Here is a 56458-nt window from a genome sequence, read left to right as displayed (position 1 = left end):
CGGGTCGGACGAGGCGTATGTCAGGCAGGTGCTGGGCGCCCTCGGCGAGTCCGACCCGCGGCCCAATGCCTCCCTCCAGGCGATCATCGATGTCTGTCCCGCCGATGCCGGCTGGCGCTGCACCGAGTCGCTCCCGTTCTCCTCCGCCCGCAAATACAGCGGCGCCTCCTTCAACGGCCCGGACGGCGAGAGCACCACCTGGCTGCTCGGCGCCCCCGACGTGCTGCTGCCGGCCGGCGACCCCGGCCTCGCCGAGATCGACGACCTCAACTCCCGGGGCCTGCGGGTGCTGCTGCTGGCCCGTTCCGCCAAGGAACTGGACGACCCCGAGGTGGCGCGCGGCGTACGGCCCGCCGCGCTGGTCGTCCTCGAACAGCGGCTGCGTCCGGACGCCACGGACACCCTGCGCTACTTCGAGGAGCAGGGCGTCCAGGCCAAGGTCATCTCCGGCGACAACGCGGTGTCGGTGGGCGCGGTGGCAGGCAAGCTGGGGCTGCCGGGCGCGGACGCACCGGTGGACGCCCGCCGGCTGCCGGCCGATACGGACGGCATGGCATCCGCCGTCGAACAGGGCGCGGTGTTCGGCCGGGTCACCCCGCAGCAGAAACGGGAGATGGTCGCCGCCCTCCAGTCGCGCGGCCACAACGTCGCGATGACCGGCGACGGCGTCAATGACGTCCTCGCCCTCAAGGACGCGGACATCGGCGTCGCGATGGGCTCCGGCAGCGAGGCCACCCGGGCCGTCGCACAGATCGTCCTGCTGAACAACAGTTTCGCGACGCTGCCGTCCGTCGTCGCCGAGGGCCGCCGGGTGATCGGCAACATCACCCGCGTGGCGACCCTCTTCCTCACCAAGACCGTCTACTCGGTCCTGCTGGCGATCCTGGTCGCCTGCTGCCGGATCCCCTACCCGTACCTGCCGCGCCACCTCACCCTGCTGTCCACCCTGACCATCGGCGTCCCGGCGTTCTTCCTGGCCCTCGCCCCCAACAAGGAGCGCGCCAGACCACACTTCGTACGGCGCGTGATGCGGTACGCGGTCCCGTCCGGCCTCATCACGGGCGCCGCCGCCTTCGCCACCTATCTGCTGGCCCGCGGCCACTACAGCGGCCCGGACGCGCTGGCCGCCGAGACCAGCGCGGCGACGCTGACGCTCTTCCTCACCGCGATGTGGGTGCTGGCGATCATCGCCCGCCCCTACACGTGGTGGCGGATCGGCCTGGTGCTGGCGATGGGCGCGGGCTTCCTGATCGTCCTGATCACGCCCTGGCTGCAGCGGTTCTTCGACCTGAGGCTGGTCGGTACGACGATGCCGTGGGCGGCGACGGGCATCGCGGTGGTCGCGGCGCTGCTGCTGGAGATCACTTGGCGGTGGGTGGGCCGCAGGTACCCGGTTTGAGGGCGCCGCCCTGTTCGCCTAGGCTCCATGTTCATGACATTCAACACGGGGGACCTCGCGCACGAGATCCTGGCGCGCGGCGGACATGGACACGGCCACACCACCCACACCAGCACGGGCGGCACCGACTACGGGGACGACAGCGACAGCAGCACGGACTGGGTGATCTGGCCGGTCCTCGCCATCGGCGTGATCGTGTTCGTCGTGACCCTCGCCAAGAAGCTCCGCTCCCGCTGAGCCCGTGCGGCGGGCGCCCGCACCGTGTGCGGCCCGCCCGCCGTCACCACCGGCGTCAGTCGAACCAGCGGGCCTCCGCCAGCTCCTCGCCCCGGTCCGGGTCCTCCAGGAGTGCGGCGACCTCGAAGCGGCGGGGCCATTGCGCGGCGGCCCAGGAGAGACCGGCTGCGACGCCCTCCAGAGTCGCGGCGTGCAGCGTGGCGTCCGGGGTCCAGCGCCAGTCGAGTTCCGTACCGTCCCCCAGGACGAGCGCCTCGTGCTCGACGTACGCGTCGGGGGTGGCGGGGCCGAGCAGTACGCGGACCGCGTCGGGGACCTCGTGCCGTACGCCCTCGGAGCGCACCTCCGCGCTGACCGCCTCGCTCAGCCGCCGTACCTGAAGCAGCTCCGCCAGGGCGGCGGCCCGCGTCGGCCGGACCGGCAGCAGCGCGCGACCCGCCGCCAACGGCATCAGGTCCGGCGCGTCGGCGACCACGGCATCCGCCGCGTCCACGACCCGGACCTCCCCGTCGATCACCACCCTCAGCTCATCGGGCAGCGTCACCTGGTCGGGGTCGAGGTCGGTCAACGCCCCGTACAGCGCGTGCAGTTGGGCCGCCCCGACTGTCAGCTCCTCGTCCGCCAGCCGCCCCAGCAGCTCCGCCGCGCCGCCCGGCTCGTCCAGCAGCGCCGCGACCGAGGTGCGTACGCCGAGCGCGCGCAGCACCTGCGCGTCGACCTCACCGGCGTCCGCGGACTCGTAGAGACCGGCCAGCAGCGGATCGCCGCCGGCCGACCGCAGGCCCGCGGGCCGCCGCCCGTCCAGCACCGGGTGACCGCGCAACCACCAGGCGGTGTACGGCCGTACGGACTCCGTCGTGCCGTCCGGCAGCAGCACCCGCACCGGCGCGGTCAGCGCGTCACGCAGTGGCGGGCGGGACAGCATTCCGAGCACCTGCGGCCAGGCGTCGTCGTCGACCAGGTCCAGATCGCGCACCGCGACCAGCTCGGTCACCACCGGCGGCACCGGCGTCTCCGGCAGCGCGTCGAGCATGTCCTCGCACCACACATCCACCGCGTCCAGCAGCCCGGCGTCGTCCGGCTCGGCGAAGTCACCGTCGCGCGGCTCCAGTTCGTCCGGGTCGAGCACCACATCGGTGGCGCGTACCAGCGCGAAAGCGGCCAGCACGCCCACCGCGGTCAGCGGCTGCTCGCCCCAGCGCTCCGCCAACTCCGCGTCGCAAGCGGCGAGTTCACCCTCCCGGATGACCTGCTCAAAGGCGCTTCCCGGGAACACCAGCTCACCCGCGGGGGCCAGCTCGCCGTCCTCGTCGGGCAGCGCGAGGGCGCCGAGCCAGGGCTCGTCACCCGGCGAGAGATTGGCGTCCCGGACCAGCCCGAGCACCGTCTCCGCCAGCTCCTCGGCGCCCAGCGGCGCGCCCCGGCCCGCCTCGCCCAGATCGTCCGCGAAGACGTCGAACGCGTCCTCGTCCGCGTCCAGCGAGTTCTGCACGGCCGCCTGCACCTGGGGAGTCGTCAGCACCGCCCGCGGCGAGGCCGGGGTGGCGCCCAGCTTCTCCAGCAGCGGGTGCACCGCGTCCGGGTGGGCGACCTTCAGCCCGAGCCGGGCGAGCGTACGGTGCATCACCTCGGCGTCCCCGTCCGGCCCGGCGGCCAGCGGCAGCAGCACCTGACGCGGCCCGATCGTGGTCCGTACGCTGCCCTTCGCGCCGTCCGGCCCCTGGCCCCCGGTCCCCGCCAGCGGCACCGGCAGCCCACTGAGCCGGTCCGGGTCGGTGCCGGCCAGCGCGTCATAGAGCCGCCACCACCAGCCGGGCGCCCGCTCCACACCCGCCAGCCGGTCGACCATCTCCCCGAGCGGCACCCGGGCCACGCCCAGCGCCCGCAGTTCCGGCCGCCGCTCCAAACCGGCCGGCAGCAGGCTCGGGAACAGCTCGGCCAGCACGCCGACCGTCGCCGCGCCCGCCCCCTCCAGCAACTCGGCGTCCACCGGCCGCAGCACGAAAGGCTCCGCCTCCACCGTGCCGTCGTCCCAGCCGAGTTCCACCGGCGCCTCGGCCTCGCCATCGGTCCGTGCTCCCGCACTCGGCAGAAAACGCACCCGCGGCAGCAGCTCCAGCACCTGCCGGCGCAGCTCACCGTCCAGACCGCCCTTGCCCAGCGGCCCCGGCACCAGGTCGAGGGTGCCGACCGACACCGGCTGCCAGTCGCGCAGCAGCGCCGTGTACGTCTCGGCCGCCCGCCCGGTCAGGAAGTCGGCGAGCGGGCCCGGCGCGACATGGCGCCGGGTCGGCTCCAGCGGGAACGACGCGATCAGCAGCGCGGGCAGCCCCAGCGGCTCGTCGGTCGGCGTCGGCGCATGCACCACCGGCGCCGTCCCGGGCCGCGCCGGCGCGCCCTCGTCGTCCACCGGCACCGCCCAGGTCACCGACCACACCGGCCGCAGCCGCTCCTCGACGGGGCGGTCCGCGAGCAGCGCCGGGTCCAGCGGACCCCCGTCACTCGCCACCCGCCACCGCGTGGCACCCCGCTCACTGTCCTCGATCAGGACGTACTCGCCGTCCTGGCGCCGCCTCAACTCCCGTACGGTCTCCGGAGTCTCCACGATCACCTGGGCCAGGCCCGGCAGCGTCAGCAGCAGCGCCGCGTCGATCCCGGCCAGCAGCCGCTCGGCGAGATCCTGCGCCGCGCCGTCCCGCAGCGGCAGCACGACCGCGGTGTCGTACTCCTCGGGCGCGCTGCCCTCCGCGGGCAGCGGCAGCCGCAGCAGCGGTACGTGACCGTCGCGGCGGCGCAGCTCGCCACCCAGGCCGGGGCTGTGCGCGGCCACTTCCTGCGTCAGCTCGCGGGCCTCGACGAGCGACCAGCGGACGCCGCCGGTACGTCCCACCAGCGCCGGCTCATCGCTCACGGACAGCACCGCGGCGAAGCCCACGCCGAACCGGCCGACCGCGCCGACCGCCACGCCGGGCTCCCGCTTCGCGGAGGCGCGCAGCGTGGACAGCGACTCGACGCCGGTGGCGTCCAGGGGTGCGCCGGTGTTGGAGGCCACGAGGACGGCGGACTCGGTGTCGTTCGCCGGATGCAGCGTCAGGCGCAGCCGGCCGGGGACGCCGGCGCGGGCCGCCGCGTCCGCGGCGTTCTGCGCCAGCTCCACGACGAGGCGGTCGCGGTAGCCGCCGAGGGCGAGGTCCTCCTCGGCGTTGGCGTCCTCCCGGAACCGGGCGGGGGACGCGGCCCAGGCGTCCAGCACGCCCCGGCGCAAGCGCGCGGTTCCGAACGGGTCCTCGGCTGCGCCTTGTACCCACGACGTACCAGCCACGTCTGCGTCTCCTCTTACCTGGTCGGTGCGGTGCCCTGACGGTATCGCCCCACGTTGCCGGGTGCCGCGCCGTACCCCGCCTGTTGTTCGTTTCCCGCCTTCGGCGGGATCGGGGTCGGTTACGGGGTTGGTCGCGGATGCGTGGTGGGCGGGTCCGGTGGCATGCCTCCAGGACTTCGTCCCTACGGCCTGCCCCCTCCCGCCGGTGTCGCGGCCACCCCTGGGTGAAGGGGGAGAAAAGCCGTGGTTACGCATGGAGCAGCACCCGGCGGCCCGGGGTTTTAAACCCCTCCCCCACCGGAGTGGGGGTCGCCCACCGGACGGGAGGCGGGGGTCTGCAGGGACGAAGTCCCGGAGGAGCACCGCCGTACCGAACACGACACGCGTACCGGCCCCCGCCGCCGGAACTCCCCCCGCCGACGGCGGGCGGACACACCACGGCGGGCCGGCCAGCAACGTGGGGAGTACCCCGCGAACGCGGCTAGCTGTGACCCAGTTCCTCGGGAGGCCCGGCGTCCTCCACGGAGCCGCCGTCCCGCTCCGGCCGCAGGGCCACCCGCTCGACCACCGTCTCGTCCAGGACCGGCTCGGCCGGCCGCGGCGGCTTCGGCATGATCGCGGCCTCGGAGTGCGCGCCGCAGCCGTAGGCAAGGGAGACCACCCGGCCGTCCGCCGGGGCGAACTCGTTGGCGCAGACGCCGAACGCCTGGCGCAGGGAGCCGGTGAGCGGGGTCAGGAAGCCGCAGGTCATGCAGGTGGCGGGGGCCGCCTGAGCCATCGGCGTCTTCGCGCCGTACGCCTCTTCCCAGCGGTCGGCCGCGGCGTGCAGGCCGTAGCGGGACAGGACCCGGGCGCGGCGCATGCCCAGTTCCTCGGCGACGTCGGCGATACCGCCCCGCGCGGGCGCCGGCTGGACCGCGGGCGAGCCCGCGACGACCTCCGCGTCCTCGACGTCCGCGACGTCGGCCACCTCGACCATCGCCTCCGTGACGACGGAGTTCGGCGGTGGGGCGTCCTCACCGGAGAAGCCCGGCTCCAGGCGCAGGTCCTCGGCCTCGGTGGGCAGCAGGTCGCCTGGGCCCATGTCGCCGGGGCGCAGCCGCTCGCTCCACGGCACCCATTCGGGAGCCAGCAGCGCGTCGGGGCCCGGCAGCAGCGCGGTCTCGTCGAGGGTGACGATCTTGGCGCGGGAGGCCCGGGTCACGGTCACGGCCCAGCGCCAGCCCCGGTAGCCGACTTCTTTGCAGCCGAACAGGTGCGTGACGACGCGGTCCCCGTCGGCGACGGCGTCAATGTGCTCGCCCACCATGCCGGGCAGCGCGGCCTCCTCGGCCGCCGCACGGGCAAGGTCGATCGCCTCGGCGCACAGGCGGTCAGGGGTACGGCTTCGCATCGCAGCACTCACAAGAATCGATTCTCTCTTCCACGCCGTCTCACGAGTGCGCCAGCCGGAGCTGTCCTGTCCTGTCCGGACGACCGGCGGGGCCGGGGCGGGCGGAGCGGACCTGGGGACCGCGTCGACGTCCGCGCCCGGTCGTTTCGGTCGAGCGCACCTCTTACGAACCATTCTGCGGGATCGCGGGGAGGCACGCGGCCAAAAACGACCGCCGGTGGCGCGCTACACACGCTACCCCTTCAATCGTGTACGACTCTTCGGCGGGAGCGGCAAATCTCTCCGGCGGCGGTCGGGACCGGGTGCGCCCCGCGCGGGAGGCGGGAGAAAACGCCATCTCCTGGGCGCGTTGGGGCAGTATGGCGAGGTGGCTGCCGCAAGGTCGTCGAAGTCGTCGAAGGTGTCGAAGACATCGCGGGTGTCGCGGGCTTCGACCAGAGACCCGGTGAAGGGCAACCAGGCCCGCCGGGCGGGCCGGGCTGTCGGCCGCGCGCTGCACCTGCCGATCACCGGCGCGGCCCGCCGGGTACGCCGCGCCACGCATGCGCACGGCGCGGGCGAATCGGGCCTGGGCAAGCTGATCGAGCTGCACGCGGTGAACTCCGCGGGCGACATGATGATCACGATCGCGCTGGCCTCGACGGTGTTCTTCTCGGTGCCGACGGATCAGGCGCGGGGCCGGGTGGCGCTGTATCTGGCGGTCACGTTGGCGCCGTTCGCGCTGCTCGCGCCGGTGATCGGGCCGCTGCTGGACCGGATTCCGCACGGCCGCAGGGCGGCGATGGCCGGCTCCATGCTGGCCCGTGCGCTGCTGGCGCTGACCATGTCGGGCGCGGTCGCGGGCGGCGGTATGGAGCTGTATCCGGCGGCTCTGGGTGTGCTGGTGGCGTCCAAGGCGTACGGGGTGGTGCGGAGCGCGGTCGTGCCCCGGCTGCTGCCGCCGCGGATCTCCCTGGTGAAGGCCAATTCGCGGGTGACGCTCGCCGGGCTGCTGTCGACCGGGCTGGCGGCGCCGGTCGGTGGCGCGCTGCATCTGATCGGGCCGAGCTGGCCGCTGTACGGGGCGTTCGTGGTGTTCGTGGCCGGCACCCTCCTGTCGTTCTCGCTGCCGCACAAGGTCGATTCGGCGAAGGGCGAGGGCCGGGTCCGGCTGGTGTCCCGGGACGAGTCGGCCGGGTCGGTGCCCGCCAAGCGGAAGCCGGGGCTGCGTACGGTCGGCCCGTCGGTGCTGCACGGCCTGCAGGCCAATGCCTGTCTGCGGTCGCTCTCGGGTTTCCTGACGTTCTTCCTGGCCTTCCTGCTGCGGGAGCACCCGCTGGGCGGGCTGGGCCCGGCGGCGTCGCTGGGCCTGGTCGTGGTGGCCGCGGGCACCGGCAACGCGCTGGGCACGGCGATCGGCGCCTGGCTGAAGGCGCGCGGCCCGGAGCGGCTGATCGCGGCGATGCTGGGGTGCGCGCTGTGCGCGACGGTCACCGCGGCGGTCTTCTACGACGTGGCGGCCATCGTGGTCGTCACGGCCGCGGCGGCCGCCGCGGGCCTGTGCCAGGCGCTGGCGAAGCTGTCGCTGGACGCGATGATCCAGCGCGATGTGCCGGAAGAGGTCCGTACCTCCGCGTTCGCGCGGTCCGAGACGGTGCTGCAGATGTCATGGGTGGTCGGCGGCGCCATCGGTATCTCGCTGCCGCTGTACGGGACGGCGGGGATGGCGGTGGCCGCGGGGCTGGTGATGACCGGCGTGGTGCTGTCCGTACGGGGGCTGCTGGGCGCCGCCCGGAGCGGGGGCCGGGCGGGTGCACGGGTGGCGTGAGCAGCGGGGCGCGCGGCACGCCGCACCCGCGCGTGGCGTGAGCTGGGGCGCCCGATAGCCTGCCCGTATGACCGCTGCGTTGATCTCCTGGGGCAAGGGCCGCCGTGCCGCTGCCGCCATCGGTGCCGTGTCCCTGGGCCTCATCACCCTCTCCGCCTGCGAGAAGCCGACCGCGCTCGCGACCGTGACCGTCGGCACGACGACGGTGCAGTCCGAAGTCACCCCCGGCTGTGACGGTGAGGGCAAGGTCCTCGACAAGAAGACGATCGAGTCCTGCATCACGAAGCAGGGCGGCAAGTCGATCACCGTGCACCCCGGTGAGAAGGTGCGCGTCGGCGTCGACCCGGAGGTCGCCGAGTCCGGCTGGATCGTCATCGGCGGCGGCCCCGTCATGCGCGAGCCCAGCAAGGCGACGTACCGCACCTTCGACACGGACGCCCTCTTCGCCCAGCAGAACCCGCAGACCGGCCAGACCACCTACGCCAAGTCGGTCACCCTCCAGGTCGCGGAGCTCGGCGACGGCGCGGGCGGCCCCAAGGCGATGTGGCACTTCACTCTGAAGCAGAAGGACTGAGTCCTCTGACCGGCGCTGAGGACCGGCCGCGCGCTGCGGGGACCGTCTGATGCGGGTGCTCGTCGTCACCGCGGTGGCGGCCGAGGGGGACGCGGTGTGCGCCGCGGCGGGACCGTACGACGCGGTGCCGCTGCCGGGCGGTCATGTCGTGCACCGGGCGGCGGCGCTCGATGTGCTGGCCGCCGGCGTCGGCCCGGCGGCCGCGGCCGCCGGCACCGCCACCGCGCTGACCGCGGCCGCGCTCTCCGGCGAGCCGTACGCGCTGGCGGTCTCGGCCGGTATCGGCGGCGGCTTCTCCCCCGGCGCGCCCCTGGGCTCCGTCGTCGTCGCGGAGGCGATCGTCGCCGCCGACCTGGGCGCCGAGACCCCCGACGGCTTCGTCCCGGTCACCGAACTCGGCTTCGGGACGGTGGCCCACCATCCGGATCCCGCGCTGGTGAAGGCCGTCGCGGCGGCGTCCGGCGCGGTGACCGGCACCGTCCTCACCGTCTCCACGGTCACCGGCAGCGCCGCGCGGGCCGCTGAGCTGACGGACCGTCACCCCGGTGCGCTGGCCGAGGCGATGGAGGGCTTCGGGGTCGCGGAGGCGGCCGCCGCGCACGGCGTGCCGGTGCTGGAGATCCGTACCGTCTCGAACGCCGTCGGCCCTCGCGACCGCGCGGCCTGGCGGATCGGCGACGCGCTCGCCGCCCTGACCGGTGCCTTCCGCACGCTCCCCGGAGCCCTGGCGACGACCCAGCAGGGCGCCGGATCGGCTCCGGAAACCCCCCGTCCCTGAGGAGGACCCGTGACCCGGCCGCTGAACATCGCGTACTCGCCGTGCCCGAACGACACCTTCGTCTTCGACGCGCTGGCGCACGGCCGCGTCCCGGACGCGCCGGAGCTCGCGGTCACCTTCGCCGATATCGACCTCACCAACGGCATGGCCGAGCGCGGCGAGTTCGATGTGCTGAAGGTGTCGTACGCGGTGCTGCCGTGGGTGCTGGAGGAGTACACGCTGCTGCCCTGCGGCGGGGCGCTGGGGCGCGGCTGCGGCCCGCTGGTGCTGACGAAGGAACAACGCACAGCGGCGGAGCTGGCGGGCAAGACGGTCGCGGTGCCCAGTGAGCGGTCCACCGCGTATCTGCTGTTCCGGCTGTGGGCGGCCACCGAGGTGCCGGGCGGCGTCGGCGAGATCGTGGTGCTGCCGTTCCACGAGATCATGCCGGCCGTCCGGGACGGCAAGGTCGACGCGGGCCTGGTCATCCACGAGGCGCGCTTCACGTACCAGGACTACGGCCTCTCCTGCCTCGCCGACATGGGCGAGCACTGGGAGGACACCACCGGCCTGCCGATCCCGCTCGGCGCGATCATCGCCAAGCGGTCGCTGGGCGAGGAGACGCTGCACCGCCTCGCGGCGGCCATCCGCGCCTCGGTCCTGATGGCCTGGGACGACCCGGAGGCCTCCCGGCCGTATGTCCTGGCGCACGCCCAGGAGATGGATCCGAAGGTCGCCGACCAGCACATCGGGCTGTACGTCAACGAGTACACCGCCGCGCTCGGCGAGGACGGCGGTGCCGCGGTGCGCGGGCTGCTCACACGCGCCGCGGCCGAGGGGCTGGTACCGCCCCTCGGCCGCGATGCGCTGAACTTCGTGTGAGCAGCCGGATGTCCCGTGTGCGTCAGACGTCCAGTTGGTCGGCCACCGCGCGCAGCATGCCCGCGATCTTCGAGCCGTGGGTCTTGTCCGGGTAACGGCCGCGCTCCAGCTGCTGGGTGACGTTTTCCAGGAGCGTGGTGAGGTCCTGCACGATCGACGCGAGTTCGTCGGGCTTGCGGCGCTGTGCCGCCGCCACTGAGGGTGCGGGGTCGAGGAGCGTCACCGTGAGCGCCTGGTCGCCGCGCTGGCCTGCTACGACGCCGAACTCGACGCGCTGGCCCGGCTTGAGTGCGTCCACGCCGTCGGGCAGCACCGACGAGTGCACGAAGACGTCACCGCCGTCGTCGCGGGAGAGAAAGCCGAAGCCCTTCTCGCTGTTGAACCACTTGACCTTGCCGGTAGGCACGTCTGTCCTCGTCCTCGTACTCGTTGGAAAATGCTGGAAAACAAAAGGTGGGGCTGGGGCTGGGCTGGGGCTACTGCGTAACCTGCGGAAAAACGGTCTGGATAGCAGTGCAGCGGGCCACCGGACCCGCCATCACCAAGGCTAATGGTCCGATGGCCGGTGACAAGACGTCCCCGGGTGGATCCTCAGCGCTTCTGGCCCGGACTTACCCTGGTCAGGTGTCTGACGAAACTCCCCAGGCCGGGGATCTACTGGTCCGAATCGGCGCGATCATGTTCCTAGTTGGCGCAGTGGCCACTCTCGCCACGGTGACGCCGCTGTTCATCGGTTCCGAGCCGCTGCCGCCCGTCTTCTACTGGATGTGCATGCTGATGGGCGCCGGGTTCCTCGTGGCCGCGGCGGGGGTGATCCGGTCCGCCGTGGCCCAGCGCCGTCAGGCGGAGGCGGCATCCAGGCCGTCGGTGCCATAGCCGCCGTCCGCGACACGGCGCTCCAGCCAGGCCGGGAACTCCGTCAGGTCGCCGAGCAGGACATCGGCGCCGGCCGCACGGAGTTCGGCGGCATCGCACGGCCCGGTGGGGACGGCGACGGACAGCGCGCCCGCGGTGTGCGCCCCGAGGACGTCACCGGTGTGGTCGCCGACGTAGATCCGCGCGCCGTGCTCACGCAGCGCCTCGGCCTTGGCCTCCGCCCACAACGAGCCGATGAGCGCGTCCGCGTCGATGCCGAGGTGCTGGAGATGCAGCTTCGCGTTCGGCTCGAACTTGGCGGTGACGACGATGGCCCGGCCTCCCGCCGCCCGGACCGCGGCGATGGCCTCCCGCGCGCCCGGCATCGCCGGCGTCCCCGTGATCGCGTGCTCCGGGTAGAGCCCGCGGTAGACGTCGCTCATCTCGGCCACCCGCTCCTCGGGGAACCACTCGCGGATCTCCTGCTCCAGCGGCGGCCCCAGCCGGGTCACCGCGAGGTCGGCGTCGATGTACGTACCGGTCCGGGCGGACAGTTCCCGATAGGTCGCCCTGATGCCGGGACGGGAGTCGATCAGCGTCATGTCGAGGTCGAATCCGACCGTCAAGGGGTGCGCAGCCATGCCTGCCATTGTGCCCGTACCGCGGGGTGGCCGAGAATGTCCCCCTTAGGGCCTGTTCTTGAAACCGGCGCTGTGCGTGAACCCTGCGCTGCGCTGAATCCCACGAAATGGACCCGATGTCAGACGCCCAGGCCAGCAGACGCCCCGCCGCCGTCGCGCGCTCCGGCTTATCCCGCCGCCGCGCCTCATGAGCCGCCGGACGCGCAGCCGCCGGCTCGTTCTGACCGTGGCGGCGCTACTCGCCCTGCTGCTCGCGGTGCTCCTCTCGCTCGCCGTCGGCAGCCGCCAGTTCGCGCCCTCCGAGGTGCTCGGCGCGCTGTTACACGGCGGCGACGGTGACGCCGCCCAGGTCGTGCGCTTTCTGCGGCTGCCCCGCACGCTGATCGGCCTGCTGGTCGGCGCCGCCCTCGCGATGGCCGGCACGGTGATGCAGGGCATCACCCGCAATCCGATCGCCGACCCCACCGTCCTCGGCATCAGCCAGGGCGCCTCGGTCGGCGTGCTCCTCGCCATCGCCCTGGCCGGGATGCACACCCTGACCGGCTATGTCTGGTTCGCGTTCGCCGGCGCCGGGATCGCCTCCGTCGTCGTCCACGCCATCGCCACCAGCGGCCGCGGCGGCGCCACACCGGTCAAGCTCGCGCTGTCCGGCGCCGCCATCAACGCGCTGCTGGTGTCGGTGACGATGGCGGTGCTCACCACCCAGGCCGCCGCGCTGGACGAGTTCCGCTTCTGGCAGGTCGGCTCGCTCACCGGCCGGGACGCCGAGGTGGCCGGCCAGATCTGGCCGTTCCTCCTGGTGGGCGCGGTGCTCGTGCTGTCCGTGGCGCGCGGCCTCGACGCGCTGGCGCTCGGCGAGGACGTCGCCAAAGGCCTGGGCCAGAAGGTCGCGACCGTACGGATCGTGGGCGGGCTCGGCGCGACGATCCTGACCGGCGCGGGCGTCGCGGCGGCCGGACCGATCGCGTTCGTCGGGCTCGCCGTCCCGCATATCGCCCGCGCGGTCGTCGGCGGCGACCACCGCTGGGTGCTGCCGATGGCGGCACTGCTGGGACCGGTCATCGTGCTGGTCTCGGACACCCTCGGACGGATCGTCTTCCCGCCCTCCGAGGTCCCGGCGGGTGTGATGACCGCCCTGATCGGGGTGCCGTTCCTGGTCACGCTCGTCCGCCGGAAGGCGGTGGCGGCATGACGGCTCCCCCGGCGGCCCCTTCGGCGGCCCCCTCGGCCGTCCGCCCCGCCGGTTACGGACTCGTCCGGGCCGGCCGCGCCTCCTTCCTCCTGCACCGCCGCGCGGCCCTCGTCGCGGCCTCGCTCGCCGTCCTCCTGGCGGCCGCCTGCCTCGCCCACCTCTGCGTCGGCGAGAGCTTCGTCGCCCCGTCCGAGGTCGTCCGGGTGGTCCTCGGCGAGCCGTCCTCCCAGGAGCTGGTGGTCGGGACGCTGCGGCTGCCGCGGATGACCGTCGGGGTGATGGTCGGCGCCGCCTTCGGGATCGCCGGCGCGCTGATCCAGACGGTGGCCCGCAACCCGCTCGCCAGCCCCGACATCATCGGCATCACCCAGGGCGCGAGCGCACTGACGGTCGGCTCGATGACCTTCGGCATCACCTCGTACGCCGTGCTGCCGTATCTGTCGGTGGCCGGCGGTGTGCTGGCGGCCGCTCTGGTCTATGTCTTCGCCTGGCGTGGCGGGCTGCACGCCACCCGCTTCGTCCTGATCGGCATCGGCTTCGCGGTGGCGCTCCGTTCCGTCGCCCAGCTGTTCCTGACCAAGGGCGACTATCTCCTCGCCCAGCAGGCCCAGGTGTGGATGACCGGCTCGCTCAACGGGCGCGGCTGGGCGGAGGCGATGCCGCTGGGCTGGGCGCTGCTGGCGCTGCTGCCGTGCGTGCTGTGGGCGGCGCGCGCCCAGCGGACCGTCTCTCTGGACGACGACACCGCGACCGCGCTCGGCGCCCGCCTGGGCCGCACCCGCCTGGGTCTGGTCGCGGTCGGCGTGATCCTGGCGTCGCTGGCGACCGGCGCGGCGGGCCCGGTGGACTTCGTGGCGCTGCTGGCGCCGCAGATCGCCCGCCGGCTCACCCGGACCTCACAGATTCCGCTGCTGTGCGCGGCGCTGCTGGGTGCCTTCATCGTCATCCTCGGCGACCTGCTCGCCCGCAAGCTCTTCGCGCCGACCGAACTGCCGGTGGGTGTGCTGACCGCCGCCGTCGGCGCCCCGTATCTGATCTGGCTCATCGTCAGGGGCCACCGAGTCCGTAGCCGTGCCGCAGGAGGGACAGCGTGACCGAGACCGGCGAGAGCGTCGTTGGCCGTGCCGAGAAGAGATCCGCGAGCAGGCTCACGGCGCGCGGTCTGACGCTCGCCTACGAGGACCGCACGGTCGTCGACGGCCTCGACCTGGACGTCCCGCACGGCGCGGTCACCGTCGTCGTCGGCCCCAACGCCTGCGGCAAGTCCACGCTGCTGCGCGCCCTGGGCCGACTGCTCAAACCGCGCGGCGGGGCCGTCCTCCTGGACGGTACGGACCTGGCGCGCATCCCCACCAAGAAGATCGCCCAGTCCGTCGGGCTGCTGCCGCAGAGCCCCGTCGCACCCGAGGCGATCACCGTCGCGGACCTGGTCGCGCGCGGCCGGCAGCCACATCAGCGCTGGTGGCAGCAGTGGTCGGCGGACGACGAGCGCGCGGTCACCGAGGCGATGGTGCGTACCGACGTGGCGCAACTGGCCGACCGGCCGGTGGACGAACTGTCCGGCGGCCAGCGGCAGCGGGTGTGGATCGCGATGGCGCTCGCCCAGGAAACGGACCTGCTGCTCCTGGACGAGCCGACCACGTACCTGGACATCGCCCACCAGGTCGAGGTGCTCGATCTCGTACGGCAGTTGAACCACGACCGGGGCCGCACGGTCGTGGCCGTGCTGCACGACCTCAACCAGGCCGCCCGGTACGCCGACCACCTGGTGGCGATGAAGTCGGGCCGGATCGTCGCCCAGGGGCACCCCGGCAAGGTCGTCACGGCGGAGCTGGTCCGCGAGGTGTTCGGCCTCGGATCGGTCGTCGTGCCCGACCCGGTGACGGGCTCCCCGCTGGTCGTCCCGGGCCGGCCCTGGGAGCCCTCCGCCGACTGACCGGCCGCCGCCGTCCGTTCTCCCGAGACCTCCCCGCCCGCTCTCCGAACTCCCCTTCCACACTCTTCTCCGAAAGGGATGCCTGTGACCCGCACCGCCAACCGCCGCGCAGCACTCGCCACGACGGCCGTCCTCGCCGCCTCTGTCACCCTGGCCGCCTGCGACGCCGGCGCCTCCTCGTCGGGCTCGTCGAAGTCGTTCAAGGCCGCCGACTGCAAGGCCGCGCCCACCGGCACCTTCGCCCAGCCCCCGTCCGGCGGCCCCGGCGGCAAGCACACGGTGAAGACGTTCATGGGTGACGTCGAGGTCCCCAACTCCCCGAAGCGCGTGGTGGTCCTGGACACCGCCGAGCTGGACTCCGCGATCACGCTGGGCGTCAAGCCGGTCGGCGCCACCCGCGCCGATGTCGAGTCGGGCTTCCTCGACTACCTGCCCGAGGACAAGGTCGGGGGCATCAAGGACGTCGGCGTGATCGCCTCCCCGAACATGGAGGCGGTGGCCGCCCTCAAGCCCGACCTGATCCTCACCAGCAAGGTCCGCGACGGCCAGCGCTACGAGCAGCTCAAGGCGATCGCGCCCACGGTCATGACCGAGACCACCGGCTACCCGTGGAAGGAGAACTTCACCACCCACGCGGACGCGCTCGGCAGGATCCCGGAGGCGAAGAAGGTGACCGCGGCCTACGAGGCGCACGCCGAGAAGGTCGACAAGGCCCTCAGCGGCAACGCCGCGACGAAGAACCTCACGACCAACGTGGTCCGCTTCATCGAGGGCGCGGACACCCGGGTCTACGGCTGCGAGAGCTATGTCTCGTCCGTCCTGAACGACGCGGGCCTGGCCCCGACGGACTTCGTCGAGGGCGCCAAGGACGGGCTGATGGTCGAGGTCAGCCCGGAGCAGATCAACAAGGCCGACTCCGGCACCGTCTTCTACACCTCCTACGGGAGCAAGGAGAAGTCCCGGGAGGGCCGGATCACCGGCGGCGCCCTGTGGAAGAACATGACCGCCGTCAAGGACGGCAAGTCCTTCCGCGTCGACGACCAGCTGTGGATCCAGGGCATCGGCTACACGGCGGCCGACAAGATCCTGGACGAGGTGCAGAAGCGGCTCGCGAAGAGGTGAGGTGACGTCGGCCGGTTGCGCGGCTGCTCAGCCCCGCGGCCATCGCCTCATCCGCCACACCAGGAACAGGGCGGAGGCGATGGCCGCGACCCGCGCCATCCCCGGCAGCCCGTCGGCCAGCTCCTGACCCAGCTGTCCCTTGGCGAGCGGATCGCCCCACCGCCCGTCGAACCGGCCCCACAGCCACACCAGGAGACCGCCGGCGACGATTCCCGGCACGCCCATCGCCGCGAACTTCGCCTCGACCCGGCTCAGCCGCCGTGACGCGTACACGAGCAACCAGCCCGCCGCCAGCGCGATCCACGACTCCAGCACCGCGCCGGCGACCAGCAGCAGCACAGCCAGTGTCACCACCGGGCTGAGCGGCGCCCGTGCGGGCTCCGCGGCCTCTTCCTCCTCCGCGGCCTCGTCCTCGGCCGGGGCGGCCCGCCGCCGGGTGAGCGTCCGGCGCAGCAGCCGGGTCAGGCCCGTCCTGCCCTCTGCCGCGCCGTCCTCCTCGCCCTCGGGGTCCGGCTCCTCGTCTCCGTCAGGATCCGCCGTCCCGTCCTTCGTCAGGGACGCGCCCTCGCCCTTCGGCCGTTGCCATATCTCCGGGATCTCGATCCCGCCGACGAACCCGGGCACGGTCTCGCCGGGCCCGAACGGCGCCGGCTCGACCCGCCACCAGTCGGGCGACTCGTCCGCGTCCCCCAGCTCGTCCATGCCCGCCAGATGCGGCGGAGAGGCGGTGATCTCCGGGGCGTCGGACTGTTCGGCCTGCTCGGACTGCTCGGTCTGCTCGTTGCGGGCCTTCTTGAGGAAGCCGGGCCTGCCGTTCGGCCCCGGGCCCATCCCGTCCCGTGGCGCGGGCACCAGGCCGCTGAGTCCGCTGCGCCAGGCCAGCCCACTGAGCTTGTCGCGGGCGCCCGGCCGCGGCGCGGAGGGGTCGGTGGGCCGCGGGGCGGGGGGCACGGAGGGCCCGGCGCTCGCTCCCGTATCCCGGCCGTCCCGGCTCGCGGCGTCGCTCACCACCGCCTCCGGCGTCCCCAGCCGCGACAGGATCCGCTTCACACCGGTTACCGAGTCGACCTTCTGCGCATCGATCTCGGCCCGCAGCCCGGCCACCAGCCTCATGCGGGTGGCGGAGGGCAGCCCCCGCTGCTGGGCCAGGTCGCCCACCCGGCTCAGATAGTCAAAGACGAGCTGATCGCTCTCGATCCCCACGAAATCCCCTGCGGCGTCCGCTGGTTGCTGCCCCGACGGTACCGCCTCGGACGCCGGCCGGGCCGGAGGCTGCGGGGCGGTGCGGCGTGTGGGTGGGGTGATCCACGGGGATCCACGGGGGTCCACGGGGGTCCCGGGGATCCGTAGGGATCGACGGGAAAGGGATCCGCAGGGATCCGCAGGGATCCGCAGGGATCCGCAGGGATCGACGGGCAAGGGGATCCGCAGCGATCCACGGAAATACGCGGGAATACCGCCCAGCGCCCCCATGTTGTGGCCCCGCAGGGGGCCCTCGCATCCCCTACGGGATGTGTTCGCCCACCCCCTAGGACAGCCCCTGGGCCGCGCCCGGTGCCCCGCCCTCCCCGGTCCGGCTAACGTAAGACGAATGACCGGTACACCCCGCACCCTCGCCGAGGAGCTCAGAACCCGCACCGACAGCGGGCTCATCGGTCTGCTGCGGGCCCGGCCCGATCTGCTCAACCCGGTGCCCGGCGATGTCACCCAGCTGGCCACCCGCGCCGGGACGCGGGCCTCCGTCGCCCGCGCCGTTGAGCGGCTGGACCGGTTCGCGCTGCAGACCGCCGAGGCGCTGGCGGTGGCGCCCGACCCCTGCCCGTACGAGACGCTCGGCGCGCTGATGGCCGGGGACGCCGGGGACGAGGCGGTCGCCGCGGAGCTGCCCCGGGCGGTGGCCGAGCTGCGCGCGCAGGCGCTGGTCTGGGGCCCGGACGACCGGCTGCGGCTGGTGCGTACGGCCCGTGAGCTGCTCACACCCAGCGCCACCCATCCGTCGCCCACCGGCCTCGGCCCGACCGTCGTCGAAGCCACGGCGGGGATGTCCCCCGGGCGGCTGCAGGACATCATCGCCACGGCCGGACTGCCCGCCACCCATGACCCGGTCACCGCGGTGGCCGCCCTCACCGCCCTCTTCTCCGACCGCACCCGTATGACGGCGCTGCTCGACACCGCACCCGCCGACTCCGTCGGCGTCCTCGACAAGCTGCTGTGGGGCCCGCCGTACGGCGCCGTCACCGACCGCCCGGCCCCTCATCTCCAGTGGCTGATCGACCGCGGCCTGCTGCTCCCGGCGGGCGCGCGCAATGTCGTACTGCCCCGGGAGACGGCCCTCCATCTGCGGGCGGGGCGCGCGCACCACACGCCCGAGCCCGTACCGCCCGCTCTCGCCCCGCTCACGGAACGCGATCCACACCTTGTGGACAACGCCGCCGCGAGCCAGGCGTTCACCGCGCTCTCGACGATCGAGGAACTGCTCAAGGAATGGGACCTCGGCGGGCCGTCCGTACTGCGCGCCGGGGGCATGAGCGTCCGCGACCTCAAGCGGACCGCCACCGGCCTCGACACCACCGAGCAGCTGGCCGCCTTCTGGCTCGAACTCGCCTATGCGGCGGGGCTGGTGGGCTCCGACGGGGAGGCCGATGAGCGGTACGCGGCCACGCCCGCCGCCGAGCAGTGGCTGGAGCTGCCCGACCACGAGCGCTGGGCGGCGCTGGTGGCCGGCTGGCTGTCCGCGACCCGTACACCGGGCCTGGTCGGCTCCGCCGACCCCAAGGGCCGTACGCTCGCCGCCCTCGGCCCCCACCTCGACCGCTCCCCGGCCCCCGAGGTCCGCCGCCGTGCCCTCGCGCTCCTGGCTGCCCTGCCGCCCGGCGCCTCCGTACCGGCCACGGCGATCCTCGACCGCCTGGGCTGGGAACGCCCGCTCCGGGGAGCGGGCGCGCCCCAGCCCGCCGACACACCACCGGACGCCGCCTCCGCTCCCCCCGCAGGCTCCGACCTGCGCTTCCGTCTCGCCCAATGGACACTCGCCGAGGCCGAGTTGCTCGGTGTAACGGGACGCGGCGCGCTGGCCACCCACGCCCGCGCCCTGATCGACACCGAACCGGCCGCCGAGATCCCCACCCCCGCCGAAACACACACGGCGGCTGCTCGCGCCGCCGCTCTCCTCTCCCCCCGCCTCCCCGAACCCCTCGACCACGTCCTCCTCCAGGCGGACCTGACGGCGGTCGCCCCCGGCCCGCTGCACCGCCCGCTCGCCGAGGCGCTCGGCGTACTCGCCGACATCGAGTCCAAGGGCGGCGCGACGGTCTACCGCTTCACGCCCGCCTCCGTACGCCGCGCCCTGGACGCCGGCCGCTCCGCCGCCGAGCTCCAGGACTTCCTCACCACCCACTCCCGTACCCCGGTCCCCCAGCCGCTCAGCTACCTCATCGACGACGTGGCCCGCAGACACGGCCAGTTGAGGATCGGCGCGGCCGCCGCATACGTCCGCTGCGACGACGACGCGCTGCTCTCCGAAATCCTCGCCGACCGCCGCGCCGCCGGCCTCCGTCTGCGCCGCCTCGCCCCCACCGTGCTGGCCGCCCAGACCTCCCCCGACCAACTCCTCGACGGTCTGCGGTCCATGGGCTACGCCCCCGCCGCCGAGTCCGCCTCCGGCGACGTCCTGATCGCCCGTGCCGACTCCTACCGCACCCCGCCGCGCACCGCCCCCGCCCCGGTCCCCGAGGGCCCGCCGTCGCCCGACGCCACCCTCCTCGAAGCGGCCGTACGCGCCATCCGCGCCGGCGACCTCGCCGCCACCGCCGAACGCAAACCCGTCCACGCCCCCGGGCCGGCCACCGGGGCGCTCCCCCGCACCACCTCCGCCGAGACCCTCGCCACCATGCAGGCCGCGGTCCTCACCGGCGCCGCCGTCTGGATCGGCTATGTCAACGCGGACGGCGCGGCCAGCCAGCGGGTGATCGCCCCCGTACGGGTGGAGGGCGGCTTTGTGACGGCATACGACCACACCTCCGACGAGGTCCGTACGTATCCGCTGCACCGGATCACGGGGGTTGCGGAACTGGCGGACGACGCGGTCTGAGGGGGCCTGAGCCCGGCGGGCACCCCGTACCCGGCTGAGGTCTGCGCCGGTCCGGCCCACGTTGTCACAGCGATGCGGCACACTGGATGTTTGGCCGCATCTGCGGCCGGGACCGTGACCCGCGGTCGATGGCCGGGAAGCGAAAGGCGAGGCGCGTGAACGGACCTCTCATCGTCCAGAGCGACAAGACGCTGCTCCTGGAGGTGGACCATGAGCTGGCGGACGCCTGCCGGCGGGCCATCGCGCCCTTCGCGGAGCTGGAGCGGGCGCCGGAGCACATCCATACGTACCGGGTGACGCCCCTCGGGCTCTGGAACGCGCGGGCGGCCGGACACGACGCCGAGCAGGTCGTGGACGCTCTGGTGCAGTTCTCGCGGTACCCCGTGCCGCACGCGCTGCTCATCGACATCGCCGAGACGATGTCCCGGTACGGCCGGCTCACCCTCGTCAAGCACCCCACCCACGGCCTGGTGCTGACCACCACCGACCGCCCGGTGCTGGAGGAGATCCTGCGGTCGAAGAAGGTGCAGCCGCTGGTCGGAGCGCGGCTGGATCCGGATTCGGTCGTGGTGCATCCGTCCGAGCGGGGGCAGATCAAGCAGACGCTGCTCAAGCTCGGCTGGCCGGCCGAGGACCACGCCGGTTACGTCGACGGTGAGGCGCACCCGATCGAGCTGGCCGAGGACGGCTGGGCGCTGCGGCCGTATCAGCAGCAGGCCGTGGAGGGCTTCTGGCACGGCGGCTCGGGTGTCGTCGTGCTGCCGTGCGGTGCGGGAAAGACGCTGGTGGGGGCCGGGGCGATGGCCCAGGCCAAGGCCACCACACTGATCTTGGTGACGAACACGGTCTCGGCCCGGCAGTGGAAGCACGAGCTGGTGCGGCGCACCTCGCTGACCGAGGAGGAGATCGGCGAGTACAGCGGGACGAGGAAGGAGATCCGGCCGGTCACCATCGCCACGTACCAGGTGCTGACGACCAAGCGGAAGGGCGTCTATCCGCATCTGGAGCTGTTCGACTCCCGGGACTGGGGCCTGATCGTCTACGACGAGGTGCATCTGCTGCCCGCCCCGGTCTTCAAGTTCACCGCCGATCTGCAAGCCCGGCGGCGGCTGGGCCTGACCGCGACCCTGGTGCGCGAGGACGGGCGCGAGTCGGACGTCTTCTCGCTCATCGGCCCCAAGCGGTTCGACGCTCCGTGGAAGGAGATCGAGGCGCAGGGGTACATCGCGCCCGCGGACTGTGTCGAGGTGCGGGTCAATCTGACCGACTCGGAGCGGCTGGCGTACGCGACGGCCGAGACCGAGGAGAAGTACCGCTTCTGCGCCACCACGGACAGCAAGCGGCGGGTGACCGAGGCGCTGGTACGCCGGCATCAGGGCGAGCAGACGCTGGTCATCGGGCAGTACATCGACCAGCTGGACGAGCTCGGTGAGCATCTGGACGCGCCGGTGATCAAGGGCGAGACGACGAACGCGCAGCGCGAGAAGCTGTTCGGGGCCTTCCGGGAGGGCGAGATCTCCGTCCTCGTCGTCTCCAAGGTCGCGAACTTCTCCATCGACCTGCCGGAGGCGACGGTCGCGATCCAGGTGTCCGGCACCTTCGGCTCGCGCCAGGAAGAGGCCCAGCGGCTCGGCCGTGTACTGCGGCCGAAGGCCGACGGCCACGAGGCGCGCTTCTACTCGGTCGTCGCGCGCGACACCATCGACCAGGACTTCGCGGCTCACCGCCAGCGCTTCCTCGCCGAGCAGGGGTACTCGTACCGGATCATGGATTCGGATGAGTTGCTGTCGGCGGAAGAGGACGTGTGAGGGGCGACCGGTAGCGGGGGACCGCGTCCGACGGACCTGGTGAGGGCGCCCCGCTCAGGCCACTGCCAGTAGGGCGGCCGGTCCGCCGGACGGTGCCCTTGGGTCGCATCGCCCTGCATGCGCGCGGGAACGTACGGGCATCGGGGCACCTGCTCAGGTCGCGCGGGTCCGCGTATCCACCTGGTGAGCGGCTCGGGGCAGCGGGATCCGGCCGGGCCCGCCGGAGTGGCCGTGACGGTCGCCGGAGTGACCGGAGCGGTCGGAGTGGCCGGTGCCGTGCCGCGTCCACCACACCAGCGCCACCAGGAGCACCAGCCCGAGCAGCGGGTACGGCGCCGCGAACGGCTGCTGCCACCAGGCGAAGTGCAGGTCGAGATCACCGCGGCGCGGGAGCATCCACATGGTGCGGGCGGTGAACGCGACGGTGACGACGGCCAGCAGGACCCTGCGCCGGACGACACCCCTGGTGTGCGCGGCGAGCGCGGCCAGCAGCGGGACGCACCAGACCCAGTGGTGGGACCAGCTGATCGGCGAGACGAGCAGTGCGGTGACGGCCGTACACAGCACGCCCCAGGTGTCGAGGCCGCGCCGCACGTAGACCCGGCGGGCGGCATAGAGCCCGGCCCCGGCGGCGAGCAGTGCCGCCGCCACCCACAGGATGCCCGGCTCGGGGTTGTGCAGGGACCGGGCGATCAGGCCCTGGAGGGATTGGTTGTCGACGATCCAGGCCTTGCCGACACGGCTGGTCTCGAACATCCGCCGTGTCCAGAACTCGATGCTCGCATCGGGCAGGCCGAGCAGCACGGAGACGGCGAATCCGGCGAGGGCGGTGAGGGCTGCCTTCACCCGGCCGGTGACGAGGAGGTAGACGGCGAAGAGGGCGGGTGTCAGCTTGATGCCTGCCGCGATGCCGGTGGCGAAGCCCTTGAAACGGGCGCCGTCCGGGCGGCTGAGGTCCCACAGGACCAGGCAGGTCAGGGCGAGGTTTATCTGGCCGAAGACGAAGGTCTGGAAGACCGGTTCGATCCAGAGGCCGAGTGCGGTGGCGACGAGGAGGGTGGGTGCGGTGTAGGCGGCCTTGCGCAGGCCGACGGCCTTGCAGGAGAGATGGATCAGCAGGGCGAGAAGGGCGGCGTTGACGAGAACACAGGCGACTTTGAGGGTGCTGAGCGAGATCCAGGTCGTCGGTATGAAGAGGAGAGCGGCGAAGGGCGGGTAGGTGGCCGGGAGTTCCCACTTGGTGACGGTGAAGCCGTAGAGATCACCGCCGGTCAGTGCGGCCTCGCCTTCCGCCCGGTAGACGGCTATGTCGGACATCGGGGGTGGCTGGACCGTATACAGCACCCACAGCCCGGCGAACGACGCCACGAGCAGCGCCACCGCGATCACCAGACGGCGGGGTCTGGCGACGCTCTGCGCCCAGGTCCGCCTCCACGACCACGCCTGTGTCCCGTCGGCGGCAGACACCCGTTGTCCCCTCCTCGTCACCCTGCGCTCTCTGCGGCGACGCTAGTGGATCGAGGCCGACCGTCCGTAACGGTTTCCGGTCATCCAGATGTCGAAGCGGGGGCGGCGTCTGCCGGCGTGGGGCGGCGGGTACCGGCGTGGGGCGGTAGGGGTCGGCGTGGGGCAGTAGGGTCGGCGGGTCTACGCGGGCCGCTGGGTGGGTGTGGATCGCTCGGTGGGTGTGGATCGCTGGGTCGGTGCAGGGGGCCGGTCGTCATCGTCGGCGTACTCGCCCAGGATGGCGACGCTGAAGGCCGCCGTGACGAAGACCTTGACCGCGCGGAGGGCGTTGCCCACCAGATAGCGGTGCTCGTCGGGACGCTTCGTGCCATGACCGCGGCCGGGGACCGGGCCGAGGGCGGTGGCGCCCTTGATCGGAGGGTGCATGGAGGCTGAAGGAATCGCTGCGCTGCTCATGTCTCCATCATGGATTTCACGCGATTGCCGCACATCGGTCCCTGGGTCCATATCCCGTCGGCCGGGAGTCAGACCCCGGGTTTATACGACCCCTACGGGAGACGGACAGGGGCTACGGGATGTCCATCCCGAGTACGGCCGCCGCAGCGCCGATACCCGGCTCATGTCCTGCCGCCGAATATCCGTTGGCGCCCCTGACAGCCGCTGACTACAATCGCGCGTCTGCCCTGCCTCCCGTCGAGGAGTGCCGCCGACCGGACGGAAACCGGCCGGCCCTTCGCTTCACACCGTAGTGACATCCCACCGGAGGCAACGCCGTGCCCTCGCACGCCCACGACCGACATCAGCCAGGGGACGATCCGCTCCAACGCGAACGCTCGCACCTCGCCGCCTCCCGTTCCGCCCTCCGCGCCATGCGCGAGGACGCCGAAGCGCTCAACATCGCCGACGTCACCGCGAACTGGGTCAACGCCGAGGTCCTCCAGGGCGAGATCGACGCCCGCATCAAGGCGCTCGCCGACCTCTCCCACACTCCGCTCTTCTTCGGCCGCCTGGACTATCTGCACGCGCCCGGCGTCGGCCTCGCGGAAGGCGCAGCGGGAGAGAACTTCTACATCGGGCGGCGCCACGTCCACGACGCCGACGGCGACCCGATGGTCATCGACTGGCGCGCGCCCGTGTCCCAGCCGTTCTACCGGGCCTCCAAGAAGGACCCGATGGATCTGAAGCTGCGCCGCCGATTCGGTTACACCGGCGGCGAGTTGACCGCGTACGAGGACGAACACCTCACCGACCCCGCCGAGGCGGAACACGCAAGCCGGCTCCTCCAGTCGGAGATCGAGCGCCCGCGCGTCGGCCCGATGCGGGACATCGTCGCCACCATCCAGCCGGAGCAGGACGAGATCGTTCGCGCCGGGATCGGGGGCTCGGTCTGCGTCCAGGGGGCGCCGGGCACCGGGAAGACCGCGGTCGGCCTGCACCGTGTCGCGTATCTGCTGTACGCGCACCGGGAGCGGCTGGCCCGTTCCGGCACTCTCGTGATCGGCCCGAACCGGTCCTTCCTCCACTACATCGAGCAGGTGCTGCCGGCCCTGGGCGAGCTGGAGGTCAAACAGGCCACGGTCGACGACCTCGTCGGGCATGTGGAGGTGCGCGGCACGGACGAGGCGGCCGCGGCGACGGTCAAGGGCGACGCCCGGATGGCGGAGGTGCTGCGGCGCGCCGTCCGCTCGCACATCGCCATGCCGCAGGAGCCCTGCGTGGTCGTCCGGGGTTCCCGGCGCTGGCGCGTCCCCGCATATGAACTCGAAGAGATCGTGCGGGAGTTGATGGACCGTGAGATCCGCTACGGCGCGGCGCGCGACGCGCTGCCGCAGCGGATCGCGCATGCCGTACTGGTACGCATGGAGCAGGCGGGCGAGGCACCGGACGACCGGGTGCAGGACGCGGTGGCCCGTAATGCCGCTGTGAAGGCCGCGGTCAAGGCGGTGTGGCCGCCGGTCGATCCGGCGAAGCTGGTGCTGCGGCTGCTGTGCGACGCCGATTTCCTGGCCGAGCAGGCGGACGGGATCCTGACGCCCGACGAGCAGAAGGTGATCCTCTGGGCCAAGCCGGCCCGGAGCGTGAAGAGCGCCAAGTGGTCCGCCGCGGACGCGGTGTTGATCGACGAGGCGATGGACCTGGTCGCGCGCACGCACTCCCTGGGCCATGTGGTCCTGGACGAGGCGCAGGACCTCTCCCCCATGCAGTACCGCGCGGTGGGCCGCCGCTGCACCACGGGTTCGGCGACGATCCTCGGGGACATCGCACAGGGCACGACCCCCTGGGCAACGCATACTTGGGAGGAGGCGCTGGCCCACCTGGGCAAGCCGGGCTCGGCCATCGAGGAGCTGACGCAGGGCTTCCGTGTGCCGCGCGAGGTCATCGCGTACGCGTCCCGGCTGCTGCGGGCCATCGCCCCCGATCTGACGGAAGCCACCTCGATCCGTGAGTCCGCGGGCGACTTCGAGGTCCGCCAGGTCACGCCGGACGGTCTGGCCGCCGCCGTCCTCGCGGCCTGCGACGAAGCGCTGACGAAGGAGGGCTCGATCGGCCTGATCGCGGCCGAGGCCCGTATCCCGGCGCTGCGCACGGCCCTGGAGGAGGCGGGCGTGAGCTGTCTGGCGCCCGGCGAGGAGACCTCCGCGGAGTCCCGGCTGACGCTGGTGCCCGCCACGCTCGCCAAGGGTCTGGAGTACGACTACGTGGTGCTGGACGAGCCGGCGGCGATCGTGGACGGCGAGCCGGACGAGCGCACCGGCCTGCGCCGCCTGTACGTGTGCCTGACCCGGCCGGTCTCCGGGCTGACGGTGGTCCATGCGGCGGGCCTGCCGGAGCAGCTGGGCGAAGCCTGACCAGCCTGCCCCTCAAGGGACTTCAGGAGGTGGCCTCGCGAGCGGGGCCACTGGGGAGCGGGGCCGCTGGGGAGCGGGGCAACTCGGGACCTGTGCCACTAGGGGCGGAGCCACCGGCGGGCTGAGTCCCCGGTGCGCTGAGCCCCGGGTACTCACCCCCGCGGCCCCCCGTGCGCCACCGCCCCGCCGCACCCTGCGTCGCCCCGCTACACCGCCACCACCCCGTCCAGCACCTCCCGCCACTCCCGCACCGCGGCCGTGTCCACCGGAGCGGACCACCCGGCGGGGCGGGCCGCGCCCCCGATGTGGAACGCGTCGAGGCCGGCCGCGCGCAGCGCCGGCAGATGGCCGAGCCCGAGTCCGCCGCCGACCAGGATGCGGGGTGCGTACCCGGGCTCGCCCGCCGCCGTACGGGCCTGCTCGGCCAGCAGCGTCGGCAGCCCCTCGTCCACGCCGTTCACGGAACCGGCGGTCAGGATCGTGTCGAGACCGGCCGCGACCCCGGAGCGGCCGGCCGGCCCGCCCGGTCCCGCCGGCTCCGTCAGCCCGGCCAGCTCCTTGCGCAGCGCGTCCCGGTCGGCGGCCCGGTCGATGGCCCGGTGGAAGGTCCAGCGGCAGCCGTCGATCACCTCGGCCAGCGCGCGTACGGCGTCGAGATCCGGCCGTCCGTCCGGGGTCAGGAAACCGAGTACGAACTCGTCCGCGCCCTCCGCCCGCAGCGCCGCCGCGTCCTCGCACAGCGCCGCCACATCGCCGGCCGCGAAGCCGTCGGCGGCCCGCAGCATCACCCGCAGCGGGATGTCGACGGCGGCCCGGATCGCCGCGAAGGCGGTCCGGGACGGCGTGAGCCCGTCGGCCGCCATATCGGTGACCAGCTCCAGACGGTCGGCTCCGCCGGCCTGGGCGGCGACCGCGTCCTCCGGGCCGAGCGCGATCACCTCCAGGAGTGCGCGCTTGCTCATGTGACCCCAATCCTTGACGAGGCGACGACAGGTCTAGTCCAATATCCAGCGTAAGGGCTGGTGAGCGTTCCGGGAGCCATATCGCCGCCGGACACGGCCACCAACCGACCGAAACGCCCACCAGGCCCTCCGCGGCATCCCCTCCGCCCGGCGCGAAACCCCACAATGGTGCGGGTGTGGAACACGGCCCACATGGGTAACACGCCTTTCCCGTAAGGGCGTTGCGGCAGTTTGCCCGTGACCCATGAGCGTTGGGAGAGCCGGATGTCCGAACTGGCGACCGTGTCCGCCGAGATCGCTCCCTATCTCGCCCTGGCCGCGAACAGCCTGGGCACCTCCGTGATCACCGCCGCGCAGCAGCGGATCGCCGAGCGCACCGTGACGGCCGGCGAGGGCTTCTTCCGCCGGCTCCTGCACCGCGGCACCGCCGACGACGGCACGGGCCCCCACGGCACCGCGCAGCCGCTCCTCGACGCACAGCGCGCCGACGCCCTCGATGAGCTCCTCGCCCGCCTCGACGACCAGGAACGCCTGCTGCTCTCCGCCGCGGTGACCGCCTGGCTGCAGGGCCCCGCCGGCCAGCGCGACGCCTCCCACCTGGTGGATCACGTCACCCGGCTCGCCTCCTCCGCCGGCGTGACCACCGTCCACAACGCCCCCACCGCGACCGGCCAAAACTCCATCGCGGCCGTCGAGATCCACGGCAACATCCACATGGGGGGCAGCGGCCACACCCAGGACGGCGCATGAATGGGGCTCGCCCCGGGGACGGCGGCGACATCCACAACAGTCCGACGGCGCACGGCCCCCACTCCATCGCCGCCAACGACATCAAGAACGTGTTCATCCGGTGGGTGATGCACCCCAGCGCGCGCTGGCTGCCCCTCCTGCTGGCCTGCGCCGCGCTGGTGATCGCCGGGAGCCGGCAGCCGAAGGGGCCGACGGGCCAGTACGCCCCGTGGTTCGTCCTGGCCGGACTGTCCCTCGTCACGGCCGCCGCCCGTGTACTCCTCCGGCGGCCGCGCGACGCCTGGGTCGTCGGCGCCCTCTCGCTCGTCTCCGTACTGACCACCGTCGGCGGCTGGCTGGCGTTCCAGAACATCGAGGCACACGGCGAGATCGATGTGACGGGCCAGATACGGACGGAGGGCAGACAGCCGCTGGACGACGGCGCGAACGACGCCCTCACCCTCCGCCTCGACGCACCCGCCCTGAAGGAACCGCGTAACGCCCTGCGGCTGACGCTGGCCATCGACGATCACGACCCGGCCGGCCCCACCTGCCTCGCGGACACCACCGCCACCGTCTCCCTCCTGTCCTCCGGCGTCGCGGCCCAGCAGGAGAAGATCCGCCCCGGCGGCACCGTCGACCTCGCCCTGGGCGCGCGGGCGAGCACCGTACGGATCCACCTCAAGCTGCACACCGCCCGCGGCTGCCGCATGGACGTCCAGGCGACGGGCGCGGTCCTGCACGACAAGTGATCACGACCCGTGACGCAGCACGGAGTCACACGGCACCGAGTCACGCGCACCGAGTCACGCGTCACGGAGTCACACGCACCGAGCGAGGCGGCACCGAACAACGAACGCAACACAGAAACAACGCGGCACAGAGCAATGCAACACAGAGCAACGCGGCACGGAACAAGCGGCACGGAGGACGGCAGCGCCGCGTCCGGACATCAAGAACGGGGACCCCATGACAACAACAGCGACAGGGACAGGGACAGGGACACCAGCAACGACGGCGACGGCTGCAACGGCTGCGGCATCAGGCCGCCCCACGCACGGCAACCGCGACTCCGGGGGCCCCCGCCCCCACCACCCCCGCACCCTCCCCGCCGCCGCCCTGCTCGCGCTCGGCGCCGTCACCGCGACCGCATGCGGCGCCTCCGAGCCGCCGTCGCTGTTCGCGGACGGCAAGGTGTCCGTCGGCGCGAAGAACGACCAGCCCGGCACCGGCGTCGTCCGCACCTACAAGTTCTCCGGCTTCGACATCACCGTCGCCAAGCAGCTCCTCAAAGACGTCGGCGCCGAGCCGGACTTCGGGATCGTCCCGTCGGAGGACCGCAGCACCGTGCTCACCAAGAAATCGAAGGACCTGGTCGTCGCGACGTTCTCGATCACCGTCGACCGGATGAAGACACTGGACTTCGTGGGTCCGTACGCATCCACCTACCAGGGCGTCATGGTCCGCCGGAACGACGACCGGATCCGCAAACCCGGCGACCTCTCCGGCAAACACGTCTGCACCTGGCCCGGCACCACCTCCGCCACCACGCTCCAGGGTCCGGCGTATGACGGAATCGATGTCTATGAAGCCCCGGACGCCTCCATGTGCATCAAAGACCTCAAGGACGAGGTCGCGGACGCCGTCTCCACCGACCAGATGATCCTTTACGGATTCACCCAGGAGAATCCCGATCTCAAGGTCGTGCCCCGCATCACCTTCGGCTCCGCCAACCACTACGGAGTCGCGATGAACAAGGGCCACCGAGCGGACTGTCGACGGCTGCGCGACGCCCTGCGCGACTACTTGACCGACAACACCTGGAGCGCCGACTTCTCGACGTCACTACCGTCCATCCCGAAGGCCAACGCCAACTGGGAGACCGACTACAAGCCGCGCGTCGAGACGATCGACGCCCTCTCGTGCCGGGACCGCCCCCAGACGTGATGTGCGCACCGTGAAGTGAGGTGAGTGAGGGGGGCGGCCTCGCGTGACGTGGTCTGCCGTGATCCGGCCCGGCGGCACCCCCGTCATTCCCTCATCGTGCGTGATCGTGACGATATGGCTGGCAGGCTAGCTTCCTGCCGCCGCCGCCCGTTCGAGTTTTCCCCAGGCACAATGATTCGTATGACTCCCGTGTCCCCTGCGGTGGATGCTGCCGACCCGGCCCAGGACCTGCGCAGACGCTGGGCCGCCACCGTGGCCGAAGCCCGTGGCCCCGCGGCCCGTGAGGGCACCGCGCGCCCCGATCCCGCCCCGTATGCGGACAACCTCCTGGCGAGGTGGAGCGAGCCGCAGCGGCGCTATCACACGGTCGCCCATCTGACGGCAGTCCTGCACCGCATCGATGAACTGGCCTACTACGCCGATGATCTGCCCGTCGTCCAGCTGGCGGCCTGGTTCCACGACGCGGTCTACCGCCCGGACCGCTCCGAGAACGAGGAGCGCAGCGCGGCCCTCGCCGAACGCGCCCTGCCCGAGCTGGGCGTCGGCCCGGCCCGTACGGCCGAGGTCGCCCGTCTGGTGCGGCTCACGGTCACCCACGACCCGGCACCCGACGACCGTGACGGCGATGTGCTCTGCGACGCCGACCTCGCCGTGCTCGCCGGTTCGCCCGACAGCTACGCGGCCTATGCCGCCGCGGTCCGCGACGAGTACGCGTTCGTGCCCGACCCCGATTTCACCGCCGGGCGGTCCGCCGTACTACGGCATCTCCTTGCCCTGCCCCGCCTGTTCAGGACCCCGATGGGCTACGACCAGTGGGAGCACACCGCACGCCGCAACCTCACCACCGAACTGGACCTGCTGAGCGGCTGAGCGGCGGGTGCCACGGGCCATGGGCGGCCGGGGCTCCTGCCCCGGCGAGGGCACCACCGCGACGATATGGGCAAGGTCACCCACCACCACATCCCGCACCGGGAATGTCGGACGTCCTGCTGCTGTTGGTGACTGTCATGCCAGCTCCTACCGATCGCGCCCGCATGCCCATAGCCGTGTACATCCTCGGCCTGTCCGTCTTCGCGCTCGGTACGAGTGAGTTCATGCTCTCCGGCATTCTCCAGCCGCTCGCCCGTGACCTGCAGGTTTCCATTCCGCAGGCCGGGCTGCTGGTCTCGGCGTTCGCGATCGGCATGGTGGTCGGCGCCCCCGTCCTGGCCGCGGCCACGCTGCGGCTGCCGCGCCGTACGACGCTGATCACCCTGCTTGCGATCTTCGGACTGGGGCAGGTGGCCGGCGCGGTGGCGCCTTCGTACGGCGTGTTGTTCGCCTCGCGGGTGGTGAGTGCGCTGGCCTGCGCCGGATTCTGGGCGGTCGGCGCGGCGGTCGCCGTCTCGCTGGTGCCGGTGACCGCACGGGCCCGCGCGATGGCCGTCATGGTCGGCGGGCTGAGCATCGCGAACATCGCGGGTGTCCCGGCAGGTGCGCTGCTCGGACAGCACGCGGGCTGGCGCGCGGCGTTCTGGGCGGTGGCCGGCCTGGCCGCGATCGGCCTGGTCGGGGTGATCGCGCTGGTGCCGTTCACGGCCGTGCCGACCGGCGACGACCGGCCGCAGCTGCGCCGCGAGCTGACCATCTACCGGGACAAGCAGGTCTGGCTGGCGCTGACCGCCACCGCCATGAACGGCGCGGCGGTCTTCGCGCTCTTCTCGTACCTGTCGCCGATGCTGACCGACACCGCGGGGCTCGCCGAGAGCTGGGTGCCGACGGTGCTCGCGCTCTTCGGTGTGGGCGCGCTGATCGGTACCTTCATCGGCGGCCGGTTCGCCGATGCGCACCTCTTCAGGACGCTGTTCGTGGGGATCTCCGCGTCCACCATCGTGCTGGCCGTCCTGGCACTGACCTCGCAGAGCCCGGTCGCCGCGGTCGCGCTCTCTCTGATGCTCGGTGTCACGGCCTTCGCCACGGCCCCGGCGCTGAACGCCCGGATGTTCAATGTGGCCAACGCCGCGCCGACGCTGGCCGGCGCGACCACGACCGCCGCCTTCAACATCGGCAACACCCTCGGCCCCTGGCTGGGCGGCCTGGTCATCGGCGCGGGCTGGGGCTACCCGTCCGTGGCATGGACCGGCGCGGCGCTGGCGGCGGTGGCCGTCGGCACCACCGCCCTCGCGTTCCGGCTGCACCGTGCGACGAACCACTCCCGGCTCGTCGCGTCATCGACGGCCGTCACGCGCGCTCCGGAGGGCGCCGAGCAGCACTGACCCGGGGGCGGGGCGCTCACAGGGGACGCGGCAGGTCTCTGCGAGACGGCCGCGTGCACCGGCTCATGCCCGGCCGTCGAAGCTCCACCGGGTCTGGCTGTATGTTTCGCCCCGGCCGAAGCCGAAGGCCGTGGCGGGCTCGACCCGGAAGACCACGGCCCGGTTGCCGTCCCCGTAGAACGCGCCGTCGCGTACCTCGAACTGCCAGTCGCTGCCGTACTTGGCGGCGTAGAGATCGGCCAGCCCGCGCAGCGTCGTCTCGTCCTCGACCGGGACCGCATCGCCCTCGACGATCACGTCCAGGCCGGCGTGCAGGTCGTTGCCGCCGGCCGTGGACGTGGTCAGCGCGCAGTGCGCGTTGGCCGCGAGGTTCTTGGCCTTGCGCTCGTCCGGGCCGGTGCAGAAGTGCAGCGCGCCGTCCGCCCATACGGCGAGCAGCGGAGTGACATGCGGGCGGCCGTCGGGCCGGACCGTGCTCAGCCAGAAGATCTCCGCCTCGGCCATTCCGCCGACGGCCGTGGCCCATGCGGTCGCCGTGGCACCCTCGCTGCTGTAGCCCGGGTGGAGCTCGGTGACCGGTTCCTTGGCTGACAAGACTGTCCCCTTTCGGTGCGCACGCCGTCAGGGCCCATGGTGCTGGCGCGTCCCCGGCCCGAAGGCGGCGGCGCGCCGGTACGCCCCGGGAGGGCGAGCGGGGCCGCGCGGTTACGTCCCGGGCACCGCGCGGTGCTTGGGTCGGCGCAGGCCCCCGGCCGTCAGCCGGCGCAGCAGTTCCTTGCTGCCGACCTCCACCGCTCCGGCGCGCACCGCGTCTCCGTACCGCTCCGCGGGGAGGTCGTAGTGGTCGCGCTCGAAGGCCCGCCGGGGCGCGCCGATGCCGGCCGCGAAGCGGTGCAGTTCGTCGAAGGAGACATCGCTGATCAGATGCGACCACATACGGCCGTGCCCCGGCCAGGTGGGCGGATCGATATAGATCGCCACGAGAACGTCACGTCAGCTTTCCACGGGCTCTCGGAGCTTGCCGACGCGGGCCACCGCGACTGCGGTCTTGGGGCAGACCCAGTGCGGATCGGGCCCCAACTCCGGCTCCACATCGAGCGCGTGGGGGTCGCCGGACGTGGTGCACACGGGGCACAGCGGCCAGCGGCCGTACCGCTCCAGGAGTGCGTCCTGGACGTCCTGCGCTACCAGCCCGGCCACGAATGCCGCACCCTCAGGCCACTGCTCGACCCACCATCGGCGGTGGACGACCGCGTCCTCGACGAGCGAGACGATGCCGGCGTCGGCGACGTCGTCCGCCACCAGGTCGGCGAGCACAAGGGCCCGCGCGGCATGCAGTGCCTGTTCCAGCTCCATGCCGTCCATTGTCGCGCGGAACGCGGACACCGCCGCACCGTTGTCCACAGGCCGGTCCGGCCGCGCGACTTGTCCACAGGTCCTCACGCAGGGTATTGACGCGGGCCGTCGCTGAAATTACTTTTCAGATGTGAGCAGCAGCGTGAAGGAAACTTTCAGCGACGTCCCCCTCGACACCCGACCCGCACCGGCCCCGCCCGCGCCCGCCGCGCTGGCCGCCAAGGTCCGCACCCTCGCGCCGACGATGACCCGCTCCATGCAGCGGGTCGCGGAGGCCGTCGCGGGCGATCCGGCCGGCTGCGCCGCCCTCACCGTCACCGGCCTCGCGGAGCGCACCGGCACCAGCGAAGCCACCGTCGTGCGGACCTCCCGTCTGCTCGGCTACCCGGGCTATCGTGATCTGCGCCTCGCGCTCGCCGCGCTGGCCGCGCAGCAGGCGGCCGGCGGCGCGCCCGCCGTGACCGCGGACATAGCGGTCGACGACTCCCTCGTCGACGTCGTCGCGAAGCTCGCGCAGGAAGAGCAACAGTGTCTCGCCGACACCGCGGCCGGGCTGGATGTCACCCAGCTGGAGGCGGCCGTCGGCGCACTTTCCAGCGCCCGCCGCATCGATGTGTACGGCATAGGGGCCTCCAACCTCGTCGGCCAGGACCTCGCCCAGAAGCTGCTGCGCATCGGCCTGATCGCGCACGCGCACTCCGACCCGCACCTCGCCGTGACGAACGCCGTGCAGATGCGGACCGGCGATGTCGCCATCGCGATCACCCACTCCGGGCGGACCACCGACGTCATAGAGCCCCTGCGGGTCGCCTTCGACCACGGCGCGACGACCATCGCGATCACCGGCCGCCCGGACGGCGAGATCGCGTCGTACGCCGACCACATCCTGACCACTTCCACCGCCCGAGAGAGCGAGCTGCGACCGGCCGCGATGTCGTCCAGGACCAGTCAACTCCTCGTCGTGGACTGCCTGTTCATAGGCGTCGCACAGCGCACGTACGAGACCGCGGCGCCCGCCCTGTCCGCGTCGTACGAGGCCCTGGCGCACCGCCACTCCCCGCGCCCCCGCTGACCACCCCGCTGGTGCCCGCCCCGCACCCGCAGTCCCTGCGTCGCACACGCCGTACAGATCCGTACGTCCCGGAAAAGAGCCGTCACTCCATGTCGGAAAGAGCCGTCACGCCATGACTTCCACCGCCGACTACGCCCACCTGCGGGCCCAGCTGGACACCCTCACCACCGAGGCGTTCCGGCCCGAGCTCGCCGATATCGACCACCGCTCCACCCTGGAGATCGCCCGCACGATGAACGGCGAGGACGCCACCGTCCCCGCCGCCGTCGCCCAGCAGCTCCCGCTGATCGCCGCCGCCATCGACGCCATCGCCGCCCGGATGTCCCACGGCGGCCGGCTGATCTACGCAGGCGCCGGCACGGCGGGACGGCTCGGGGTGCTGGACGCGAGCGAGTGCCCGCCGACGTTCAACACCGACCCCTCCGAGGTGCTGGGGCTGATCGCGGGCGGCCCGTCCGCGATGGTCACCGCCGTCGAGGGCGCCGAGGACAGCAAGGCGTTCGCCGCCGAGGACCTCGCCTCGATCGGCCTCAACGACCGGGACACCGTCGTCGGCATCTCCGCCTCCGGCCGCACTCCCTACGCCATCGGGGCCGTAGAGCACGCCCGCGCCCTGGGCGCGCTGACCATCGGCCTGTCCTGCAACGCCGGTTCGGAGCTCGCCGCGGCCGCCGAGCACGGCATCGAGGTCGTCGTCGGCCCCGAGCTGCTGACCGGCTCCACCCGTCTGAAGGCCGGCACCGCCCAGAAGCTGGTGCTCAACATGCTCTCGACCATCACCATGATCCGGCTGGGCAAGACCTACGGGAACCTGATGGTCGACGTCCGCGCCTCCAACGAAAAGCTGCGCGCCCGCTCCCGCCGCATCGTCGCCCTGGCCACCGGCGCCACCGACTCGGAGATCGAATCCGCGCTGGCCGCGACGGACGGGGAGGTGAAGAACGCCATCCTCACCCTCCTGGGCGAGGTCGACGCTCCCACCGCCGCCCGCCTCCTCGCCGAATCCCAGGGCCATCTCCGCGCCGCCCTCCAGGCCGCGGAGAAGAACTGACCCGGCCCGCCCCGTCGTTGTCCGCACAGCAAGGCACCGCATATGACCGAAGACAAGAACCGTGCCACCGCCGCCGCGATCCTCCCCCTCGTCGGCGGCGCCTCCAACCTGACATCCATCGCCCACTGCATGACCCGGCTCCGCCTTGGCCTCCAGGACCGGTCCCTGGTGCAGGACGACGCCCTCAAGGCGCTGCCGGGCGTCATGGGCGTGGTCGAGGACGACACGTACCAGATCGTGCTGGGCCCCGGGACGGTCGCCCGGGTCACCCCCGAGTTCGAGCGCCTGGTCGCGGAGGCCCGCACCACCGCCCCCGAACCGAACGCGGGAACGGGCAGCAGTCAGCCCGCCACCGCGGCCACCGCGGCCACCGGGCAGACCACCGCAGATGACCTCGCCACCCAGGGCTCCGCCCTGAAGGCCCGGCAGAAGGCCAGGAACGCCACCCCGGTCAAGCTCTTCCTCCGCCGGATCGCCAACATCTTCGTCCCGCTGATCCCGGCCCTGATCGGCTGCGGCATCGTCGCCGGCATCAACGGCCTGCTGACCAACCTCGGCTGGCTGCCCTCGGCCGTCCCCGCACTTGCCGCCATCGCCTCCGGCTTCATGTCACTCATCGCCGTCTTCGTCGGCTACAACACCGCCAAGGAATTCGGCGGTACGCCGGTCCTCGGCGGCGCGGTCGCCGCGGTCATCGTCTTCCCGGGCGTCGCGGACATCACCGCCTTCGGCCAGCAGCTCTCCCCCGGACAGGGCGGCGTCCTCGGCGCACTGGCCGCCGCGCTGCTCGCCGTCCAGGTGGAGAAGCAGTGCCGCAAGGCAGTCCCGGGGGCGCTGGACGTCCTCCTCACCCCCACCCTCACGGTCCTGATCACCGGCCTGGTCACCCTCTTCGGCTTGATGTACGCCGCCGGTGAGGTCGCCACCGCGATCGGCAGCTTCGCCAACTGGCTCCTCGCACACGGCGGCGCGTTCGCCGGCTTCATCCTGGGCGGCCTCTTCCTCCCCCTCGTCATGCTGGGCCTCCACCAGGCCCTCATCCCCATCCACACCACCCTCATCGAGCAGCAGGGGTACACCGTCCTGCTCCCGATCCTCGCCATGGCCGGCGCGGGCCAGGTCGGCGCCGCCATCGCCGTCTACGTGCGCCTCCCCCGCAACGGCTCGATCCGTACGACGATCAAGTCCGCTCTGCCCACCGGCTTTCTGGGGGTCGGCGAGCCACTGATCTACGGCGTCTCACTCCCCCTCGGCCGCCCGTTCATCACCGCCTGCATCGGGGGCGCCTTCGGCGGCGGCTTCGTCGGCCTGTTCAACCAACTGGGCGACGCCGTCGGCTCCACCGCCATCGGCCCCTCCGGCTGGGCCCTGTTCCCACTGGTCAAGGGCAACCAGAGCATCGTCACGACCATCGTCGTCTACGCCCTCGGCCTGGCCGTCGGCTACCTCGCCGGCTTCCTCGCCACCTACTTCTTCGGCTTCAGCAGGCAAATGCTCACAGACCTCAACGCCACCCCGGAGCCCACGAACGCCACCACCAACGCCGCCGCCCCGAACGCCGCCGCCGACAGCAACCCCGACCCGAAATCCGGCACGAACTCCGACCGGGCCGAACCGGTACGACCGTGAAGGCGGCGGCCACGACGCCGGCTCCGGCGTACTTGCCCATCTCGCCGGCCGCCGGCCCCGGCTTCGCGTTGCCGCCGATGACGTAGCCGTCGGGCGATCAGCCCCAGGAGCGGCTGACGCAGAAGGGCTGGCCCGAGGGGTCCAGCAGGACCGTCCACTGCTCGCCGCCGGGCTGGTGCTCGGGCTTGGTCGCGCCGAGTTCCACCAGCCGCCGTTCGGCCGCCTCGATGTCGTCGAAGGCCAGGTCGAGGTGGAAGGGCAGCTCCTCGGCCGGCCAGTTCGGCGCGGTGAAGTTCTTCGCGGTGTAGAAGACGTACGTCGTGGTCCGGTCGGCGTCGGTGACCATGAACGCGACGGGAACGCCGTGCTCGTCGGGGAACTCCTGGACCACCTGCCAGCCCAGAGCCCCGGCATAGAAGTCGGCGAGCGCCCTGCCGTCGTGGCCCCAGAAGGCGTACGACGAGATCTTGCCGACGGCCGGGCCGTTGGCGGTCGGAGAGTTCGCGGACGGAGTGGATGCGCTGGTCATGGGGTCACCGTTCCTCTACTGCGGCACGCTCGTCGTTTGAGCACACGCACGTGCCTCGCTCTGAATTGGTACATGAGTACTGTACTGAAACCCCAGAGAAGGTGCAATTAGGACATTCCCGGACCTATATCCAGCCACATCTGCCACGGAGGTCGCCACGGAGAGAGGGGGAATCAACGGAACTACCCAGTCGGCACCCCCGGTCCACCCCACCACCCCGTACGACACTGCCGTACTATTCTGAACTTATATCGTCACCGTCTGGAGTTCCCGCATGGCCGCTGACCAGCCGCCCGCCCGGCGCCGCCGCGATCCCGAGCGGCGGATCGAGGAGATCACCGCGGCCACCGAACGGGTCATCGCCGCCCGAGGTATCGAAGGCCTGACGCATCGCGCCGTCGCCGCGGAAGCCGGAGTCCCGCTCGGGGCGACGACGTACCACTTCGCCACGAAGGACGACCTCATCGCCGCCGCCCTGCAGCGGTCCGTCGACCGCTTCGCCGCCTACCTCGACGACTGGGTCGCCCGACGCCCCGCACTCACCCCCGACCAGTGCGCCGTACTGCTCACCGACGCCATCCTGCCGGGGACGGGCGCCCAACGCGACCAGCAGGTCATGGAGTTCGAGCTCTACCTCGCCGCACTGCGCCGTCCCGCACTGCGCCCGATCGCCGACCAGCACACCCAGCTGTCCCTCCGGGCCCTGTCCCACTACACCGACCCGGACACCGCCGCCGCGGCCGCCGCCGCGCTCAACGGCATCAGCCTGCACGCCCTGGCCAACTCCACGCCGCCCACGCGCACCGAGGTCGAGGCCATCCTGCGCCGCATCCTCACCCCCAACCCGGCCCTGCCCGCGCCCGCCAGGTCCCCGGACGAGCACAACAGCTGACAGCGACCCGCTCCGAGCGAGAACCTTCCGCCCTCGATCCCCTCGCCGCAGAGCGAACCTGACGGCCCATCACCATGCAATGAACGCACTGATGAACGCACTGATGAACGCACTGGTGAGCGCGCTGATGAGCGCCCTGCCAGACACCGAAACGCCGCCGGGGCGGCACCCCCTGGGAGGAGGGTGCCGCCCCGACGAACGTGCGGACAAGTGATCCCGGAGGATCAGCAGTCTGATCCGGAGGATCAGAAGTCCATGTCACCGCCCGGCATGCCGCCCGGAGCGGCCGCGGCGGCCTTCTCCGGCTTGTCGGCGATGACGGCCTCGGTGGTGAGGAACAGCGCAGCGATGGACGCGGCGTTCTGCAGCGCGGAACGCGTGACCTTCGCCGGGTCGATGATGCCCTCGGCGATCATGTCGACGTACTCGCCGTTCGCGGCGTTCAGACCGTGACCCGGGGTCAGGTTGCGCACCTTCTCCACGATGACGCCACCCTCAAGGCCGGCGTTCACGGAGATCTGCTTCAGCGGGGCCTCCAGGGCCAGCTTCACAGCGGCGGCACCGGTCGCCTCGTCACCCTCGAGCTCCAGCTTCTCGAAGACCTGCGAAGCCTGCAGCAGGGCCACGCCGCCACCGGCGACGATGCCCTCCTCGACGGCCGCCTTCGCGTTGCGAACGGCGTCCTCGATGCGGTGCTTGCGCTCCTTGAGCTCGACCTCGGTGGCGGCACCGGCCTTGATGACGGCCACGCCGCCGGCCAGCTTCGCCAGACGCTCCTGGAGCTTCTCGCGGTCGTAGTCCGAGTCCGAGTTCTCGATCTCGGCGCGGATCTGGTTGACCCGGCCCTGGACCTGCTCGCTGTCACCGGCACCGTCGACGATGGTGGTCTCGTCCTTGGTGATGACGACCTTGCGGGCGCGGCCCAGCAGGTCGAGACCGGCGTTCTCCAGCTTGAGGCCGACCTCCTCGGAGATGACGGTGCCACCGGTGAGGATGGCGATGTCGCCGAGCATGGCCTTGCGGCGGTCACCGAAGCCCGGGGCCTTGACGGCAACGGACTTGAAGGTGCCACGGATCTTGTTGACGACCAGGGTCGACAGGGCCTCGCCCTCGACGTCCTCGGCGATGATCAGCAGCGGCTTGCCGGACTGCATGACCTTCTCCAGGAGCGGCAGCAGGTCCTTGACGTTGCCGATCTTGGAGTTGACGATCAGGATGTACGGGTCGTCGAGCGACGCCTCCATACGCTCCATGTCGGTGGCGAAGTACGCCGAGATGTAGCCCTTGTCGAAGCGCATACCCTCGGTGAGCTCCAGCTCCAGACCGAAGGTCTGGGACTCCTCGACGGTGATGACGCCTTCCTTGCCGACCTTGTCCATGGCCTCGGCGATGAGCTCGCCGATCTGGGTGTCAGCGGCGGAGATGGAGGCGGTCGAAGCGATCTGCTCCTTGGTCTCCACGTCCTTGGCCTGCTCCAGCAGGGCGGCGGAGACGGCCTCGACGGCCTTCTCGATGCCGCGCTTGAGGGCCATCGGGTTGGCGCCGGCGGCGACGTTGCGCAGGCCCTCGCGGACCAGCGCCTGCGCCAGGACGGTCGCGGTCGTCGTGCCGTCACCGGCGACGTCGTCCGTCTTCTTCGCGACCTCCTTGACCAGCTCGGCGCCGATCTTCTCGTACGGGTCCTCGAGCTCGATCTCCTTGGCGATGGAAACACCATCGTTGGTGATCGTGGGGGCGCCCCACTTCTTCTCGAGGACGACGTTACGGCCCTTGGGGCCGAGGGTGACCTTGACGGCGTCGGCGAGCTGGTTCATCCCGCGCTCGAGACCGCGCCGTGCCTCCTCGTCGAACGCGATGATCTTGGCCATGTGAAGTGGTCCTCCCGGACAGGGGTGGATTGCTCCGGACCGCGCTGGCGCCCGCGACGGACGGTCTGCGAGCCTGCGGTTCCTTGCCCCACCGGCCTGCCGACCTCACCGAGTCGGTCCATATCTGTCACTCTCACTGGGAGAGTGCTAACGCAATGATTAGCACTCGGGCGCATCGAGTGCAAGCGGCCCGAAGGGCCTCGATGGGGGGTGGCGGTCGGGCGACGGGCGGGCGCAAGCGGGTCCGGAGGAGTCCCCCGCAGGGGTGGTGGTCGGTGGGGGCACCTCCCGGCGTCGGCTGGGGAGGGCGGGCGCAAGCGGCCCGGAGGGGGGCACTCGCCCGGACACGCACATGGAGGCCCGCACCCCCTCAAGGGTGCGGGCCTCCATCACGCTGCAGTCGGTCGGCGCTTCAGCCGGCCACCCGGACCATGTCCGCCTGCGGCCCCTTCTGGCCCTGCGAGATCTCGAACTCGACCCGCTGACCCTCCTCAAGGGTGCGGTAGCCGTCCATCTGAATCGCGCTGTAGTGGACGAAAACATCCGCACCACCGTCGACCGCGATGAAGCCGTACCCCTTCTCCGCGTTGAACCACTTGACGGTGCCCTGAGCCATGCCTAACTCCCCTATTACTGGCCCTTGCACAGGACCGCACTCCGCGGACCCGGGTCAGACCTCACCCCATGATTGGCCTGCGGGGTGTGCGCCGGAACGCGTCGACCGCCGCTGAATGTATCTGCCCCAATGCCCAGCGCAACAGGTCAATCGGACGAGAATTCTGGCGGCGGGGAATCGGCAATATGCCGTGAACTCCCGTTATTCCCGGGCAAGTCGGGCCAGGCATAACGCACTTAGCCGACAATTGCCGCACACACTTTGGGCACAACTCATCGCGCCTCATATGCGTTCGGCACACGCGCGGAGTGGGATCACCACGATGGTAGCGCCTTTCCAAACATGGAATTACCCCGTCCGCTTTGCTGCGTACGGGGTAATTCCAGTCAGGCGACAGTGGAGATGGCTTGAATCAGCAGCCCCCGGCCACTGCGGGAATGATGGAGATACCGGCACCGTCCGGCGTCGGCGTCTCCAGGCCCTGCTCGAAGCGGACGTCGTCGTCGTTGACGTAGACGTTCACAAAGCGGCGCAGCTTGCCCGCGTCGTCCAGTACACGGGCCGCGATGCCCTGGTGGTTCTTCTCCAGGTCGGCGATCACCTCGGAGAGAGTCGCGCCCTCGGCGGCGACCTCGGCCTCGCCGCCGGTGTACGTACGGAGGATGGTGGGGATGCGGACCTTGACGCTCATGGGTTCTGCCTTCCAGCGGGGTGCGAGGAGTACGAGGTGCGAGTTCGGGGCCGCCTACGCGGGGCGTACGGCGGGGCTCAGCCGGCCAGGCCGGCCGCGCGGAACGCGTCCAGGCTCGGGCTGATGGTGGCCGTGGGCCCGGTGGTCGGAGCGACGGCGTCAAGCGTCTTGAGGCCGTCCCCCGTGTTCAGGACGACGGTGGTCAGGGACGGGTCGAGCAGGCCGTCCTCGATGAGCTTCTTGGTCACGCCGACGGTCACGCCGCCCGCGGTCTCCGCGAAGATCCCTTCCGTCCGGGCCAGCAGCTTGATCGCGTCCACGACCTGCTCGTCGTTGACATCCTCCACCGCACCGCCCGTGCGGCGCGCGATATCGAGCACGTACGGCCCGTCGGCCGGGTTGCCGATGGCAAGGGACTTGGCGATGGTGTTCGGCTTCTGGGGCCGTACGACGTCGTGGCCCGCCTTGAAGGCGGTCGACACCGGCGAGCAGCCCTCGGCCTGGGCGCCGAAGATCTTGTACGGCCTGTCCTCGACCAGACCGAGCGTGATCAGCTCCTTCAGACCCTTGTCGATCTTTGTGAGCTGCGAGCCCGAGGCGATCGGGATGACGATCTGGTCCGGCAGCCGCCAGCCCAGCTGCTCGCAGATCTCGTACGCCAGCGTCTTGGAACCCTCGCCGTAGTAGGGGCGCAGGTTGACGTTGACGAAGCCCCAGCCCTCGCCCAGCGGGTCGCCGATGAGCTCCGAGCAGAAGCGGTTGACGTCGTCGTAGTTGCCCTCGATGCCGACCAGGTCGCCGCCGTAGACCGCGGCCATGACGACCTTGCCGGCCTCCAGGTCGTGCGGGATGAAGACACAGGACTTGAAGCCGGCGCGGCGGGCCGCGGCGCCGACCGCGCCCGCGAGGTTACCGGTCGAGGAGCAGGAGAGGGTGGTGAAGCCGAACGCGCGGGCGGCCTCGACGGCGATCGCGACGACACGGTCCTTGAAGGAGTGCGTCGGGTTGCCGGAGTCGTCCTTGACGTAGAGGCCGCCGGTGACGCCCAGCTCACGGGCGAGGTTGTCGGCCTTGACGAGCTTGGTGAAGCCGGGGTTGAGGTTCGGCTTGTCGGCCACGTCGGCGGGGACGGGCAGCAGCGGGGCGTAGCGCCAGATGTTGTTGGGGCCGGCCTCGATCTGCTTCTTCAGGGCTTCTGCTTGGCCGGGGCCGCCGCTCGGCAGGTCGTATGCCACTTCGAGCGGCCCGAAACATTCCTGGCACGCGAAGATCGGGCCGAGATCGAAACGCTGTCCGCACTCGCGGCAGGACAGCGCGACGGCGGGTCCGAGAGCGACGGCGGGGGTACTTTCGGTGACTTGCACAGCCATGGAGGCGAGGCCCTTTCTCCTCATCTTCCTCGCGGCGCATCTCGCCACGAGACGGATTTGGCACCTTCCCTAGCCGGGAGCCTCGCGCGCGCAGCAGCTGTGCGGCGGAGACCGGCTGGAGGGTTGCCGGGGCTTCAACGGGCCGTATCCCTCTGCCCCTCTGGATGAGCGGTATGGCGCTGGGCCGTAACCCAGGCGTTTATGGCGCGGTGACCCCGACATGCGACGGCCATCCGCGTTGTTCAAGACTGTAACCGAAGGCACTGACAGTTGAGATAGTCGTCCGAACCGCGAGATGGATCACATACCGGCCCCTGATCAGGCCACCGAGGAGTCGTAGACGTGCTGGAAGAGGTGGAGCGCTGGCTCAGCAGCCGCTCCTGGTCCGCGGCCGACCGCCCGCTCGGCCGGCTGCTGGACGCCAAGCGGCAGACCGGCCGGACGGTCAGTGTCGTGCTGCCCGCGCTCGACGAGGAAGCCACCGTTGGGGCGATCGTCGCGGCGATCCGCGGTGAGCTGATGACGGAGGCGGTGCCGCTCGTCGACGAGCTGGTGGTGCTGGACTCCGGCTCCACCGACCGGACGGCCGAGGTCGCGGCGGCGGCCGGCGCCCGGGTCGTCCACCGGGACGGCATCCTGCCGCGGATCCCGGCCGTCCCCGGCAAGGGCGAGGTCCTGTGGCGCTCCCTGCTCGCCACCAGCGGCGACATCATCTGCTTCATCGACGCCGATCTGCGCGAATTCTCGTCAACCTTCGTCTCCGGGATCGTCGGACCGCTGCTGACGGATCCGGACATCCAGTTCGTGAAGGCCATGTACGACCGGCCGCTGGAGGCCGGAGTCAGCGGGGCCCCCGGAGCCGGCGCGAGCGGAGCCGGCCAGGGCGGCAGGGTCACCGAACTGGTCGCCCGCCCGCTGCTCAATCTGCACTGGCCCCAGCTGGCCGGCTTCGTCCAGCCGCTCGGCGGTGAGTACGCGGCCCGCCGCTCCCTCCTGGAGCGCCTGCCGTTCCCGGTCGGCTACGGCGTGGAGCTGGGCCTGCTGGTCGACGCCCTGCACACCGTCGGCCTCGATGCCCTCGCCCAGGTCGATGTGGGCGTGCGCAAACACCGCCACCAGGACGGCCAGGCCCTGGGCCGGATGGCCGCGGCGATCTACCGCACCGCCCAACTCCGCCTCGCCCGGGGCCACTTGGTGCGCCCCCGGCTCACCCAGTTCGACCGCGGCGAGAACGGCTTCGTCCCCCGCACGACCGAGGTGGACACCGAGGAGCGCCCCCCGATGGCCGAAATACCGGAGTACGCGAGGCGACGCGCGGCCTGAGCCGCGGCGTACGTTTGCGCGGATGGGTGGCGGGTTAATCTCGCGGCATGGCCTCCGAGCGCAGTGGTGCCCAGGTACTCGTCGCGTCCAACCGCGGCCCGGTCTCCTACGCCCTGGGGGCGGACGGCGCGCTGTCCGCCAAGCGGGGCGGTGGCGGGGTGGTCTCGGGCCTGTCGGCCATCGGGGCCGGCGCTGACGCGGTGTGGGTGTGCGCCGCGCTCGGTGACGGCGACCGGGAGGCGGTACGGCGGAGCGGCGGTGCGCTGGATCCGGCCGACAGCGGTGGACAGCGCGTCCGGATGCTGGACATTCCCGCGGATGTGTACACCGATGCCTACAACGGCGTCGCGAACTCCGTGCTGTGGTTCGTCCACCACATGCTCTACCAGACGCCGGTGGAGCCGGTCTTCGATGCGGAATTCCGTGCGCAGTGGGCGTCCTACGAGACCTATAACGCCGCGTTCGCGGACGCGCTGGCAGATGCGGCGGCGCCCAGCGCGGCGGTCCTGGTGCAGGACTACCACCTCGCGCTGGTGCCGGGGATGCTCCGCGACCGCCGCCCCGACCTGCGGATCGCGCACTTTTCACATACGCCGTGGGCGCCGCCCGAGTACTTCGCGATGCTTCCGGACGACATCCAGCGGAAGCTGGTGGCGGGGATCCTCGGCGCGGACCAGGCGAATTTCCTGACCCAGCGGTGGATGCGGGCGTTCATGGGCTGCTGCGACCGGGCGCTCGGTGCGGACTGCGACGCGTACTGGCCGCGCGACGCGGATCCGTACGTCGTCTCGACGCCGCCGGAGCGCAAGCCGCGCCGGACCCGGCTCGGGGTGTACGGCCTCGGCGCAGACGCCGGCTTCCTGCGCGAGCGGGCGCACCGGCCGGACGTCGAGGAGCGGATGGCGACGCTGCGCGAGCAGATCGGCGGGACGGACCGCAAGGCCATCGTGCGGGTCGACCGCACCGAGCTGTCCAAGAACATCGTGCGGGGGCTGCTGGCGTACCGCCGGCTGCTGGCCGACCGTCCCGAGTGGCGCGAGCGGGTGGTGCATGTGGCGTTCGCCTACCCCTCGCGTCAGGATCTGGCCGTCTACCGCGAGTACACCGCGCAGGTCGGCCGGCTGGCCGAGGAGATCAACGCCGAGTACGGCACAGCGGATTGGCAGCCAGTCGAGCTGCACGTCAAGGACGACTTCGCGCGGTCGCTGGCCGCCTACCGGCTCGCGGATGTGGCGCTGGTGAACCCGATCCGGGACGGCATGAATCTCGTCGCCAAGGAGATTCCGGTGGTCTCGGACGACGGGTGTGCGCTGGTGCTGTCGCGGGAGGCGGGGGCGTACGAGGAGCTCGGCAAGGACGCCATCGTCATCAATCCGTACGACATCACCGCCACTGCGGACGCGCTGCACACGGCGCTGTCGATGGAACACGGCGAGCGCGCCGAGCGCACCAAGCGGCTGGCTTCGGCCGCCACCGCACTGCCGCCGGCCCAGTGGTTCCTGGACCAGCTGCAGGCGTTGAAGGGGGCGGAGGGGGCGGAGGGGTAAGCCGTCCGTCGGACGGGCTCCGCGGCCGGTTGCCCGGACCGCTCGGAGGCGCCGGGCCCCGTCAGTGCCCGGCCGGTCAGTGCTCGGCCAGCCGGTCCGCGAGCGCGTCGACCAGTCCGACGACGCCGGCCGGCCCGTCGACCACCAGGTCGGCGCGCTCGGCGAGCTCGGCGACCTCGTTGCTGCCGCTGCACACCAGGACGCCGGTGAGGCCGTCGGAGCGGAGCTTGTCGACGGCGGAGAAGGCGGCCAGGTCACCGAGGTCGTCGCCCGCGTAGAGGACGGTGGTGGCGCCGGTCTCGCGGACCCAGTCGGCGAGCGCGACGCCCTTGTCCATGCCCGGGGGGCGCAGTTCCAGGACCAGCCGGCCCGGCTCGACGATCAGGCCGTGGCGTTCGGCGAGCGCGGAGAGCGGGGCGCGCAGCCGCTCGAAGGCGCCCTGCGGGTCGTCGGCGCGGCGGGTGTGGACGGCGATGGCGCGGCCGCCCTTGGTTTCGATGGCGGTCTCGACCCAGGTGCCCTGCCAGACACCGGAGCGGTCCAGGACGCCGGGGAGTTCGGCCTGTATGGCGGCGATGCCGGGGTGCGGGGCGGGGGCGTGGACGGTGCCGGTTGCCGCGTCCCAGCGTTCGGCGCCGTAGTGGCCGAGGACGACGAGGTGGTCCAGGCCGGGCGCGTCGGCGACGCCGGCGAGGCGGACCGCGACGCCGGCCGGCCGGCCGGTGATCACCGCGGCGGCGCGCAGCCGTGGCACCAGCCGGCCGAGGGCGGCGGTGGCGCCGGGGTGGGCGCGGGCCTTTTCGGGGTCGGGGACGATATCGGCGAGGGTGCCGTCGAAGTCGAGGGCGATGACGGCGCGTTCGGGGCGGGCCAGCAGCGCGGCGAGGCCCTCGCGGCCGGCGACGGTGTGCGGGGTGGGGACGGCGCTCGGGGGCGGTGCGGAGTCCGGCGGCGGGGACCCGGGGGCCGGGTCGGGGTTCGGGGTCGGCGCGGCGTTCGGGGGGCTGCCCATGGCGACGACCCTACCGGCGGGGTGCGGGCGCATGCCGGGTGTACGGGAGCATCCGGGCGGGCGGCCGTGCGTCCCGGCCCGGCGGTCAGCGGCCCGCGGTCAGTGGCCCGCGGTCAGTGGCCCCGCGGTCAGCGGCGGGCCCGGCGGGCGTCCCGGACGCGGCGCAGGCGGTTGATGGTGACCGGATCGTGGGCGAGTGCGCGCGGGTCGTCCAACAGGGCGTTCAGGAGCTGGTAGTAGCGGGTCGGGGAGATGCCGAGGCGCTCGCGGATGGCGCGTTCCTTGGGGCCGGGGCCCGGCCAGGAGCGGCGTTCGACGGCCAGCACCGCTTCGTCCCGGGAGGAGAGCGCCGCCACGCGCTCGCCGTCCGTACCGTCCCCGTCGCCCGTCATCACGTTCCCACGATAAGCCCACCGTCGGACAACGCCGGGCGCGTCGTCCTGCTCTCCTCACACACCGTCACTGGACCGCGTTGTCCTCCGTCTCGGCGATGTTCTGGATGTCGGTGAGCACGCCGTACGGGTTGCCCTTCGGGCCGACCGCGGAGCCCATCTTGGCCTTGAGGGTCTTGGAGACCAGCGGCCAGGAGGTCTTGTCCGCCGGGTAGAACTCGGCGTGCGGGAGCTGATCGAGGAAGCCGTGCAGCTTGGCGTACTTGTCGTCGGCGAGCATCGCCTGCGAGGCGGACGAGGTGACCGGCAGCAGGCCGTAGTCGCCGGAGAACTTCAGCACGTTCTTCTCGCTGTAGACGAAGTCCAGGAACTTGCCGGCCTCGTCGCGGTGGCCGCCCGCCTTGAACGCCATCATCCAGTCGGCGACGCCCATGGTGGCCTTGGCCTTGCCGTTGATGCCGGGCAGCTCGACGGTGCCGTAGTCGATGCCCTTGTCCTCGGCCTGCTTCATCAGCGTGGGGTGGCCGTTGAGCATGCCGACCTCGCCGTCGGCGAAGCCCTGGAAGGCGTCCGCGCGGTTGAGCTCGGCGGGGGCGGTGCCGGTCAGGCCCTTGCCGACGAGGTCCTTCTGGAGCCACTCGAAGGTCTTGACGTTCTCCGGCGAGTCGATCGTGTACTTGCCGATGCTGTCGGCGTAGCCGCCACCGCCGCTGAGCATCCACATCAGCGTCTCGGCCTGGGTCTCCTCCGGGCCGAGCGGCAGCGCGAAGGGGATCTTGACGCCGTGCGCCTTGAGCAGCTCGGCGTCGCGGGCGATGTCCCGCCAGCTCTGCGGCGGGCCGGTGATGCCGGCCTCGGCGAACAGCTTCTTGTTGTAGAAGAGCCGCCGGGTGCTGGCCCCGAAGGGCATGCCGTACTGGACGCCCTGATATTCGCCGGCCTCTTCGAGGGAGACGGTGAAGTCGGCCTCGGTGGGTATGGAGAGCAGCTTGTCGGTGCTGTAGAGCTGGTCCTTGGCGGCGTAGTCGGCGTACGCGCCCGCCTGCGCGAGGTCCGGGGCGTTGCCGGCCTTGACCAGGTCCTCGACCTTCTTGTCGACGTCCGTCCAGCTGTAGACCTCGACGTCGACCTTGATGCCGGGGTTCTTCTTCTCGAAGGCGCGGGTCAGTTCGTCCCAGTAGTGCCGCGAGCTGTTGGACGCGCGATCGCCGTAGTCCGCCGCGATGAGCTTGAGGGTGACGTCGCCGTCGTCGCCCGAGCTGCCGCAGCCGGTAAGAGTCAGTGTCATGGCTGAGGCGATTCCCATCGCTGCCAGGCTCAGATACCGCCGCTGCACTGCTGTTACCGCCCTTTGTCCCGAATGATCGTGTTGCCGGGTGTACCCCGGTCTCAGGGGTCTCCCTCGACCGATGTGAGGAGCGAGTCTCCCCCGCGTACCCACACAAGGTCTACACCACCCGTCATTTCGCTTTGGCATCGCCCTTCCCACACGGAGATCACGAGGCCGGGCGATGACCAGGCCAAACGGGGTGGCGTACCGGGCAACGGGCGCGAAAGGCGAACGGATCCGCGCGCGGGAGCGGCCTCGATCGGGTACTACAACGGCGAGTGGACTAGACCTTTCATGGCGGATCGCGCGAAACTGGTCCCGTGAGACATGTCATCGCCCTTGATGTGGGCGGCACCGGGATGAAAGCCGCCCTCGCAGGGGCGGACGGCAGCCTGCTGTACGAGGCGCGGCGCCCCACCGGCCGCGAGCGCGGCCCCGACGCGGTCGTCGAGGCGATACTCGGCTTCGCCGCCGAACTCCGCGACCTGGGGAAGGAGCGGTTCGGCAGGGCCGCCGAGGCCGCCGGGGTCGCGGTCCCCGGCATCGTCGACGAGGCGGCCGGCACCGCCGTCTACGCCGCCAACCTCGGCTGGCGGGACGTACCGATGCGGTCCCTGCTGTCCGAGCGGCTCGGCGGCATCCCCGTGGCGCTCGGCCACGACGTACGCACCGGCGGCCTGGCCGAGGGCCGGATCGGCGCCGGCAAGGACGCCGCCCGTTTCCTCTTCGTGCCGCTGGGCACCGGCATCGCGGGCGCCATCGGTATCGACGGCCGGATCGAGGGCGGTGCCCACGGCAGCGCGGGCGAGATCGGCCACATCGTCGTACGGCCCGGCGGGCGCGAGTGCGGCTGCGGCCAACGCGGCTGTCTGGAGACGCTGGCCTCGGCCGCCGCGGTCGGCCGCGACTGGGCCGCGGCCTGCGGCGATCCGGGGGCGACCGCCGCGGATGCGGCCAAGGCCGTGGAGTCCGGCGACGAACGGGCGCTCGCCGTATGGCAGAGCGCTGTGGCCGCCCTCGCCGACGGCCTGGTCACCGGGCTCACCCTGCTCGATCCGCAGACGCTGATCATCGGCGGCGGACTCGCCGAAGCGGGTGACACGCTGTTCGTGCCGCTGCGGGAAGCGGTCCGCCGGCGCGTTACGTTCCAGCGGCTTCCCTCAATCGTTCCGGCGGCCCTCGGGGACGCCGCCGGGTGCCTGGGCGCAGGTCTGCTCGCCTGGGATCTTCTCTCCACGGAGGTACGCGCCTGATGGCACAGCAACAATCCGCGGGACGGCCCTCGGACCCCCGGCGCACCGTCCTGGCCGGCGCCCGGATCGCGCGGCCGTCCGGCGTCGTCGACGACGGCCGGATCACGGTCGAGGGCAGCCGCATCGCCGACGTCCGCAGCCGGGACAAGGACCGCGGCGGGCACAACAGACGGCGCGGGGACCGCCATCCGGACGGGGAGGCATCCGTCATCGATCTGACGGGGCATCTCATCGTCCCCGGTTTCGTCGATATGCATGTGCACGGCGGAGGCGGCGGCTCGTTCTCGTCCGCCGACCGGGAGGAGTGCCTGACGGCCATCGGCACCCACCGCCGGCACGGCACCACCTCCATGCTCGCCTCCACCGTCACCGGTGATCTGGACGACCTGGCCCGGCAGGCCGGCGTGCTCGCCGAGCTCGTCGAGGACGGCGAGCTGGCCGGTATCCACTTCGAGGGCCCGTTCATCTCCGCGCACCGCTGCGGCGCGCACCAGCCCGAGCTGCTGCGCGACCCGGATCCGGCCGATGTGCGCAAGCTCGTCGACGCGGCGCGCGGCACGGCCCGGATGATGACCGTCGCGCCGGAGCTGCCCGGCGGTCTGGCGTCGGTACGGCTGCTTGCCGACGCCGGTGTGATCGCCGCCGTCGGCCACACCGACTCGTCCTACGACGCCACCCGCGAGGCCATCGACGCGGGTGCCACCGTCGCCACCCACCTCTTCAACGCGATGCCCGCCCTGGGCCACCGCGCGCCGGGCCCGGTCACGGCGCTGCTGGAGGACGAGCGGGTCACCGTCGAGCTGATCAATGACGGCACCCATCTGCACGCCGCGGTCCTCCAGATGGCGTTCCGCGCCGCGGGCGCCGAGCGGGTCGCGTTCATCACGGATGCGATGGGCGCGGCCGGCATGACCGACGGGATGTATCCGCTCGGCCCGATGCGGGTCGAGGTGAAGGACGGTGTCGCGCGGATCAGCGACGGACCGACCGCGGGTTCGATCGCCGGCTCCACTCTCACACTGGACCGCGCCTTCCAACGTGCCGTCACCGTCGACGGCCTGACGGAGGATCAGGTCGTACAGGCGCTTTCGGCCAACCCTGCCCGCCTCCTGGGCATCGACGACCGGGCCGGCTCCCTGGAGCCGGGCAAGGACGCCGATCTGGTGGTGCTGGATGCCGGATACGGCCTGGCGGGCGTGATGCGCCGGGGCGAGTGGCTGGTGCCCCCGCCGGGCGTCTGACTCCTGGGACAGGGCGCACGGTGGCCGTCTTCCCGGTGAACGCGCACCGGACGGTGGTTGGCCAGGGTCTGGGCCAACCACCGTCCGGATGGCATGATCGCTCGCGCACTTGTCCGCACGCGGCCGCCCGGCACGGCCGCCAGACCCACCGCCGTCCGACCGGCGGCCGCCCGGCGCGGAAGGGGGAACCATGATCCTCACGGTCACGCTGAACGCCGCCCTGGACATCACCTATCGCGTGCCCCGGCTCCGTCCGCACACCACGCACCGGGTCACCGAGGTCACCGAGCGCCCCGGCGGCAAGGGCCTGAACGTCGCCCGCGTGCTGGCCGCGCTCGGCCACCGCACGGTCGCCACCGGCTTCGCGGGCGGCGGCACCGGCGAGGCGCTGCGCGCCCTGCTCACCCAGGAGACCGACGTCACCGACGCGCTGGTCCCGGTGGGCGGCGCCACCCGCCGCACCGTCGCCGTGGTCGACGAGGCCTCCGGCGACACCACCCAGCTCAATGAACCGGGCCCGACCGTCTCCCCCGCCGAATGGGACACGTTCCTCGGCAGCTACCGCGAACTGCTGGGCGACGCACGGGCGGTGGCGCTGTGCGGCAGCCTCCCGCCCGGCGTCCCGGTCGATGTCTACGCCCGCCTCACCCGCGTCGCCCGCACCGCCGGTGTCCCCGTACTCCTGGACACCAGTGGCGAACCGCTGCGCCGTGGTCTGGCCGCCCGCCCCGATCTCGCCAAGCCCAACGCCGACGAGCTCGCCGCCCTCACCGGCAGTACGGAACCGCTGCGCGCCGCCCGCGACGCCCGCCGCCGCGGCGCCCACGCGGTGGCCGCCTCCCTGGGCGCGGACGGCATGCTCGCCGTCACCGCCGACGGCGCGTGGCAGGCCGCGCCGCCGCAGCGCATCGCCGGCAACCCGACCGGCGCCGGCGACTCGGCGGTGGCCGGGCTGCTGTCGGGACTGGTGGAGGAGCTGCCGTGGCCGGACCGGCTGACCCGCGCGGTGGCCCTGTCGGCCGCGACCGTACGGGCCCCGGCGGCGGGCGAGTTCGACGCGGAGACGTACGAGGACCTGCTGCCGCGCGTCGTGGTGACAGATCACGACGGCGGCGTGCAGCGGGCCGCCGGGCGAGCGGGCCCGCCGGGAAACTGACGGGGCGTTACTTGTCCGCCAGCCACACCTTGTCGAGGTTGACGTCGCACTGGTTGCCGGTCCCGCAGGCCAGGCTGATGGTGTTGGTGCCCTTGTTGAGCTGCACATAGGACCAGGTCTTGGTCCAGCCCTTGTCCCAGGCGCCCTCGGCGGCGTGGGCGAAGTTCTCCATGTTTATCGCCCGGGGGTCGGGCTTGCCGTTCACGCTCAGCGTGAGGTTGGCGTCCTTGCCGGGCACGCCGTAGCCGACCCAGAGCTTGTACTGGCCGGCCTTGTCGACGTCCAGCGTCCAAGTGGCCGACGCACCAGGGGCGTTCATGCCCGCGACGTATGCGCCGGTCTTCGTGCGCGCGCCCGGGATGTCCGTCGCCGTGCTGGCTCCGCCCTCCAGCCGCATGCTCAGCGCGTCGCCCTTGGGGAGCGCGCCGGGGGTGGGCTTGGCGGTGGGATCGTCGCTGGGCGCCACCGATTCGCCGGCCGTCGGGCCCGGCTTCCCCGCGTTGTCGTCCTTGGTTTCCTTGCCGTTGGTCAGCATCGCGACGCCGATGCCTATGCAGACCACCGCGACCACTGCGACGGCGCCGATCAGCAGACCGTTGCGGTTGCGGCGGGGCTCCTGTCCACCGTGGCCCTGGGCCGGGACGGGACGCGTACGGTCGCCGCCGGGCAGTGTCTCCGGCGCGGCGTAGTGGGCGTTCTGCTGCCCGTACGCCTGCTGCGGGGCCTGCTGGCCGCCGTACTGCCGCTGGCCGACGGCGCGCACCTGGTTGTAGGAGGTACGCGGGACTCCCGGCTGCCGCGTCGGTGCACCGTCGCCCGCCGAGCCCTGCGCCCCGCCCTCGCCGCCTTCCGAGCGGTAGAGGTAGGCGAACGGGTCGTCGTTCTCCGGCGTGTCCGCGCCGTTGTTGCCGGCCGTCATTCCGTGTCACTCCCCAGCGATCTGTGCGCGTCGGTACGTCCGCACGCCTCTGCGCGAACTGTCTCTTTCGGGCCCCCGGCGGCACCGCGCCGCATCGGCGCAGCCTACCGCTTCCGGGCCTTGCCACGCCGAGCCGGAACAGCCACAAGATCGCTACGGAAAGGTGAACGGCCGGTGAGCTGCGGCAGTACGCGGCAGATGCGCCGAGTGTGAGATACGCGGCATTTTCCGGGGCGGGGCCCGTCGGCTTCGAGGCGCCCTCAGCCCGCCGCCCGCCGGTTCGCCTTCGAGCGGGACCGCTTCTCGACGTACATCCGCTGGTCGGCCGAGGCCAGCACCTCCTCGGCGGACATTCCGCAGCTCGCCCAGCCGATCCCGAAGCTGGCGCCCACCCGGACCGCCCGGCCGTCCACCCGGATCGGCGGGATGATCGCGTTCCGCAGCCGGACCGCGAGGTCCTGGGCGTCGGCGGTGCCGAGGCCGTCGGCGAGCACCACGAATTCATCGCCGCCGAGCCGGGCGACCGTGTCTCCGTCGCGGACACCGCTGGTCAGCCGGCGGGCGACCTCGATCAGCACCGCGTCGCCGGTGTGATGACCGAAGCGGTCGTTGATCGACTTGAAGCCGTCGAGGTCGCAGAAGAGGACCGCGAGCCCCTTGGAGCCGTCGTCCGCCGGCCCGTCCGGGGGCGCGACGGTGTGCACGTGGTGGTCGAACGGGACCGCGCTGCCGCCGTCGGTCCCGTCCATCGCGCCGAAGGGCTCGGTGCCGTCCGGCCGGAAGCCGTTCGGGTCGGCATGGCCGCCCGAGGAGGCGTAGGCGTCGGCGGCGGAGCCCGGCGGGCGGGAGCACAGCCGGGCGCCGAGCCGGGCCCGCAGCTCGGCACTGTTGGGCAGGCCGGTCAGCGAGTCGTGGCTGGCGCGGTGCGCGAGCTGCAGCTCGTGGCGCTTGCGGTCCTCGATGTCCTCGACGTGGGTGAGCAGGTACCGGGGGCCGTCCGCGGTGTCGGCGACGACGGAGTTCCGCAGCGAGACCCAGACGTAGGTGCTGTCCCGGCGGGCCAGCCGCAGCTCGGCGCGGCCGCCCTCGGCGGAGGTGCGCAGCAGCGTGCCGATGTCCTCGGGGTGGACGAGGTCGGAGAAGGAGTAGCGGCGCATGGCGGCCGCCGGGCGGCCCAGCAGCCGGCACAGCGCGTCGTTGGTGCGCAGCAGCCGTCCGTGCTGGTCACCGCCCATTTCGGCGACGGCCATCCCGCTCGGCGCGTACTCGAAGGCCTGCCGGAAGCTTTCCTCGCTGGCGCGCAGGGCCTGCTGCTCGCGCTCCAGCCGGACCAGCGCGCGCTGCATGTTCGCCCGCAGCCGGGCGTTGCTGATCGCGATGGCGGCCTGGAAGGCGTACATCTGGAGCGCTTCCTGGCCCCAGGCGCCGGGGCGCCGGCCGTTTCGCGGCCGGTCGACGGAGATCACGCCGAGCAGCTCGCCGCCGCCGTTGGACGCCGAGTACATGGGCGCCAGGAGGCGGTCCATGGGGTGCCACTCGTCGGGGAACCGGGGGGCGGGACCGGCGGTGTGCCACTGCGGGACGTCATCGTCGTCCAGCACCCAGCCCTCGGTGTACGGGATGAAGCGCAGCTCGCCCCACCGCTCGCCCATCGACAGTCTGCGGTCCCAGGACGCCCGGGAGCCGACCCGTCCGGCCATCAGCGCCTCGGCGCCCGCGCTGCCGGCGACCGCCGCGACGACGAGATCCCCGTCCGGGCGGACGAGATTGACCGCGGCCAGCTCAAAGCCGAGCCCGGCGATCGCGCCGTCGGCGACCGTCTGCAGGGTGTCCGCGAGGCTGCGTGCGGTGTTCAGCTCGGCGACCACTTGGTGCAGCTGCCGCAGGGTCGCAAGACGGACGTATGGCTCCGACTCGGTCTCCATCGCTCGCTCTCCCTGAGACCTCGACAGCAACTCCAGAATTCTTTGTCGTCCGATTCCACGCTCACTGAATCACAGTGAGCTGTTCACTCGGTACACAGGGTCAACAATTAGCGCGCGCTGTGACTCAAGTCACAGACCGTGAGGGCGCATTGATGATCTCGAAGGGTACGGCCGCGGGAGCGTCCCTACACTTCCTGAACGCAAATTTTGCCACCCGGAGCCTCCGCCGTCAGACCTAGGACGCGAGTGGTCCCAGCGCCCGATGCGGGCCGGCCCGGGCAAAAGTTAGCGTTCGTGGCGTGTTCACGAAAAACCCTGCCGCAGACCCGGCCGCCGGCCCCGCCGCCACCGCCACACCCGCCGTCTCTCCGGCATCCGTGCCGGGCGGCGCGACGATCCCTCATTCTATGGGGGTGAGTGAGGAAGAATTCCGTGCCGCCCTGTCCCGCCTCGCCGCCGGCGTGGTGCTGATCACCGCCCATGACCCGGACGACGGGCCGCGCGGCGAGGACGTCGGCATGACCGCCACGGCGTTCCTGTCGGTGTCACTCGAACCGCCGTTGGTGATGGTGAGCGTTCGCAACGACTCACGCATGGACGACCTGCTGGCGCACCAGCCCCTCTGGGCGGCCTCGGTACTGTCGGAGAGCCAGCGCCAGATTGCCGGGCGATTCGCCATGAAGGGCCGCATCAGCGACAGACTGCTCTTCGAGGGCATTCCCCATGTACGGGGCGAAGCGGCCGGGGCGCCGCTCATCGGCGGTGCGCTCGCGACCCTGGAGTGCCGGACCGAGCAGCGGATCGTGGCCGGCGACCACACCCTCGTCATCGGCCATGTGCTGACCTCGTCGATCCCGGACGCGGACAGCGGACCGCTGACGTATTTTCGGGGGAAGTACCGGCAGTTGGGGTGAGCGGCGGGCGCAGGGAGTGACGGCCGGGCGCACGGGAGCGGCGCCTGCCGGACAGGCCCTAGCTGTGTTGTCCGGACAGGTTGGTGACGCGGCTGGCTGGCGTGAGGCCGTGGATGCCGGTGTGGGGTCGGTGGTAGTTGTACCAGTG

Annotated in this window: 51 protein-coding genes and 1 riboswitch (1 of these 52 cut by a window edge); of the genes, 30 read left to right on the top strand and 21 right to left on the bottom strand. The window is 72.0% G+C overall.

The annotated features are described in order from the left end of the window. Together AB0I10_RS21005 and AB0I10_RS21000 are read left to right on the top strand one after the other, a co-directional pair. Window positions 1-1399, top strand: the 3' portion of a protein-coding gene (locus AB0I10_RS21005) for an HAD-IC family P-type ATPase (RefSeq protein WP_363154041.1). 1019 nt of this gene lie to the left of the window's left edge; 1399 of the gene's 2418 nt are visible here — the last part of the coding sequence; the start codon falls outside the window, past its left edge; the stop codon is at window positions 1397-1399. 33 nt (window positions 1400-1432) lie between these two features. Then, window positions 1433-1636, top strand: a complete 204-nt coding sequence (locus tag AB0I10_RS21000) for a hypothetical protein (protein ID WP_363154040.1) — start codon at window positions 1433-1435, stop codon at window positions 1634-1636. 55 nt (window positions 1637-1691) lie between these two features. Here the strand turns inward: AB0I10_RS21000 and AB0I10_RS20995 are convergent, their stop codons facing one another. Next, window positions 1692-4958 carry a molecular chaperone Hsp90 gene (locus tag AB0I10_RS20995; RefSeq protein WP_363154039.1) on the bottom strand — a complete coding sequence of 1089 codons (3267 nt, stop codon included), beginning with the start codon at window positions 4956-4958 and terminating at the stop codon, window positions 1692-1694. Between the two features lie 481 nt (window positions 4959-5439). Further along, on the bottom strand, window positions 5440-6351 hold the full coding sequence (locus tag AB0I10_RS20990) for a DUF3027 domain-containing protein (RefSeq protein WP_363154038.1): 912 nt from the start codon (window positions 6349-6351) through the stop codon (window positions 5440-5442). A gap of 445 nt (window positions 6352-6796) precedes the next feature. On the opposite strand from AB0I10_RS20990, the gene AB0I10_RS20985 reads away from it, so the two are divergent. The 4 genes from AB0I10_RS20985 to AB0I10_RS20970 all read left to right on the top strand — a co-directional run bounded on the left by AB0I10_RS20985 (window position 6797) and on the right by AB0I10_RS20970 (window position 10371). Then, on the top strand, window positions 6797-8158 hold the full coding sequence (locus tag AB0I10_RS20985) for an MFS transporter (protein ID WP_363154075.1): 1362 nt from the start codon (window positions 6797-6799) through the stop codon (window positions 8156-8158). A gap of 67 nt (window positions 8159-8225) precedes the next feature. Beyond that, window positions 8226-8732: a hypothetical protein gene (locus tag AB0I10_RS20980; protein WP_363154037.1), complete on the top strand. Its 507-nt coding sequence runs from the start codon at window positions 8226-8228 to the stop codon at window positions 8730-8732. A gap of 49 nt (window positions 8733-8781) precedes the next feature. Then, window positions 8782-9510, top strand: coding sequence for a futalosine hydrolase (locus tag AB0I10_RS20975; RefSeq protein ID WP_363154036.1), 729 nt, complete (start codon window positions 8782-8784; stop codon window positions 9508-9510). Window positions 9511-9519: 9 nt separating this feature from the next. Beyond that, a complete protein-coding gene (locus AB0I10_RS20970; protein WP_363154035.1) occupies window positions 9520-10371 on the top strand; it encodes a 1,4-dihydroxy-6-naphthoate synthase in 852 nt (283 codons plus the stop codon). A gap of 22 nt (window positions 10372-10393) precedes the next feature. Here AB0I10_RS20970 and AB0I10_RS20965 read toward each other — a convergent pair whose 3' ends face one another. After that, the gene (locus AB0I10_RS20965) at window positions 10394-10777 is read right to left on the bottom strand and encodes a cold-shock protein (protein WP_363154034.1); all 384 of its coding nucleotides are present in this window, start codon (window positions 10775-10777) and stop codon (window positions 10394-10396) included. 218 nt (window positions 10778-10995) lie between these two features. Here AB0I10_RS20965 and AB0I10_RS20960 point away from each other — a divergent pair, with 218 nt between their 5' ends. Then, window positions 10996-11247 carry a hypothetical protein gene (locus AB0I10_RS20960; RefSeq protein WP_363154032.1) on the top strand — a complete coding sequence of 84 codons (252 nt, stop codon included), beginning with the start codon at window positions 10996-10998 and terminating at the stop codon, window positions 11245-11247. Here the strand turns inward: AB0I10_RS20960 and AB0I10_RS20955 are convergent. Beyond that, entirely contained in the window at window positions 11211-11867 is a 657-nt protein-coding gene (locus AB0I10_RS20955; protein ID WP_363154031.1) for a haloacid dehalogenase-like hydrolase, read from the bottom strand. The two genes, AB0I10_RS20960 and AB0I10_RS20955, sit on opposite strands and share 37 nt — an antisense overlap. 187 nt (window positions 11868-12054) lie before the next feature. Here AB0I10_RS20955 and AB0I10_RS20950 point away from each other — a divergent pair, with 187 nt between their 5' ends. The 4 genes from AB0I10_RS20950 (at window position 12055) to AB0I10_RS20935 (ending at window position 16117) form a co-directional block, all read left to right on the top strand. After that, window positions 12055-13059 (top strand): iron ABC transporter permease, encoded by a 1005-nt coding sequence (locus AB0I10_RS20950; protein ID WP_363154030.1) that lies wholly within the window; start codon window positions 12055-12057, stop codon window positions 13057-13059. Beyond that, window positions 13056-14153, top strand: a complete 1098-nt coding sequence (locus AB0I10_RS20945; protein ID WP_363154029.1) for an iron chelate uptake ABC transporter family permease subunit — start codon at window positions 13056-13058, stop codon at window positions 14151-14153. The genes AB0I10_RS20950 and AB0I10_RS20945 overlap by 4 nt, the downstream gene beginning before the upstream one ends. Continuing rightward, entirely contained in the window at window positions 14150-14995 is an 846-nt protein-coding gene (locus AB0I10_RS20940; protein ID WP_363154028.1) for an ABC transporter ATP-binding protein, read from the top strand. Before AB0I10_RS20945 ends, AB0I10_RS20940 begins: the two co-directional genes overlap by 4 nt. Before the next feature lie 84 nt (window positions 14996-15079). Further along, window positions 15080-16117 carry an iron-siderophore ABC transporter substrate-binding protein gene (locus AB0I10_RS20935; RefSeq protein ID WP_363154027.1) on the top strand — a complete coding sequence of 346 codons (1038 nt, stop codon included), beginning with the start codon at window positions 15080-15082 and terminating at the stop codon, window positions 16115-16117. A gap of 27 nt (window positions 16118-16144) precedes the next feature. Here AB0I10_RS20935 and AB0I10_RS20930 read toward each other — a convergent pair whose 3' ends face one another. Continuing rightward, entirely contained in the window at window positions 16145-17320 is a 1176-nt protein-coding gene (locus AB0I10_RS20930; RefSeq protein ID WP_363154025.1) for a hypothetical protein, read from the bottom strand. Window positions 17321-17708: 388 nt separating this feature from the next. Between AB0I10_RS20930 and AB0I10_RS20925 the strand changes: the two genes are divergently transcribed. Both AB0I10_RS20925 and AB0I10_RS20920 read left to right on the top strand, forming a co-directional pair. Beyond that, the gene (locus AB0I10_RS20925) at window positions 17709-20207 is read left to right on the top strand and encodes a helicase C-terminal domain-containing protein (RefSeq protein WP_363154024.1); all 2499 of its coding nucleotides are present in this window, start codon (window positions 17709-17711) and stop codon (window positions 20205-20207) included. A 155-nt stretch (window positions 20208-20362) separates the two neighbouring features. Continuing rightward, window positions 20363-22015: a DNA repair helicase XPB gene (locus tag AB0I10_RS20920; protein WP_363154023.1), complete on the top strand. Its 1653-nt coding sequence runs from the start codon at window positions 20363-20365 to the stop codon at window positions 22013-22015. 153 nt (window positions 22016-22168) lie between these two features. Here AB0I10_RS20920 and AB0I10_RS20915 read toward each other — a convergent pair whose 3' ends face one another. Both AB0I10_RS20915 and AB0I10_RS20910 read right to left on the bottom strand, forming a co-directional pair. Then, window positions 22169-23482 carry a glycosyltransferase 87 family protein gene (locus tag AB0I10_RS20915; RefSeq protein WP_363154022.1) on the bottom strand — a complete coding sequence of 438 codons (1314 nt, stop codon included), beginning with the start codon at window positions 23480-23482 and terminating at the stop codon, window positions 22169-22171. 180 nt (window positions 23483-23662) lie between these two features. Further along, entirely contained in the window at window positions 23663-23938 is a 276-nt protein-coding gene (locus AB0I10_RS20910; protein WP_363154021.1) for a hypothetical protein, read from the bottom strand. Window positions 23939-24255: 317 nt separating this feature from the next. Between AB0I10_RS20910 and AB0I10_RS20905 the strand changes: the two genes are divergently transcribed. Continuing rightward, window positions 24256-26331 carry an AAA family ATPase gene (locus tag AB0I10_RS20905; protein WP_363154020.1) on the top strand — a complete coding sequence of 692 codons (2076 nt, stop codon included), beginning with the start codon at window positions 24256-24258 and terminating at the stop codon, window positions 26329-26331. 206 nt (window positions 26332-26537) lie between these two features. Here AB0I10_RS20905 and AB0I10_RS20900 read toward each other — a convergent pair whose 3' ends face one another. Continuing rightward, on the bottom strand, window positions 26538-27293 hold the full coding sequence (locus AB0I10_RS20900; protein ID WP_363154019.1) for a copper homeostasis protein CutC: 756 nt from the start codon (window positions 27291-27293) through the stop codon (window positions 26538-26540). 237 nt (window positions 27294-27530) lie between these two features. On the opposite strand from AB0I10_RS20900, the gene AB0I10_RS20895 reads away from it, so the two are divergent. From AB0I10_RS20895 to AB0I10_RS20875, 5 genes are all read left to right on the top strand, one after another. Beyond that, complete coding sequence (locus AB0I10_RS20895) at window positions 27531-28043, top strand: hypothetical protein (RefSeq protein WP_363154018.1); 513 nt, start codon at window positions 27531-27533, stop codon at window positions 28041-28043. Continuing rightward, complete coding sequence (locus tag AB0I10_RS20890; RefSeq protein WP_363154017.1) at window positions 28040-28774, top strand: hypothetical protein; 735 nt, start codon at window positions 28040-28042, stop codon at window positions 28772-28774. The genes AB0I10_RS20895 and AB0I10_RS20890 overlap by 4 nt, the downstream gene beginning before the upstream one ends. A gap of 217 nt (window positions 28775-28991) precedes the next feature. Continuing rightward, window positions 28992-29969, top strand: a complete 978-nt coding sequence (locus tag AB0I10_RS20885; protein ID WP_363154016.1) for a transporter substrate-binding domain-containing protein — start codon at window positions 28992-28994, stop codon at window positions 29967-29969. Window positions 29970-30149: 180 nt separating this feature from the next. Then, window positions 30150-30839 (top strand): hypothetical protein, encoded by a 690-nt coding sequence (locus AB0I10_RS20880; protein ID WP_363154015.1) that lies wholly within the window; start codon window positions 30150-30152, stop codon window positions 30837-30839. 164 nt (window positions 30840-31003) lie between these two features. After that, the gene (locus tag AB0I10_RS20875) at window positions 31004-32224 is read left to right on the top strand and encodes a Cmx/CmrA family chloramphenicol efflux MFS transporter (RefSeq protein ID WP_363154014.1); all 1221 of its coding nucleotides are present in this window, start codon (window positions 31004-31006) and stop codon (window positions 32222-32224) included. A gap of 63 nt (window positions 32225-32287) precedes the next feature. On the opposite strand, the gene AB0I10_RS20870 is transcribed toward AB0I10_RS20875, so the two are convergent. The 3 genes from AB0I10_RS20870 to AB0I10_RS20860 all read right to left on the bottom strand — a co-directional run bounded on the left by AB0I10_RS20870 (window position 32288) and on the right by AB0I10_RS20860 (window position 33589). Continuing rightward, window positions 32288-32818 (bottom strand): pyridoxamine 5'-phosphate oxidase family protein, encoded by a 531-nt coding sequence (locus AB0I10_RS20870; protein ID WP_363154013.1) that lies wholly within the window; start codon window positions 32816-32818, stop codon window positions 32288-32290. A 111-nt stretch (window positions 32819-32929) separates the two neighbouring features. Continuing rightward, the gene (locus AB0I10_RS20865; RefSeq protein WP_363154012.1) at window positions 32930-33205 is read right to left on the bottom strand and encodes a DUF4031 domain-containing protein; all 276 of its coding nucleotides are present in this window, start codon (window positions 33203-33205) and stop codon (window positions 32930-32932) included. 12 nt (window positions 33206-33217) lie between these two features. Then, window positions 33218-33589: a hypothetical protein gene (locus tag AB0I10_RS20860; RefSeq protein WP_363154074.1), complete on the bottom strand. Its 372-nt coding sequence runs from the start codon at window positions 33587-33589 to the stop codon at window positions 33218-33220. A 121-nt stretch (window positions 33590-33710) separates the two neighbouring features. Here AB0I10_RS20860 and AB0I10_RS20855 point away from each other — a divergent pair, with 121 nt between their 5' ends. The 3 genes from AB0I10_RS20855 to AB0I10_RS20845 all read left to right on the top strand — a co-directional run bounded on the left by AB0I10_RS20855 (window position 33711) and on the right by AB0I10_RS20845 (window position 37332). Beyond that, on the top strand, window positions 33711-34652 hold the full coding sequence (locus tag AB0I10_RS20855) for a MurR/RpiR family transcriptional regulator (protein ID WP_363154011.1): 942 nt from the start codon (window positions 33711-33713) through the stop codon (window positions 34650-34652). A gap of 112 nt (window positions 34653-34764) precedes the next feature. After that, a complete protein-coding gene (gene murQ, locus AB0I10_RS20850; protein ID WP_363154010.1) occupies window positions 34765-35703 on the top strand; it encodes an N-acetylmuramic acid 6-phosphate etherase in 939 nt (312 codons plus the stop codon). Between the two features lie 42 nt (window positions 35704-35745). After that, window positions 35746-37332 carry a PTS transporter subunit EIIC gene (locus AB0I10_RS20845; protein ID WP_363154009.1) on the top strand — a complete coding sequence of 529 codons (1587 nt, stop codon included), beginning with the start codon at window positions 35746-35748 and terminating at the stop codon, window positions 37330-37332. Between the two features lie 97 nt (window positions 37333-37429). Here the strand turns inward: AB0I10_RS20845 and AB0I10_RS20840 are convergent, their stop codons facing one another. Next, on the bottom strand, window positions 37430-37861 hold the full coding sequence (locus tag AB0I10_RS20840; RefSeq protein WP_363154008.1) for a VOC family protein: 432 nt from the start codon (window positions 37859-37861) through the stop codon (window positions 37430-37432). A 274-nt stretch (window positions 37862-38135) separates the two neighbouring features. Between AB0I10_RS20840 and AB0I10_RS20835 the strand changes: the two genes are divergently transcribed. Together AB0I10_RS20835 and AB0I10_RS20830 are read left to right on the top strand one after the other, a co-directional pair. Beyond that, the gene (locus AB0I10_RS20835; protein ID WP_363154007.1) at window positions 38136-38753 is read left to right on the top strand and encodes a TetR family transcriptional regulator; all 618 of its coding nucleotides are present in this window, start codon (window positions 38136-38138) and stop codon (window positions 38751-38753) included. A 79-nt stretch (window positions 38754-38832) separates the two neighbouring features. Further along, entirely contained in the window at window positions 38833-38967 is a 135-nt protein-coding gene (locus tag AB0I10_RS20830) for a hypothetical protein (protein ID WP_363154006.1), read from the top strand. Window positions 38968-38998: 31 nt separating this feature from the next. On the opposite strand, the gene groL is transcribed toward AB0I10_RS20830, so the two are convergent. From groL to thrC, 4 genes are all read right to left on the bottom strand, one after another. Continuing rightward, window positions 38999-40621, bottom strand: a complete 1623-nt coding sequence (groL, locus tag AB0I10_RS20825) for a chaperonin GroEL (protein WP_363154005.1) — start codon at window positions 40619-40621, stop codon at window positions 38999-39001. Between the two features lie 412 nt (window positions 40622-41033). Beyond that, window positions 41034-41237, bottom strand: coding sequence for a cold-shock protein (locus AB0I10_RS20820; RefSeq protein WP_003986833.1), 204 nt, complete (start codon window positions 41235-41237; stop codon window positions 41034-41036). A gap of 412 nt (window positions 41238-41649) precedes the next feature. Continuing rightward, the gene (locus tag AB0I10_RS20815; protein WP_136740880.1) at window positions 41650-41928 is read right to left on the bottom strand and encodes a MoaD/ThiS family protein; all 279 of its coding nucleotides are present in this window, start codon (window positions 41926-41928) and stop codon (window positions 41650-41652) included. Between the two features lie 77 nt (window positions 41929-42005). Next, on the bottom strand, window positions 42006-43298 hold the full coding sequence (gene thrC, locus AB0I10_RS20810) for a threonine synthase (protein WP_363154004.1): 1293 nt from the start codon (window positions 43296-43298) through the stop codon (window positions 42006-42008). Window positions 43299-43315: 17 nt separating this feature from the next. After that, a riboswitch (SAM riboswitch) is annotated at window positions 43316-43469 on the bottom strand. Between the two features lie 171 nt (window positions 43470-43640). Here thrC and AB0I10_RS20805 point away from each other — a divergent pair. Next, window positions 43641-44621, top strand: coding sequence for a glucosyl-3-phosphoglycerate synthase (locus tag AB0I10_RS20805; protein ID WP_363154003.1), 981 nt, complete (start codon window positions 43641-43643; stop codon window positions 44619-44621). 47 nt (window positions 44622-44668) lie between these two features. Next, window positions 44669-46168 carry a trehalose-6-phosphate synthase gene (locus AB0I10_RS20800; protein WP_363154002.1) on the top strand — a complete coding sequence of 500 codons (1500 nt, stop codon included), beginning with the start codon at window positions 44669-44671 and terminating at the stop codon, window positions 46166-46168. 76 nt (window positions 46169-46244) lie between these two features. Here AB0I10_RS20800 and otsB read toward each other — a convergent pair whose 3' ends face one another. The 3 genes from otsB to AB0I10_RS20785 form a co-directional block, all read right to left on the bottom strand. Beyond that, window positions 46245-47180: a trehalose-phosphatase gene (gene otsB / locus AB0I10_RS20795; RefSeq protein ID WP_363154001.1), complete on the bottom strand. Its 936-nt coding sequence runs from the start codon at window positions 47178-47180 to the stop codon at window positions 46245-46247. Window positions 47181-47308: 128 nt separating this feature from the next. After that, on the bottom strand, window positions 47309-47572 hold the full coding sequence (locus tag AB0I10_RS20790) for a DUF3263 domain-containing protein (protein WP_363154073.1): 264 nt from the start codon (window positions 47570-47572) through the stop codon (window positions 47309-47311). 67 nt (window positions 47573-47639) lie between these two features. Then, complete coding sequence (locus AB0I10_RS20785; RefSeq protein ID WP_363154000.1) at window positions 47640-48860, bottom strand: extracellular solute-binding protein; 1221 nt, start codon at window positions 48858-48860, stop codon at window positions 47640-47642. Window positions 48861-49222: 362 nt separating this feature from the next. Here AB0I10_RS20785 and AB0I10_RS20780 point away from each other — a divergent pair, with 362 nt between their 5' ends. The 3 genes from AB0I10_RS20780 (at window position 49223) to AB0I10_RS20770 (ending at window position 52552) form a co-directional block, all read left to right on the top strand. After that, complete coding sequence (locus AB0I10_RS20780) at window positions 49223-50155, top strand: ROK family protein (protein WP_363153999.1); 933 nt, start codon at window positions 49223-49225, stop codon at window positions 50153-50155. Beyond that, window positions 50155-51396, top strand: coding sequence for an N-acetylglucosamine-6-phosphate deacetylase (gene nagA, locus AB0I10_RS20775; RefSeq protein ID WP_363153998.1), 1242 nt, complete (start codon window positions 50155-50157; stop codon window positions 51394-51396). Before AB0I10_RS20780 ends, nagA begins: the two co-directional genes overlap by 1 nt. Before the next feature lie 190 nt (window positions 51397-51586). Continuing rightward, window positions 51587-52552 (top strand): 1-phosphofructokinase family hexose kinase, encoded by a 966-nt coding sequence (locus AB0I10_RS20770; protein WP_363153997.1) that lies wholly within the window; start codon window positions 51587-51589, stop codon window positions 52550-52552. A 7-nt stretch (window positions 52553-52559) separates the two neighbouring features. On the opposite strand, the gene AB0I10_RS20765 is transcribed toward AB0I10_RS20770, so the two are convergent. Both AB0I10_RS20765 and cdgB read right to left on the bottom strand, forming a co-directional pair. Next, entirely contained in the window at window positions 52560-53471 is a 912-nt protein-coding gene (locus tag AB0I10_RS20765; RefSeq protein WP_363153996.1) for a carbohydrate-binding protein, read from the bottom strand. Between the two features lie 260 nt (window positions 53472-53731). Further along, complete coding sequence (cdgB, locus tag AB0I10_RS20760; RefSeq protein ID WP_363153995.1) at window positions 53732-55396, bottom strand: diguanylate cyclase CdgB; 1665 nt, start codon at window positions 55394-55396, stop codon at window positions 53732-53734. Window positions 55397-55695: 299 nt separating this feature from the next. Here cdgB and AB0I10_RS20755 point away from each other — a divergent pair, with 299 nt between their 5' ends. Then, the gene (locus tag AB0I10_RS20755; RefSeq protein ID WP_363153994.1) at window positions 55696-56310 is read left to right on the top strand and encodes a flavin reductase family protein; all 615 of its coding nucleotides are present in this window, start codon (window positions 55696-55698) and stop codon (window positions 56308-56310) included. Window positions 56311-56458 lie beyond the last annotated feature (148 nt).

The organism is Streptomyces sp. NPDC050636, assembly GCF_040654775.1.
Lineage (GTDB): Bacteria > Actinomycetota > Actinomycetes > Streptomycetales > Streptomycetaceae > Streptomyces.
The sequence above is the reverse complement of the archived record's forward strand: the minus strand, read 5'-3'. Positions and strand labels throughout refer to the sequence as shown.

What these genes read in the sequence shown, in the direction of transcription:
- AB0I10_RS21000 (WP_363154040.1), top strand. Translation starts at nt 1,433, where the DNA reads ATGACATTCAACACGGGGGACCTCGCGCACGAGATCCTGGCGCGCGGC.
- AB0I10_RS20990 (WP_363154038.1), bottom strand. Translation starts at nt 6,351, where the DNA reads ATGCGAAGCCGTACCCCTGACCGCCTGTGCGCCGAGGCGATCGACCTT.
- AB0I10_RS20980 (WP_363154037.1), top strand. Translation starts at nt 8,226, where the DNA reads ATGACCGCTGCGTTGATCTCCTGGGGCAAGGGCCGCCGTGCCGCTGCC.
- AB0I10_RS20975 (WP_363154036.1), top strand. Translation starts at nt 8,782, where the DNA reads ATGCGGGTGCTCGTCGTCACCGCGGTGGCGGCCGAGGGGGACGCGGTG.
- AB0I10_RS20955 (WP_363154031.1), bottom strand. Translation starts at nt 11,867, where the DNA reads ATGGCTGCGCACCCCTTGACGGTCGGATTCGACCTCGACATGACGCTG.
- AB0I10_RS20950 (WP_363154030.1), top strand. Translation starts at nt 12,055, where the DNA reads ATGAGCCGCCGGACGCGCAGCCGCCGGCTCGTTCTGACCGTGGCGGCG.
- AB0I10_RS20945 (WP_363154029.1), top strand. Translation starts at nt 13,056, where the DNA reads ATGACGGCTCCCCCGGCGGCCCCTTCGGCGGCCCCCTCGGCCGTCCGC.
- AB0I10_RS20925 (WP_363154024.1), top strand. Translation starts at nt 17,709, where the DNA reads ATGACCGGTACACCCCGCACCCTCGCCGAGGAGCTCAGAACCCGCACC.
- AB0I10_RS20910 (WP_363154021.1), bottom strand. Translation starts at nt 23,938, where the DNA reads ATGAGCAGCGCAGCGATTCCTTCAGCCTCCATGCACCCTCCGATCAAG.
- AB0I10_RS20900 (WP_363154019.1), bottom strand. Translation starts at nt 27,293, where the DNA reads ATGAGCAAGCGCGCACTCCTGGAGGTGATCGCGCTCGGCCCGGAGGAC.
- AB0I10_RS20890 (WP_363154017.1), top strand. Translation starts at nt 28,040, where the DNA reads ATGAATGGGGCTCGCCCCGGGGACGGCGGCGACATCCACAACAGTCCG.
- AB0I10_RS20885 (WP_363154016.1), top strand. Translation starts at nt 28,992, where the DNA reads ATGACAACAACAGCGACAGGGACAGGGACAGGGACACCAGCAACGACG.
- AB0I10_RS20880 (WP_363154015.1), top strand. Translation starts at nt 30,150, where the DNA reads ATGACTCCCGTGTCCCCTGCGGTGGATGCTGCCGACCCGGCCCAGGAC.
- AB0I10_RS20875 (WP_363154014.1), top strand. Translation starts at nt 31,004, where the DNA reads ATGCCCATAGCCGTGTACATCCTCGGCCTGTCCGTCTTCGCGCTCGGT.
- AB0I10_RS20860 (WP_363154074.1), bottom strand. Translation starts at nt 33,589, where the DNA reads ATGGACGGCATGGAGCTGGAACAGGCACTGCATGCCGCGCGGGCCCTT.
- murQ (WP_363154010.1), top strand. Translation starts at nt 34,765, where the DNA reads ATGACTTCCACCGCCGACTACGCCCACCTGCGGGCCCAGCTGGACACC.
- AB0I10_RS20845 (WP_363154009.1), top strand. Translation starts at nt 35,746, where the DNA reads ATGACCGAAGACAAGAACCGTGCCACCGCCGCCGCGATCCTCCCCCTC.
- AB0I10_RS20840 (WP_363154008.1), bottom strand. Translation starts at nt 37,861, where the DNA reads ATGACCAGCGCATCCACTCCGTCCGCGAACTCTCCGACCGCCAACGGC.
- AB0I10_RS20835 (WP_363154007.1), top strand. Translation starts at nt 38,136, where the DNA reads ATGGCCGCTGACCAGCCGCCCGCCCGGCGCCGCCGCGATCCCGAGCGG.
- AB0I10_RS20830 (WP_363154006.1), top strand. Translation starts at nt 38,833, where the DNA reads ATGAACGCACTGATGAACGCACTGATGAACGCACTGGTGAGCGCGCTG.
- groL (WP_363154005.1), bottom strand. Translation starts at nt 40,621, where the DNA reads ATGGCCAAGATCATCGCGTTCGACGAGGAGGCACGGCGCGGTCTCGAG.
- AB0I10_RS20820 (WP_003986833.1), bottom strand. Translation starts at nt 41,237, where the DNA reads ATGGCTCAGGGCACCGTCAAGTGGTTCAACGCGGAGAAGGGGTACGGC.
- AB0I10_RS20815 (WP_136740880.1), bottom strand. Translation starts at nt 41,928, where the DNA reads ATGAGCGTCAAGGTCCGCATCCCCACCATCCTCCGTACGTACACCGGC.
- thrC (WP_363154004.1), bottom strand. Translation starts at nt 43,298, where the DNA reads ATGGCTGTGCAAGTCACCGAAAGTACCCCCGCCGTCGCTCTCGGACCC.
- AB0I10_RS20800 (WP_363154002.1), top strand. Translation starts at nt 44,669, where the DNA reads ATGGCCTCCGAGCGCAGTGGTGCCCAGGTACTCGTCGCGTCCAACCGC.
- otsB (WP_363154001.1), bottom strand. Translation starts at nt 47,180, where the DNA reads ATGGGCAGCCCCCCGAACGCCGCGCCGACCCCGAACCCCGACCCGGCC.
- AB0I10_RS20790 (WP_363154073.1), bottom strand. Translation starts at nt 47,572, where the DNA reads ATGACGGGCGACGGGGACGGTACGGACGGCGAGCGCGTGGCGGCGCTC.
- AB0I10_RS20785 (WP_363154000.1), bottom strand. Translation starts at nt 48,860, where the DNA reads ATGACACTGACTCTTACCGGCTGCGGCAGCTCGGGCGACGACGGCGAC.
- nagA (WP_363153998.1), top strand. Translation starts at nt 50,155, where the DNA reads ATGGCACAGCAACAATCCGCGGGACGGCCCTCGGACCCCCGGCGCACC.
- AB0I10_RS20770 (WP_363153997.1), top strand. Translation starts at nt 51,587, where the DNA reads ATGATCCTCACGGTCACGCTGAACGCCGCCCTGGACATCACCTATCGC.
- AB0I10_RS20765 (WP_363153996.1), bottom strand. Translation starts at nt 53,471, where the DNA reads ATGACGGCCGGCAACAACGGCGCGGACACGCCGGAGAACGACGACCCG.
- cdgB (WP_363153995.1), bottom strand. Translation starts at nt 55,396, where the DNA reads ATGGAGACCGAGTCGGAGCCATACGTCCGTCTTGCGACCCTGCGGCAG.